This is a genomic window from Luteimonas sp. MC1825 (genome assembly GCF_014764385.1).
Classification (GTDB): Bacteria; Pseudomonadota; Gammaproteobacteria; order Xanthomonadales; family Xanthomonadaceae; genus Luteimonas.
This window is the reverse complement of the sequence record NZ_CP061714.1, coordinates 1,353,859-1,410,127: the sequence shown is the minus strand read 5'-3', so window position 1 is coordinate 1,410,127 and position 56,269 is coordinate 1,353,859. Positions and strand designations below refer to the sequence as shown.

At 69.6% G+C, this 56,269-nt stretch carries 51 protein-coding genes, 2 tRNA genes and 1 pseudogene (2 of these 54 running past the window's edge); 28 read left to right on the top strand and 26 right to left on the bottom strand.

Translation table 11 applies throughout. The annotated features are described in order from the left end of the window. The 3 genes from IDM46_RS06495 to cmk form a co-directional block, all read right to left on the bottom strand. Positions 1–167 carry the 5' portion of an integration host factor subunit beta gene (locus IDM46_RS06495; protein ID WP_182821303.1) on the bottom strand. It extends 136 nt beyond the left edge of the window, so the window shows 167 of its 303 coding nt (coding positions 1–167); it begins with the start codon at positions 165–167; the stop codon falls past the left edge of the window. 68 nt (positions 168–235) lie between these two features. Beyond that, complete coding sequence (gene rpsA, locus IDM46_RS06490) at positions 236–1,924, bottom strand: 30S ribosomal protein S1 (RefSeq protein ID WP_182821305.1); 1,689 nt, start codon at positions 1,922–1,924, stop codon at positions 236–238. A gap of 156 nt (positions 1,925–2,080) precedes the next feature. Next, positions 2,081–2,761 carry a (d)CMP kinase gene (cmk, locus tag IDM46_RS06485; protein WP_185115286.1) on the bottom strand — a complete coding sequence of 227 codons (681 nt, stop codon included), beginning with the start codon at positions 2,759–2,761 and terminating at the stop codon, positions 2,081–2,083. A gap of 132 nt (positions 2,762–2,893) precedes the next feature. Here cmk and ykgO point away from each other — a divergent pair, with 132 nt between their 5' ends. From ykgO to IDM46_RS06460, 5 genes are all read left to right on the top strand, one after another. Further along, a complete protein-coding gene (gene ykgO / locus IDM46_RS06480; RefSeq protein ID WP_057628212.1) occupies positions 2,894–3,019 on the top strand; it encodes a type B 50S ribosomal protein L36 in 126 nt (41 codons plus the stop codon). A gap of 215 nt (positions 3,020–3,234) precedes the next feature. Next, a complete protein-coding gene (locus IDM46_RS06475; RefSeq protein WP_182821307.1) occupies positions 3,235–3,561 on the top strand; it encodes a hypothetical protein in 327 nt (108 codons plus the stop codon). A gap of 4 nt (positions 3,562–3,565) precedes the next feature. After that, the gene (locus IDM46_RS06470; protein WP_185115163.1) at positions 3,566–4,597 is read left to right on the top strand and encodes an agmatine deiminase family protein; all 1,032 of its coding nucleotides are present in this window, start codon (positions 3,566–3,568) and stop codon (positions 4,595–4,597) included. 60 nt (positions 4,598–4,657) lie between these two features. Beyond that, entirely contained in the window at positions 4,658–5,542 is an 885-nt protein-coding gene (locus IDM46_RS06465) for a carbon-nitrogen hydrolase (RefSeq protein ID WP_185115162.1), read from the top strand. Positions 5,543–5,547: 5 nt separating this feature from the next. Then, positions 5,548–6,780 carry a TraB/GumN family protein gene (locus IDM46_RS06460; protein WP_185115161.1) on the top strand — a complete coding sequence of 411 codons (1,233 nt, stop codon included), beginning with the start codon at positions 5,548–5,550 and terminating at the stop codon, positions 6,778–6,780. Here the strand turns inward: IDM46_RS06460 and IDM46_RS06455 are convergent. The 3 genes from IDM46_RS06455 to IDM46_RS06445 are packed head-to-tail and all read right to left on the bottom strand — an operon-like array spanning position 6,751 to position 14,464. Further along, the gene (locus IDM46_RS06455) at positions 6,751–9,849 is read right to left on the bottom strand and encodes an efflux RND transporter permease subunit (RefSeq protein ID WP_185115160.1); all 3,099 of its coding nucleotides are present in this window, start codon (positions 9,847–9,849) and stop codon (positions 6,751–6,753) included. The two genes, IDM46_RS06460 and IDM46_RS06455, sit on opposite strands and share 30 nt — an antisense overlap. After that, positions 9,846–13,352 (bottom strand): efflux RND transporter permease subunit, encoded by a 3,507-nt coding sequence (locus tag IDM46_RS06450; RefSeq protein WP_185115159.1) that lies wholly within the window; start codon positions 13,350–13,352, stop codon positions 9,846–9,848. Before IDM46_RS06450 ends, IDM46_RS06455 begins: the two co-directional genes overlap by 4 nt. Beyond that, a complete protein-coding gene (locus IDM46_RS06445) occupies positions 13,349–14,464 on the bottom strand; it encodes an efflux RND transporter periplasmic adaptor subunit (protein ID WP_223878044.1) in 1,116 nt (371 codons plus the stop codon). Before IDM46_RS06445 ends, IDM46_RS06450 begins: the two co-directional genes overlap by 4 nt. A gap of 255 nt (positions 14,465–14,719) precedes the next feature. Between IDM46_RS06445 and IDM46_RS06440 the strand changes: the two genes are divergently transcribed. Continuing rightward, positions 14,720–15,055: a cytochrome c gene (locus tag IDM46_RS06440; RefSeq protein WP_182823709.1), complete on the top strand. Its 336-nt coding sequence runs from the start codon at positions 14,720–14,722 to the stop codon at positions 15,053–15,055. Between the two features lie 8 nt (positions 15,056–15,063). Further along, positions 15,064–15,495 (top strand): c-type cytochrome, encoded by a 432-nt coding sequence (locus IDM46_RS06435; protein ID WP_182821321.1) that lies wholly within the window; start codon positions 15,064–15,066, stop codon positions 15,493–15,495. Positions 15,496–15,572: 77 nt separating this feature from the next. Here IDM46_RS06435 and IDM46_RS06430 read toward each other — a convergent pair whose 3' ends face one another. Together IDM46_RS06430 and IDM46_RS06425 are read right to left on the bottom strand one after the other, a co-directional pair. After that, complete coding sequence (locus tag IDM46_RS06430) at positions 15,573–17,267, bottom strand: hypothetical protein (protein WP_185115158.1); 1,695 nt, start codon at positions 17,265–17,267, stop codon at positions 15,573–15,575. A gap of 28 nt (positions 17,268–17,295) precedes the next feature. Further along, on the bottom strand, positions 17,296–17,889 hold the full coding sequence (locus IDM46_RS06425) for an NfuA family Fe-S biogenesis protein (RefSeq protein WP_182821325.1): 594 nt from the start codon (positions 17,887–17,889) through the stop codon (positions 17,296–17,298). 108 nt (positions 17,890–17,997) lie between these two features. On the opposite strand from IDM46_RS06425, the gene IDM46_RS06420 reads away from it, so the two are divergent. Continuing rightward, the gene (locus tag IDM46_RS06420; RefSeq protein WP_185115157.1) at positions 17,998–18,339 is read left to right on the top strand and encodes a 4a-hydroxytetrahydrobiopterin dehydratase; all 342 of its coding nucleotides are present in this window, start codon (positions 17,998–18,000) and stop codon (positions 18,337–18,339) included. A 40-nt stretch (positions 18,340–18,379) separates the two neighbouring features. Here the strand turns inward: IDM46_RS06420 and IDM46_RS06415 are convergent, their stop codons facing one another. After that, on the bottom strand, positions 18,380–19,348 hold the full coding sequence (locus tag IDM46_RS06415; RefSeq protein WP_182821329.1) for an RluA family pseudouridine synthase: 969 nt from the start codon (positions 19,346–19,348) through the stop codon (positions 18,380–18,382). Positions 19,349–19,798: 450 nt separating this feature from the next. On the opposite strand from IDM46_RS06415, the gene rne reads away from it, so the two are divergent. Beyond that, positions 19,799–23,005: a ribonuclease E gene (gene rne / locus IDM46_RS06410; RefSeq protein WP_185115156.1), complete on the top strand. Its 3,207-nt coding sequence runs from the start codon at positions 19,799–19,801 to the stop codon at positions 23,003–23,005. Positions 23,006–23,026: 21 nt separating this feature from the next. Here the strand turns inward: rne and IDM46_RS06405 are convergent, their stop codons facing one another. From IDM46_RS06405 to serS, 4 genes are all read right to left on the bottom strand, one after another. Further along, on the bottom strand, positions 23,027–23,674 hold the full coding sequence (locus tag IDM46_RS06405) for a response regulator (RefSeq protein WP_182821333.1): 648 nt from the start codon (positions 23,672–23,674) through the stop codon (positions 23,027–23,029). Between the two features lie 139 nt (positions 23,675–23,813). Beyond that, positions 23,814–23,903: transfer RNA gene (locus tag IDM46_RS06400), tRNA-Ser, on the bottom strand. 71 nt (positions 23,904–23,974) lie between these two features. Next, positions 23,975–24,955 (bottom strand): LysR substrate-binding domain-containing protein, encoded by a 981-nt coding sequence (locus IDM46_RS06395; RefSeq protein WP_182821335.1) that lies wholly within the window; start codon positions 24,953–24,955, stop codon positions 23,975–23,977. 90 nt (positions 24,956–25,045) lie between these two features. Continuing rightward, positions 25,046–26,338, bottom strand: coding sequence for a serine--tRNA ligase (gene serS / locus IDM46_RS06390; protein ID WP_185115155.1), 1,293 nt, complete (start codon positions 26,336–26,338; stop codon positions 25,046–25,048). A 106-nt stretch (positions 26,339–26,444) separates the two neighbouring features. Here serS and IDM46_RS06385 point away from each other — a divergent pair, with 106 nt between their 5' ends. Both IDM46_RS06385 and IDM46_RS06380 read left to right on the top strand, forming a co-directional pair. Next, on the top strand, positions 26,445–27,092 hold the full coding sequence (locus IDM46_RS06385) for an energy transducer TonB (RefSeq protein ID WP_185115154.1): 648 nt from the start codon (positions 26,445–26,447) through the stop codon (positions 27,090–27,092). Between the two features lie 72 nt (positions 27,093–27,164). Further along, the gene (locus IDM46_RS06380) at positions 27,165–27,767 is read left to right on the top strand and encodes an energy transducer TonB (protein ID WP_185115153.1); all 603 of its coding nucleotides are present in this window, start codon (positions 27,165–27,167) and stop codon (positions 27,765–27,767) included. 51 nt (positions 27,768–27,818) lie between these two features. On the opposite strand, the gene aroA is transcribed toward IDM46_RS06380, so the two are convergent. Genes aroA through serC form a run of 4 tightly spaced genes read right to left on the bottom strand, consistent with a single transcriptional unit; the run spans position 27,819 to position 32,569 of the window. Further along, complete coding sequence (gene aroA / locus IDM46_RS06375; protein ID WP_185115152.1) at positions 27,819–29,147, bottom strand: 3-phosphoshikimate 1-carboxyvinyltransferase; 1,329 nt, start codon at positions 29,145–29,147, stop codon at positions 27,819–27,821. Then, entirely contained in the window at positions 29,144–30,271 is a 1,128-nt protein-coding gene (hisC, locus tag IDM46_RS06370; RefSeq protein ID WP_185115151.1) for a histidinol-phosphate transaminase, read from the bottom strand. Before hisC ends, aroA begins: the two co-directional genes overlap by 4 nt. Further along, positions 30,271–31,470, bottom strand: coding sequence for a prephenate dehydratase (gene pheA / locus IDM46_RS06365; RefSeq protein WP_182821348.1), 1,200 nt, complete (start codon positions 31,468–31,470; stop codon positions 30,271–30,273). Before pheA ends, hisC begins: the two co-directional genes overlap by 1 nt. Next, positions 31,463–32,569, bottom strand: coding sequence for a 3-phosphoserine/phosphohydroxythreonine transaminase (serC, locus tag IDM46_RS06360; protein ID WP_185115150.1), 1,107 nt, complete (start codon positions 32,567–32,569; stop codon positions 31,463–31,465). Before serC ends, pheA begins: the two co-directional genes overlap by 8 nt. Positions 32,570–32,668: 99 nt before the next feature. Between serC and msrP the strand changes: the two genes are divergently transcribed. Together msrP and IDM46_RS06350 are read left to right on the top strand one after the other, a co-directional pair. After that, a complete protein-coding gene (msrP, locus tag IDM46_RS06355) occupies positions 32,669–33,640 on the top strand; it encodes a protein-methionine-sulfoxide reductase catalytic subunit MsrP (RefSeq protein WP_185115285.1) in 972 nt (323 codons plus the stop codon). Beyond that, positions 33,631–34,287, top strand: a complete 657-nt coding sequence (locus IDM46_RS06350; RefSeq protein ID WP_185115284.1) for a protein-methionine-sulfoxide reductase heme-binding subunit MsrQ — start codon at positions 33,631–33,633, stop codon at positions 34,285–34,287. The genes msrP and IDM46_RS06350 overlap by 10 nt, the downstream gene beginning before the upstream one ends. On the opposite strand, the gene IDM46_RS06345 is transcribed toward IDM46_RS06350, so the two are convergent. Further along, positions 34,264–35,058 (bottom strand): FHA domain-containing protein, encoded by a 795-nt coding sequence (locus IDM46_RS06345; protein WP_185115149.1) that lies wholly within the window; start codon positions 35,056–35,058, stop codon positions 34,264–34,266. The genes IDM46_RS06350 and IDM46_RS06345 overlap by 24 nt on opposite strands. A gap of 86 nt (positions 35,059–35,144) precedes the next feature. On the opposite strand from IDM46_RS06345, the gene IDM46_RS06340 reads away from it, so the two are divergent. The 11 genes and pseudogenes from IDM46_RS06340 to rnt form a co-directional block, all read left to right on the top strand. After that, positions 35,145–35,420 (top strand): polyhydroxyalkanoic acid system family protein, encoded by a 276-nt coding sequence (locus tag IDM46_RS06340; protein ID WP_182821354.1) that lies wholly within the window; start codon positions 35,145–35,147, stop codon positions 35,418–35,420. 70 nt (positions 35,421–35,490) lie between these two features. After that, positions 35,491–36,450: a restriction endonuclease gene (locus IDM46_RS06335; protein ID WP_221441784.1), complete on the top strand. Its 960-nt coding sequence runs from the start codon at positions 35,491–35,493 to the stop codon at positions 36,448–36,450. Positions 36,451–36,719: 269 nt separating this feature from the next. Then, positions 36,720–37,808 carry a phosphate ABC transporter substrate-binding protein PstS gene (gene pstS, locus IDM46_RS06330; RefSeq protein ID WP_185115147.1) on the top strand — a complete coding sequence of 363 codons (1,089 nt, stop codon included), beginning with the start codon at positions 36,720–36,722 and terminating at the stop codon, positions 37,806–37,808. Between the two features lie 52 nt (positions 37,809–37,860). Further along, entirely contained in the window at positions 37,861–38,829 is a 969-nt protein-coding gene (pstC, locus tag IDM46_RS06325; RefSeq protein WP_182821360.1) for a phosphate ABC transporter permease subunit PstC, read from the top strand. Continuing rightward, entirely contained in the window at positions 38,829–39,710 is an 882-nt protein-coding gene (pstA, locus tag IDM46_RS06320; RefSeq protein WP_185115146.1) for a phosphate ABC transporter permease PstA, read from the top strand. Before pstC ends, pstA begins: the two co-directional genes overlap by 1 nt. Before the next feature lie 25 nt (positions 39,711–39,735). Further along, the gene (gene pstB / locus IDM46_RS06315; protein WP_182821364.1) at positions 39,736–40,578 is read left to right on the top strand and encodes a phosphate ABC transporter ATP-binding protein PstB; all 843 of its coding nucleotides are present in this window, start codon (positions 39,736–39,738) and stop codon (positions 40,576–40,578) included. Beyond that, positions 40,575–41,279 carry a phosphate signaling complex protein PhoU gene (gene phoU, locus IDM46_RS06310; protein ID WP_182821366.1) on the top strand — a complete coding sequence of 235 codons (705 nt, stop codon included), beginning with the start codon at positions 40,575–40,577 and terminating at the stop codon, positions 41,277–41,279. Before pstB ends, phoU begins: the two co-directional genes overlap by 4 nt. 86 nt (positions 41,280–41,365) lie before the next feature. Further along, positions 41,366–41,785 (top strand): EF-hand domain-containing protein, encoded by a 420-nt coding sequence (locus tag IDM46_RS06305; RefSeq protein ID WP_182821369.1) that lies wholly within the window; start codon positions 41,366–41,368, stop codon positions 41,783–41,785. 57 nt (positions 41,786–41,842) lie between these two features. Next, a complete protein-coding gene (locus IDM46_RS06300; protein ID WP_223878043.1) occupies positions 41,843–42,691 on the top strand; it encodes a DUF692 domain-containing protein in 849 nt (282 codons plus the stop codon). Continuing rightward, positions 42,681–43,508: a putative DNA-binding domain-containing protein gene (locus tag IDM46_RS06295; RefSeq protein ID WP_185115144.1), complete on the top strand. Its 828-nt coding sequence runs from the start codon at positions 42,681–42,683 to the stop codon at positions 43,506–43,508. Before IDM46_RS06300 ends, IDM46_RS06295 begins: the two co-directional genes overlap by 11 nt. A 50-nt stretch (positions 43,509–43,558) precedes the next feature. After that, positions 43,559–44,134 (top strand): annotated as a pseudogene (rnt, locus tag IDM46_RS06290) (ribonuclease T); the annotation flags it as partial. Positions 44,135–44,229: 95 nt separating this feature from the next. Here rnt and rlmB read toward each other — a convergent pair. Both rlmB and rnr read right to left on the bottom strand, forming a co-directional pair. Beyond that, on the bottom strand, positions 44,230–44,988 hold the full coding sequence (gene rlmB / locus IDM46_RS06285; RefSeq protein ID WP_182821375.1) for a 23S rRNA (guanosine(2251)-2'-O)-methyltransferase RlmB: 759 nt from the start codon (positions 44,986–44,988) through the stop codon (positions 44,230–44,232). Positions 44,989–45,008: 20 nt separating this feature from the next. After that, positions 45,009–47,498 (bottom strand): ribonuclease R, encoded by a 2,490-nt coding sequence (gene rnr, locus IDM46_RS06280; protein ID WP_223878060.1) that lies wholly within the window; start codon positions 47,496–47,498, stop codon positions 45,009–45,011. Between the two features lie 254 nt (positions 47,499–47,752). Here rnr and IDM46_RS06275 point away from each other — a divergent pair. Then, positions 47,753–47,839 (top strand) — tRNA-Leu (locus IDM46_RS06275). Positions 47,840–48,025: 186 nt separating this feature from the next. On the opposite strand, the gene IDM46_RS06270 is transcribed toward IDM46_RS06275, so the two are convergent. The 6 genes from IDM46_RS06270 to IDM46_RS06245 all read right to left on the bottom strand — a co-directional run bounded on the left by IDM46_RS06270 (position 48,026) and on the right by IDM46_RS06245 (position 53,549). Beyond that, positions 48,026–49,123: an ArsO family NAD(P)H-dependent flavin-containing monooxygenase gene (locus tag IDM46_RS06270; RefSeq protein ID WP_185115143.1), complete on the bottom strand. Its 1,098-nt coding sequence runs from the start codon at positions 49,121–49,123 to the stop codon at positions 48,026–48,028. After that, positions 49,120–50,346, bottom strand: a complete 1,227-nt coding sequence (arsJ, locus tag IDM46_RS06265; protein ID WP_185115142.1) for an organoarsenical effux MFS transporter ArsJ — start codon at positions 50,344–50,346, stop codon at positions 49,120–49,122. The genes IDM46_RS06270 and arsJ overlap by 4 nt, the downstream gene beginning before the upstream one ends. A 2-nt stretch (positions 50,347–50,348) precedes the next feature. Then, on the bottom strand, positions 50,349–51,356 hold the full coding sequence (locus IDM46_RS06260; protein ID WP_185115141.1) for an ArsJ-associated glyceraldehyde-3-phosphate dehydrogenase: 1,008 nt from the start codon (positions 51,354–51,356) through the stop codon (positions 50,349–50,351). Continuing rightward, positions 51,353–51,844: an arsenate reductase ArsC gene (locus IDM46_RS06255; RefSeq protein ID WP_185115140.1), complete on the bottom strand. Its 492-nt coding sequence runs from the start codon at positions 51,842–51,844 to the stop codon at positions 51,353–51,355. The genes IDM46_RS06260 and IDM46_RS06255 overlap by 4 nt, the downstream gene beginning before the upstream one ends. Before the next feature lie 64 nt (positions 51,845–51,908). Further along, positions 51,909–53,195 carry an arsenic transporter gene (locus IDM46_RS06250; protein WP_185115139.1) on the bottom strand — a complete coding sequence of 429 codons (1,287 nt, stop codon included), beginning with the start codon at positions 53,193–53,195 and terminating at the stop codon, positions 51,909–51,911. Positions 53,196–53,198: 3 nt separating this feature from the next. Beyond that, positions 53,199–53,549, bottom strand: coding sequence for a metalloregulator ArsR/SmtB family transcription factor (locus tag IDM46_RS06245; protein WP_182821382.1), 351 nt, complete (start codon positions 53,547–53,549; stop codon positions 53,199–53,201). 38 nt (positions 53,550–53,587) lie between these two features. Here IDM46_RS06245 and arsH point away from each other — a divergent pair, with 38 nt between their 5' ends. The 3 genes from arsH to parC form a co-directional block, all read left to right on the top strand. After that, positions 53,588–54,352: an arsenical resistance protein ArsH gene (gene arsH / locus IDM46_RS06240; RefSeq protein ID WP_185115138.1), complete on the top strand. Its 765-nt coding sequence runs from the start codon at positions 53,588–53,590 to the stop codon at positions 54,350–54,352. A gap of 10 nt (positions 54,353–54,362) precedes the next feature. Continuing rightward, positions 54,363–54,776 (top strand): arsenate reductase (glutaredoxin), encoded by a 414-nt coding sequence (gene arsC, locus IDM46_RS06235; RefSeq protein WP_185115137.1) that lies wholly within the window; start codon positions 54,363–54,365, stop codon positions 54,774–54,776. Positions 54,777–54,855: 79 nt separating this feature from the next. Beyond that, a protein-coding gene (parC, locus tag IDM46_RS06230) for a DNA topoisomerase IV subunit A (RefSeq protein ID WP_185115136.1) crosses the window boundary here: on the top strand, positions 54,856–56,269 show its 5' portion. 830 nt of this gene lie beyond the right edge of the window; only the first 1,414 of its 2,244 coding nucleotides appear in the window; it begins with the start codon at positions 54,856–54,858; its stop codon lies off the right edge, out of view.

The following is a 56,269-nucleotide window of genomic DNA, read 5'->3' as shown; positions in this document are numbered from 1 at the left end:
CGGTAGTGCAATGAGAAGCTGCCGAAACCGCGCACTTCGATGCGTTCGCCGGTGGCCAGCGAGCCGCCCATCATCTCCAGCAGCGACTTCACCGCCAGGTCGACGTCGTCGGCCTTCAGGTGCCCCTGGCGCTGGGTGAGGATTTCGATCAGTTCGGATTTGGTCATGTTGCCATCGTGGCCTCGACAACCGAAAGCGGCCTGGCTGGTGCCAGGCCGCCCCGGGTCTTGCTGGCTTACTCGGACTTGCTGTCCAGCTGCTCGCGCAGCAGGGCACCGAGCTTGGTCGTGCCACTGGAGGCATCCGACGCGGCGCGGTTGTAGTCGGCCAGGGTGTCGGCCACCTCGGCCTCGTCCTTGGCGCGGATCGACAGCTGCAGCGTGCGGCCCTTGCGGTCCATGCCGGTGAACTTGGCCTCGATGGTCTCGCCCACCTTCAGGTGCTGACTGGCGTCGTCGATGCGCTCATCGGAGATGTCGCGCGCGGCCACGTAGCCTTCCACGCCATCGGCGATGTCGATGATCGCGCCCTTGGCGTCGACTTCACGGACGGTGCCGGTGACCTTGGTGCCACGCGGATGCGCCGCCATGAACTGGCCGAACGGATCCTGCTCGAGCTGCTTGACGCCCAGGCTGATGCGCTCGCGCTCCGGGTCCACGGCCAGCACCACGGCTTCCAGCGTGTCGCCCTTCTTGAGGTTGCGCGCCACGTCTTCGCCGCTGGTGTTCCAGCTCATGTCGGACAGGTGGATCAGGCCGTCGATGCCGCCGTCCAGGCCGATGAAGATGCCGAAGTCGGTGATCGACTTGATCTGGCCGTCGACCTTGTCACCCTTCTTGTGGATGGCCGCGAAGGTCTCCCACGGGTTGGACGTGACCTGCTTGATGCCCAGCGAGATGCGGCGACGCTCTTCGTCCACGTCGAGCACCATGACCTCGAGCTCGTCACCGACCTGCACGACCTTCTGCGGGTTGACGTTCTTGTTGGTCCAGTCCATCTCGGACACGTGCACGAGGCCTTCGACGCCCGGCTCGATCTCGACGAACGCGCCGTAATCGGTGACGTTGGAGACCTTGCCGAACACGCGGGTGTTGGACGGGTAGCGGCGGGCGATGTTGTCCCACGGATCCTCGCCCAGCTGCTTGAGGCCCAGGCTGACGCGATTGCGCTCGCGGTCGTACTTCAGCACGCGCACGTCGAGCTCGGCGCCCACTTCCACGACTTCGGACGGATGGCGCACGCGCTTCCAGGCCATGTCGGTGATGTGCAGCAGGCCGTCGATGCCGCCCAGGTCCACGAACGCGCCGTAGTCGGTCAGGTTCTTGACGACGCCCTTCAGCACGGCGCCCTCGACCAGCTTCTCCATCAGCTGCTCGCGCTCTTCCGAATGCTCGCTCTCGACCACCGCACGGCGGGAGACGACCACGTTGTTGCGCTTGCGGTCGAGCTTGATGAGCTTGAACTCGAGTTCCTTGCCTTCCAGGTACACCGGGTCGCGCACCGGGCGCACGTCGACCAGCGAACCGGGCAGGAACGCGCGGACGTCCTTGATGTCGACGGTGAAACCGCCCTTGACCTTGCCGCTGATGCGGCCGGTGATGGTCTCGTTCTTCTCGAGGGCTTCCTCGAGCTCGTCCCACACCATGGAACGCTTGGCCTTCTCGCGCGACAGCACCGTCTCGCCGAAGCCGTTCTCGAGGGAGTCGAGCGCGACCTTGACGATGTCGCCCTCGGCGACGTCGATCTCGCCGGCGTCGTTACGGAACTGTTCGATCGGCACGATGCCTTCGGACTTGAGGCCGGCGTTGATCACCACCACGTCGGTCCGCACCTGGATCACGACGCCGGTGACGATGGAACCCGGCTTCAGCTTGCCGAGGGCGGCCTCGCTCTGTTCAAACAGTTCTGCAAATGATTCGGTCATTGAAAAATTACCCGGTTGACGAAACAGACCGGCGCGCGAGGCGCGTTGCCCGGTCCACCCGTTGCGGCTTGCGCGGGATTGCGCGTCGCCATGAGTGCTCATTGCACGGAAAATCCGCGCGGCAGGTGCCACGCGGGACCAACCTGCCGCGGAAGTTCAGCCCGCGTGCCCCGGCACCAGGGCCAGAACGCGCTCGACGACCGTTTCGATGCCAAGGCCGGTGGTGTCGATGCGGACGGCGTCTTCGGCCGGCCGCAGCGGCGCCACCGCGCGATTGGCATCGCGGGCGTCGCGGGCGAGAATCTCTCGCAGCAGACCATCCAACGTAACAGAAACCCCCTTGTCCTTCAACTGCTTATAGCGCCTTTCCGCCCTCTCCTCGGCGCTGGCCGTGAGGAACACCTTGGTCGCCGCATCGGGGAAGATCACCGTGCCCATGTCGCGACCGTCGGCGACCAGCCCGGGGGGCTTGCGGAACACCCGCTGGCGCTCCTTGAGTGCCGCACGGACTTCCGGGATGGCCGCGATCGCCGAGGCCGCGGCCCCCGCGGTCTCGGTGCGCAACTCGTCGGTGGCGTCGTGGCCGTTCACGAGCACCCGCAACTCGCCGCGGTCGTCGTCGCGGAAGCCGATGCGGGTGTCGAAGGCGCAGCGGACCAGCGCGCCACCGTCGTCCAGGTCCAGGTCGGCCCAACCCGCGGCCACGCCGATGGCGCGGTACAGGGCGCCGGAATCCAGGTAGTGCCAGCCCAGCCTCCCGGCCACCGCACGGCTGATCGTGCCCTTGCCGGAGCCCGATGGGCCGTCGATCGTCAATACGGGTATGGCGTCCTGGATCATGTCCGACTCCGCGGGTGGGTGGCCATTCTAGACCGCGCCCGGCGGCAAACCGTGCGGGGGCTTGAGTCTGGAGCGGAAAGCCCGGTAGAATTGCCGGCTTGATTGCCCCAACCCGTTTCGAGGTTTGTCATGAAGGTCCTGTCCTCACTCAAGTCGGCGAAGACCCGGCACCGCGACTGCAAGGTCGTTCGTCGTCGCGGCAAGATCTTCGTGATCTGCAAGTCCAACCCGCGCTTCAAGGCCCGCCAGCGCTGAGCCGCGCGGAGGGAGCCGCCGCGGACGCATGACATCGCGCCGCGGCTGGACAGCTCCCGATTCCGAAAGGCCGCAGAAATGCGGCCTTTCGCGTATCCGGCGTGCGCGTCGGGCGTGACCGTGCGCCCGCTTCGTCGCGTCGCCACGGCGCACGGCCGCGCGATCTGCTAAAAACGCTGCGGCTGCGCCGTGCAGCGCCCACGGGGAGATCCACCATGCGCCTGATCCTTGCCATGACCACCGCCGCCCTGCTGGCCTGTGCCGGCACGGCGTCCGCCGACACCCTGCTGGTCGATCGCGCCCGCAGCGAAACCGGCCTCGCCATGCCCGCGCGCGGCACGACCATGGCCGACGTCGAGGCGCGCTTCGGCGCGCCAAGCGAGCGACTCGACCCGCGCGGTGGCCAGAAGCGGCAGTGGCCGACCATCAACCGCTGGGTCTATCCGGCGTTCACGGTCTACTTCGAGAAGACCCGCGTCGTCGATGCGGTCGCCAACCAGGCCACGCCGGCCGAGGCCGGACCCAAGCCGCCCATCCGCTGAGCCCATGAACGACGACACGCTGCGCTTCCCCGCCGAGTGGGAACCCCAGTCGGCGATCCTGCTGGCGTGGCCGCACGCTGGCACCGACTGGGCCGACCGTCTGGCCGACGTCGAAGAGACCTACATCGCGCTGGTCACGGCCATCACCCGCTTCCAGCGCGTGCTGGTGTGCGTGGCGGACGACGACGTCGAGGCCTATGCGCGCGCACGCCTGGCGTCGGCGCGCATCGACATGGAACGCGTGGCGTTCCTCGCCATTCCCTACAACGACACCTGGCTGCGCGACACCGGCCCGATCACGCTGGTTGGCGCGAACGGGTTACGGTTGCTGGATTTCCGCTTCACCGGCTGGGGCGGCAAGTTCGAGGCAAGCGAGGATGACCGCCTGGTCGAGCGTCTCGCCGACTCGGGAATCTTCTTCAACAATACCAGGCAACACATTGATTTCGCACTTGAAGGCGGCGCCATCGAAACCGACGGCGCGGGTAGCCTGCTGACCACGTGGCGCTGCCTGCACGAGCGCCATCCGGACGCCAGCCGCGAAGACCTGTCCGCGCGCCTCGCGGCATGGCTGCAGCAGGACCGCGTGCTCTGGCTCGAACACGGCTACCTCGAGGGCGACGACACCGACGCCCACATCGACACCCTCGCCCGCTTCGCGCCCGGCAATGGCATCGTGTTCCAGGCCTGCGACGACCCGGGTGACCGCCACCACGCCGAACTCGGCGCCATGGCTGACGAGATCGCGGCGCTGCGCACGATCGATGGCGCGCCCTACACGCTGCACCCGCTGCCGTGGCCGCAGCCGGTCGTCGATGAAGGCCGGCGGCTCGCCGCAAGCTATGCCAACTACCTGGTCATCGATGGCGCGGTGCTGATGCCGGCCTACGGCGACCCCGCCGACGACCGCGCGGCCGACGTCCTGGCCGCGGCGCACCCGGGCCGCGAAGTCGTGCAGGTCCCGTGCCGGTCGCTGATCTGGCAGAACGGCAGCCTCCACTGCATCAGCATGCAACTGCCGCGCGGGCTGGTGTAAGCGGGCGTTGGCACTCGCGCCACTACAATGGCGGGTCCGTCCGCCCACGGCAGCAGCAGAATGAAGAAGACCACCCTCCCCGTCGCCCTCGTGCAGGAGCGCAACCACGGCAACGCCGAGGCCAACCTCGCCGTCATCGAGCAGCGCGTGGCCGAGGCCGCCGCGCAGGGCGCCAAGCTCGTGCTGCTGCAGGAACTGCACAACGGCGCCTACTTCTGCCAGCACGAGTGCGTCGACGAGTTCGACCTGGCCGAGACGATTCCCGGACCAAGCACGGAGCGCCTTGGCGCGCTGGCCCGCAAGCATGGCGTGGTGCTGGTCAGTTCGCTGTTCGAGAAGCGCGCCGCCGGCCTGTACCACAACACCGCCGTGGTCTTCGACGCCGACGGCTCGACCGCCGGCAAGTACCGCAAGATGCACATCCCCGATGATCCGGGCTTCTACGAGAAGTTCTACTTCACCCCCGGCGACCTCGGTTTCGAGCCGATCGATACGGCCGTCGGCCGCCTCGGCGTGCTGGTGTGCTGGGACCAGTGGTACCCGGAGGCCGCGCGCCTGATGGCGCTGGCCGGCGCGGAACTGCTGCTCTACCCGACCGCGATCGGCTTCGACCCCGACGACGACGCCGCGGAGAAGGCCCGCGAGCGCGATGCGTGGATCCTCAGCCACCGCGGCCATGCCGTGGCCAACGGCCTGCCGGTGCTGTCGTGCAACCGCGTCGGCCACGAGCCATCGCCACTGGGCGCATCGGGCATCGACTTCTGGGGCAACAGCCACGTGCTCGGCCCGCAGGGGGAGTTCCTGGCCGAGGCCGGCAGCGACCCGACCATCCTCACCTGCGAAGTCGACCTGGGCCGCAGCGAACACGTCCGCCGCATCTGGCCGTTCCTGCGCGATCGCCGCATCGATGCGTACGGCGACCTGCTCAGGCGCTACCGCGATTGAACGGCGTGACCGACGCGCCTGACGGGGCCGCGACGCGCGCGGCGGCCGAGGCCGCCCTCGCCGGCCAGCCGCATGCCATCGTGGAGCGCGACGGCGTGCGCTACACCCTCCTCGGCACCGCGCACGTGTCGCGCGCCAGCGTGGACGCGGTGCGCGCGGCGATCGCCAGCGGCCACTACGACGCGGTCGCCGTCGAACTCGACGCGCAGCGCCTGCAGGCGATGACCGATCCCGACTCGTTGGGCCGGCTCGACCTCGTCAAGGTGCTGCGCGAAGGCAAGACGCCGCTGTTCGCGGCCAACCTGGCGCTCGCCAGCTACCAGCGCCGGCTGGCCGAACAGATGGGCGTCGAGCCCGGCGCCGAGCTCATGGCCGCGGCCACCGACGCGCGTGCCCTGGGCCTGCCGCTGCAGCTGATCGACCGTGACGTCGGCCTGACCTTCCGGCGCGCGATGCAGCGCCTCGGCTGGTGGGGCCGCGCCAAGGTCAGCGGCAGCCTGATGATGGGGCTGATCGCCAGCGACGCGGTCGGCGACGACGACATCGAGCGCCTCAAGCAGGGTGACGTGCTGGAAGCAAGCTTCAGCGAATTCGCCGGCGAAGTTCCCGAGCTGTACGAAGCCATCATCACCGAGCGTGACCGCTACATGGCCGCGCGGCTGCGCGAACCGCCGGCCGGCGCGCACGAAGTACTGGCCGTGGTCGGCGCGGGACACCTCAAGGGCCTCGCGGCGCACCTCGCGGACGATCGCGAGCCGCCACACGATGTGCGCGCGGGCCTCGAGACCGTCAAGCCCAAGTCGCGCGTGCCGTGGATGGAGATCACCATCGCCGTGGTCGTGCTCGGCGGCTTTGCCTGGGGATTCTGGCGCGGCGGTTTCGATGTCGGCGCCGACCTGATGCTGCAGTGGGTGCTGGTGACCGGCGGCCTGGGTGCGCTGGGCTGCGCGATCGCCGGCGGCCATCCGCTGAGCATCCTGGCCGCCTTCATCGCCTCGCCCATCACGCCGCTGCATCCCGCACTCGCCTCGGGCACGGTCAGCGCGCTGGTGGAAGCCGCGCTGCGCAAGCCGACCTATGCCGATTTCATGGCCCTGCGCGACGATGTCGGCACCGTACGCGGCTGGTGGCGCAACCGCGTGGCGCGGGTGCTGCTGAACTTTTTCCTGACCAGCATGGGCACCGCGATCGGCGTCTGGACCGGCGGCCTACGGATGCTCGGCAAGCTGTTCGGCTGATGCCGGACCACCGCGCCCGGCATGGGCGCGGCGCAGCAGCCTGGCGCTGCCGTTGGCCAGGTCGTCCAGCATCGCGTAGATCGTCGGCAGGAACAGCAGGCTGACCACGGTCGAGAACGCCAGCCCGCCGGCCACCGCGCGCGCCATCGGCGAGTACGCCAGCCCGCCCAGCACCACCGTGTCGCTGAGCGAGATCGGCACCATCGCCAGGATCGCCGTGCCCATCGTCATCAGGATCGGGCGCAGACGCTCGCGACTGCCCTCGACCAGCGCGTCGGTGCGTGACATGCCGCGCCGGCGCAGGTTGTTGATGTGTTCCACCATCACGATGCCGTTGTTCACCACCACGCCCATCAGCACCAGGATGCCGATGAAGCCCATCACCGTGAATGACGTGCCGGTGAGCCAGAACAGCCAGAACACGCCGAGGATCGAGAACAGCACGCAGCTCATGATGGCAGCGGGGAACAGCAGCGACTCGAACACCGCAGCCATCACCACGTAGATCATCAGCAGCGCCAGCACCAGGTTGAACAGCATCTGCTGCATGGCCTTCTGGTCGTCCTCGAAGCCGCTGCCCGAAAAACTGTGGCCGTAGCCGGCCGGCAGCGACAGCGAGTCAATCACGCTTTCCATCGCGTTGCGCGCTTCCTCCATCGTGGTCTCGCCTTCCAGGTTGGCCTGGATGCCGACCGCGGTCTGCCGGTCGTGGCGCGCGATGCGGCTGTCCGTCGGCTGCAGCTCCATGTCCACCATGGCCAGCAACGGCACTTGGCGCCCGTCCGGGCTGCGCACCATGAAGCCTGCGATGTCCGAAGGCTGGTACTGCTGCGCACCTTCGAAGCGCACCCATACCGGCACTTCGGCGTCGCCGCGGCGGTACTCGCGCAGCTGGCTGCCGCGCAAAGCCATCGCCACGAACGACGACACCTGCTCGGCGCTGAAGCCGAACGCCGCCGCACGCTCGCGGTCGACGCGCACCGCCAATTCCTCGCCGCGGTCGCCCTGGTCGACGCGCACGTCGCGCAGCTCGGGCCGTGCTTCGAGCATCGGCACCACGTCGTCGGCGATGTCGCGCAGCTGCGCGGCACTGTCACCCACCAGCTGCACGCTGACGTTCTTGCCCAACCCGCCGCCTCCACCGCCCTGCCCGCCGTTTCCCCTCACGCCGATCTCGGCCCGCGCCGACCTGGGCAGCGCCTTGCTGATCGCCTCGGCGAGTTCGCTGGTGTCCTTCACGTCGTCGTCGAACGTCAGCATTGTTCCGGAATCGGTGTCTTCGCCGAACCAGGAGTAGATCTGGGTGATGCGGAAGCGCTCGCGGTTCTGGTCGAGGAAGTCCTCGACGCGCCCGATCTCCTCCGACATCTGCGCGGTGGTGTAGCTGCCCTTCCACTGGTAGTACACGTTGAGCTCGCCCTGGTCTCCACCGCCGAACATGTCGAAGGTCGTGCCCTTGATCGGCACCACGCTGGCCGCGATCACCAGCGCGATGCCGGCCACGCTCCAGCCGCGATGCACCAGCGTCCAGCGCAGCAGGCGCGCGTAGCGCCCCTGCATGCGGCGGATCATGCCGCCCTTCTCCGCCAGCGCCGGCGGCGTGGGCATGCGCGCCGACAGCATCGGGATCAGGCTCACGGCCACCAGCCACGAGGCCAGCAGCGACACCGAGATGGTGATGGCGATCTGCGCCATGAAGATGCTGATGTCGTTGGTTTCGCCGAGCAGGTTGGGCAGGAACACGATGCAATGGCACAGGGTGCCCGCCGACAGCGCGATGGCCACGTTGCGGGTGCCCACGATCGACGCCCGCCAGGTGTCACCCGGGTTGCGCTCGCGCTCCTGGTAGATGCTCTCCACCACCACCACCGCGTTGTCGACCAGCATGCCCACCGCGAGCAGCAGGCCCATCAGGCTGAGGATGTTCAGGGTGACGCCGAAGAAATGCATGAAGCCCAGCGTCATCACGAAGCAGATCGGGATGGCCAGGGTCACCATCAGCGTGGACGGCCAGTGGCGCAGGAAGAAGAACAGCACCAGGATCGACAGCAGCAGGCCGATCGCCCCGGCCTCGGCAAGCTCGAGCAGCGAACTGGTCACGGACTCGCCCATGTCCTGCAGGACCTTGAACTCCACGCCCTCCAGGCCGGGCTCGTTGCCGGCCGCCCGCATCTCGGCCATCGCGTTGCGCGAGACCTCGACCAGGTTGGCATCGCGCTCCTTGTAGACCTCCAACCCCACCGCGGCGCGCCCTTCCAGTCGGCGACGGACGTCCACCCGCTCGGGTTTCAGCTGCACGGTGGCCACGTCACCCAGCCGCAGGCCGCTGGCATCGACCACCAGATCGCGGAGCTCGGCCAGTTCGCTCACCTCGCCCTGCGGCTGCACGCGCAGGCGCACGCCGCCGTCCTCGATCATGCCGGCCGACACCGAGAAGTTCACCGTGCGCAGGCGCTCGGCAAGCGCATTGAGCGCGATGCCGTGGGCGTTGAGGCGGTCGGGGTCGATCGCGATCTCGACCTCGTTGGCAGGCGCGCCATTGATCTCCACGCGTGCAACGCCCGGGACGCGCTCGATGCGCCGCTTGAGCTGGCGGTCGATCAGGTCGTACGACGAGGACAGGTCGACATCGCCGGCCAGGCGCACGCGCAGGATCGCCTGGTCGCCGGTGGACCACTTGAACACGAAGTAGCGCCGGAAATCGTCGGGCAGGTCCTGGCGGATGGCATCCAGGCGCTCGCGCGCCTCGGAGGCGGTGATCGCAATGTCGCGGTCCCAGTCGCTGAACTCCATGAACACGCCGGCGCCGTTGGCGGTGGCCTCGCCACGCATGCGCTTGACGCCGGTCATCGTGGCCAGCGCCTCCTCCGCCGGGCGGAGCACATTGCGCTCGACCTCCTCCGGCGTGGAACCCTCGTACGGCAGCTGCACGAACAGGAACGGTGCCGACACGTCCGGCAGTGCCTCCAATGGCAGCCGGAACGACGCGATCAGGCCGACCACGAACAGCGAGACGAACAGCATCACCGTCGTCACCGGGCGACGCAGGCTGAACTCGGCAACGCTCATGCAGGCAGCCCGTCGTCGTCGGTCGCGGCACCTGTCGCGGCACCTGTCGCGGCACGCGCGCGTCGTCCGCGCTCCAGGTAGTGCGCGTCACCGCGGCGATCCAGCAGGTCGTAGACCACCGGGATCACCAGCAACGTCAACAGCGTGGACACCAGCAAGCCGCCGATCACCGTGATCGCCATCGGCGAGCGGACCTCGGCGCCCTCGCCGAACGCCAGCGCCAGCGGCATGAAGCCGAACAGCGTGGACAGCGTGGTCATCACGATCGGGCGCAGGCGCGAACGCGCACCCTCCACCAGCGCCTCGCGCTTGGCCACGCCCGCTTCGCGCAGCTGGTTGACCTTGTCGATCAGGATGATCGCGTTCTTCACCACCAGGCCCACCATCAGGATCAGGCCGATGAACACGACCACCGAGACGGTGTTGCCGGTCAGCAGCAGGGCCAGGATCGCGCCGACCATCGCCAGGGGGATGGTGAACAGGATCACGAACGGATGCAGCAGCGATTCGAACTGCGACGCCATCACCAGGTAGACCATGAAGATCGCCAGCGCGAACGCGAACAGCAGCGAATTGAGCGAATCGGCGAGCTCCTCGCCCTGGCCACCGACGTGCAGGCCAATGCCGGCGCCAAGCGGGTTCTCGCTGACCAGGCGGCGCACGTCCTCGACCGCGGCACCGAGGTCGGTGTCGCGCAGGTTGGCCGACACCACCGCCACCCGCACCTGGTCGGCGCGATGCACTTCGCTGGGGCCGGTGGTGGCGATCACGTCGGCCACCGCCGAAAGGCGCACGGGCCGCGCGGACGCCGGATTCACGATCAGGTCGCGGATCGCCTGCACCGAACCACGCTCGCCTTCCTGCGCCCGCACCAGCACGTCGATCTTGCGGTCGCGGAAGTCGTAGCGCGTGGCCACCTCGCCACGCACCGAATTGACCACGGCATCGGCCACCTGGCGCGTGGTCAGCCCGAGCGCACCGGCGCGTTCCTGGTCGAACACGATGCGGATCTCGGGCGCGCCCTGCTCCACGGTCGACTTGACGTCCGCGTAGTACGGGCTGTCGCGCAGCAGCGCGGCCAGGCGCTGTCCGGCGGCCGCCAAGTCGTCGAGGTCCTGGCCGCGCAGCTCGATCTCCAGCGGGCTGGAGAAGCTGAAGAGCGCCGGACGGCTGAAATCGACTTGCGCACCCGGATGCTCCTGCATGGTCGCGCGCAGGCCCTCGGTCAGATCCGCCTCGAGCGCGCGGCTACCGCCGTCCTCCATCACCACGGTCAGCCGGCCGATGTTCTCGCCGCTGTCGGTGGGATTGGCATCCAGGCGCGTGCCGGTGCCGCTGACGCCGAACAGCACTTCGACGCCCTCGTCGTCGGCGTGCGCCTGCTGCACCTGGCGGACCAGCGCATCCGTCTCGCGCAGCGGCGTGCCGGGCGGCAACCGCGCGGTCATCTCGAAGCGGTCCTGGGCGAGCTGCGGGATCAGGTCGGTGCCGAGCGTGGGCACGATGGCCATGGTGGCGACAAACGCCGCAAGCGCCACGCCGATGACCAGCCGTGGCCGGCCGAGCGCCTTCGGCAGCACGCGCAGGTAGCCGCTTTCGGCGCGCGCGTACGGCGCCATCGCCACCCGGCTGGCCGTGCGCATCGGCGGACCGACCGCCGCGACCAGCAACCGCCAGGCACGCACCAGCGCCCAGGCGATGCCGAAGAACACGGCATGCAACACCCAGCCGATGCCGCGTCCGGTCGCGGCGGCAGGACGCTGCCAGCGCTTTTCTGGCCGCCATTGCGGGTGCGGGGCCTCTTCCGGGAACGCCAGCGGCGCGCGCGCCTTGAGCGCGCTCAGCATCGGGATCAGGGTCAGTGCCACCAGCAGCGAGATGCCGACGGCCAGCGCGATGGTCATCGCCTGGTCGCGGAACAGCTGCCCGGCAATGCCTTCCACGAACACCAGCGGCAGGAACACCGCGATGATCGTCAGCGTGGAGGCCACGACCGCCATGCCCACCTCGCGCGTGCCGACAATCGCCGCGTCCAGCACGCCCAGGCCGCGTTCGCGCGCCTTGGCGATGCTCTCCAGCACCACGATCGAGTCGTCCACCACCAGGCCCGTGGCCAGCGCCAGGCCGCCGAGCGACATCACGTTGAGGCTCAGGCCGAACTGGTCCATGAAGAAGAACGTGGTGATGATCGACACCGGCAGCGAGATGCCGACCACGAACGTGCTCCACGCATTGCGCAGGAACAGGAAGATGATCAGGATCGCCAGCGCGCCGCCGATCAGCGCGTCGGTGCGCACATCGGAGATCGCCGCGCGGATGAACTTCGCCTGGTCGTCCACCACCGCCAGCTCGATGCCCGACGGCAGGTCCTTGCGGATCTGCACCAGGCGCTGCTCCACGGCGTCCGCCGTGGCGACCGTGTTGGCGTCGCCCTCCTTGTAGATCGCAAGCTCCACCGCCTCGCGGCCGTCGAGGCGGATGATCGCCTCGCGTTCCTTGAAGCCCTGGCGGACCTCGGCGATATCGCCCAGGCGCACCGCACGGCCATCGGCCACGGCGCGGTTGGATGCGGAAGCCGCACTCTGCGCCGACATCGCGGCGGCCATCACCGAAGCGTCTCCGGACGCGGCCGCAAGACGCGCGACCTCATCGGCGCCGCCGGCGCCGCCGGAGCCACCGGCCTGCGTCGCCACCAGCATGCCGCGGATTTCGTCCACGCCGGCGAACTGGTTGACGGTGCGCACCAGGTAGCGCTGCGTGCCCTGCTCCAGGCGACCGCCGGACAGGTTGATGTTCTCTTCCTTCAGGCGCTGCACGACCGCGGCGACCGAGAGGCCGATCTGCGACAGCTTCTGCAGGTCGAGTTCGACCTGGATCTCGTCCTCGAGGCCACCACCGACCTTCACCGCCGCCGCACCGGGCACGGTTTCAAGCTTCTTCTTCAGGTCGTCGTCGGCATAGCGGCGCAGCAGCGGCAGTTCGCGCTCGACGTCGCCCTCGGCACTGCTGCTGAGCGCCAGGCGGAGGATCGGCTCGGTCGCGGGGTTGAAGCGCAGCAGCACCGGAGGCGTGACCTCGAGCGGCAGCTGCAGCGTCTCCATCTTGTCGCGGACCTCCAGGCTGGCCTGGTCCATGTCCGTGCCCCAGGCGAACTCGAGCACCACGTCGCTCTGCCCGGTGCGCGACACCGACTTCAGCCGGCGCAGACCCTTCACCACGCCCAGCGACTCTTCCACCGGCTCGCTGACCAGGGTCTCGATCTCCTGCGGCGCGGCACCGGTGTACTCGGTGCGCACGGTCAGCGTGGGATAGCTGATGTCCGGCAGCAGGTTGACCTTGAGGTTGCCCAGCGCGATCAGCCCGAACAGCAGCATGCTGACCGTCACCATCGCCACCGTCACCCGGCGGCGCACCGCGAATCCGACCAGGCCGTCGGCGCGCACGGTGCCGTCGACGTCATCCGCGTGGTGCAGGTCGCGGCCTTCCCCGCCGCGGCTGCTCATCGCGTCTGCCCGGCGGCCTTGGCGCCGGCCTCGGTGGTCGCCTTGGCGGCCACCGCGGGCGGATCGCCGATCACCTGGACCGCACTGCCGTCGCGCAGCGTGACCTTGCCCGCCGTGACCACGCGATCACCGGCGTCCAGGCCCTTGCGGACCTCGACGAAGGCACCTTCGACATAGCCGGTTTCGATGGTCGTGCGCACGGCCTTGCCATCGCGGACCACGAAGACCGCGGGGTCGCCTTCGTCCTCGAGCAGTGCGGTGCGCGGGATGGCCAGCGCGTTGGCGCGGTTGTCGTAGTCGATGCCCATGCGCGCGAACATGCCCGGCTGCAGCGCGCTGTCATCGGGGTCGAAGGCGCAGACCACGCGGAAGGTGCCGCTGCCGGCCTCGACCACCGGTGCGATGCGGTCCACCACGCCGGTGAAGCTGCGGCCGGGCAGCGCATCGACCTGCATGCGCACCGGCAACCCGGCGCGCAGCGTGGTCAGGTCGCGCTCGGGGACGTTGAGCGTCGCCTCCAGCCGCGAGTTGTCGACGATGCGGATGATCGGCGTGTTGATCTGCACGAAGTTGCCGGTCTTGATGGAACGCGATGCAACCACGCCCGAAATCGGCGCCACCACGTTGGTGTACGACAGCTCCAGCTGCGCCAGCCGCCACGCCGCGCGCGCGTTTTCCAGGTCGTAGCGCAGCTGGTCGTGGTCGCCGACGCTGACCATCTGCTGCTCGACCAGCTGGCTGGCACGGCGGAAATTGGCTTCGAGCTTGCGCATCTGCGCGTCGACCTGCGCCAGGTTGAGCCGTGCACGATCGGCATCGATGCGCACCAGCACCTGGCCGGCGCGTACCGCATCGCCCTCCTCCACCAGCACCTGCAACGCGACGCCCGACGTCTTCGACACCACCTGTGCTTCGGCGCGCGCCTCCAGGGTCGCGCTGCCGCTGTAGCTCGCCGCGATCGCGCGCGGTGCGGCGGCCACGGCCTCGACCGGCACCGCCTCGGGCGCCTTTTTCTCATCCTTCGCCGCGGCATCGGCGCCGCCTCGGCAGCCCTGCAGGAACAGGCTGGCGGACAACATGAGGACGGCGAGGCCGACGGCGCGGCGACGCATGACGGGTGAGCTCGGAAGCATGGAAGGGCAGCCAGAATGGTGTGGTAGCAAGGTATAGCACCGGCCCCGCGACGCATATCCGCCGAAGGTCATGGTGGCGAGCGGCAGGGCAAGGCACCGGTGCGCATGTGGAGGTCGCCAACGCGCGGCGTTAACAGTCGTCGGGTCGGCGGCTATACTGCGCCGATTGCACGCGTCCGCAAGGCCGCTCGCTCCCAGTCATACCACCAGCCTCAGGATGCGGACCCAGACATGATGCGACCGATGCCGATCGCCGCCTGCCTCGCCCTTGCCCTTGCCTCGTTCGCCCCCGCCGCCATCGCGCAGCAGGCCGCCGCGGGCAACGCCGAGAGCGGGCGCATGCTTACCTATACGTGCGTGGGTTGCCACGGCATCGAGGGATACAAGAACGCCTATCCGCACTACCACGTGCCGCGGATCGGCGGCCAGTCCAGCGAATACCTGGTCAACGCGCTCACCGAGTACCGCGACGGCACGCGCAAGCACCCGACCATGCAGGTGCAGGCGCAGAGCTTTTCCGAGCAGGACATCGCCGACATCGCCGCCTTCATTTCCGGACTGACGCCGTGAGCCGCCACATGACGATCGCCAAAGCCGCACGCCTCGCCCTCGTCCTGGTCGCCACCGTCGGCCTCGCCGCCTGCGGCGACGGCACGACGGCCAGCGGTGTCGCATCCGCCACGTCGGTCAATGCGCTGCCGGTTGGCCGCATCGCCCAGGGCGAGCAGCAGGCCAATGCCAAGGGTGCCGCCACCGGCCAGTCGTGCATCGACTGCCATGGCGCCGACGGCAACGTCCCGCTCGATCCCACCTATCCCAAGCTCGGTGGCCAGTACCGCGACTACCTCGCGCATGCGCTGCAGACCTATCGCAGCGGCGCGCGCGACCATGCGCTCATGTCCAGCCAAGCGCGTGGCCTGGACGACCAGCAGATCGCCGATCTCGCCGCGTACTTCGCGTCGCGCCCGGGCCAGCTGCGCGACCTGCACGGCGCGCACGCCGGCAAGTGACGGCGGCTGTCGCGCGAATTCCCCGCGACTGAAGCGCCCTGGAAGGCCCGCCTGGCGCGGGCTTTTCCTTTTTTCCGCTACGGTGCCGGACCCAGGCTTTCCTGGTCTTCCTGCAGCTCGCGCTTGAACGGCACGTCGGGTGGCTTGCGCGCGGTGGCTTCGATGTCCTGCATGTTGGGATCGACGATGTCGCAGGCCCCGCCGAGGGCCAGCATGACCGTCACGCAGCGGATCGACTTGGAGCTTCCCGGGATCGGGATCCTGACCTCGGTGACGCTCTTGCGCACCCATTCGGCCAGCAGGCTTTCATGCGGCACCCAGTAGCGGTCCAACGACGTCGGCTCGTAGCCGATCGGCGGGCGCTTCAGCCAGGTGCCATTGCGGTCGATCTTGGCGAAGTCCTCGGTGATCGTGCCCGGTGGCAGTCCGCCACCGACACGGCCGCCACCCGGCAGGCGCGCGCTGCCGTCGGCGTTGAACAGGCCCGAGCTGCCGGCCTGGCCACCGGCGACGTTGCGCGTGGAATCACCGCGGTCGTCACCGCGACGCGGCGACGGCAGCGTGCCCGGCTTGGCGTCCGCGGCTGGACCGGCACCCGCCGCCGACCCGGTGGCACGCGCACCGCTGCCCGTGGCATCCGGGCGCCCGCCTGCGGGCGTCCGCGTCGCGCCGGCGACGGTGCCGGTAGCGGGCTGCCTCGCGCTGCCGGGAGCATCGGCCGCGGTGGCGGTCGCCACGGTTGTTGCCGGTGCAGCGGCGGCCGGGCGAGCGCTCGGCATCGGAACGCCGCGGTCGCGCACCGCCGGTGCCTGCGCGGCGGGCTGCCTGGTGGTGATCGTCGGCAATTCGCGGGCTGGGAGCGTGTCGATCCTGGCGGTCTCCGGGGCCACCTCGATCTCGCGCTCGACCACGGCCACGCCGCGCGGCGAGGGCCGGGGCACGGCCACCTCGATCGGGCGCGTGCGCACTTCGGCCAGCACCGGCGAAAGCGGGGCTTCGGCGACATCGATTTCACGCACGCGCGCCACCACATCCCTCGGTGCAACGGTGGGCGCGGCGATGTCGACGGGCCGCGGCGGCGGCACCGTGAAGACGCTGTCCGGCACGGCGACCTCGGTGACCTGCAGCGGGGACGGCGCCGGTGCGACCACCGCCACGGCGGGCGCCTCGGCCAGCGCCTCACCCGGCTCGGGCAGCGGCGCTGGCGGCGGAACGACCTGCGGCTCGCGTGACGTCGCCGCCGATGGCGCGGCCGATGCCGATGCGGCAGGCGCCGGCGCATCGTCGCTGATCGCCTGTGCGGCGCCGCCGCCGGCATCTTCGGGCGTGCCGGTGCCGATGAATTCGACCTGGATCACCTGCTCGCCCTCGCGGGCCGCTTCCGGCGCCGGAAACACGAAAAAGCGCGCATGCATCAGCCACACGAGGGCGAGCGCGAACAACAGGTGCAACAGCATGCTCAGCGTCATCGCCGCGACCCGCGTGCCGCGTTCATCGCGGCTGGCCGGCTGCCAGCCCTGGCGCCACAACGTGGCGTAGGCACGCCAAGGGCCCAGCACTTCGAGCACGCGGGTCGACAGCTGCGGCTCGCGCGCCATCAGGATTGCGGCGATATCACCGGCCGCGGCACCCACCACCCCGCGACTGCGCGTGCCCGTGGCGGCGAACCACTCGCGCCAGCCGGGCGGGAACTCGCCCACCGGAGGCGGCGGACGCAGCGAACGCCGCATGCGCCGGCGCAGGGCTTCGATCAGTTCGGCGGAGGAGAACATCCGTCGCGGTCGAAGCGCGGCTGCGCGATCAGGCCGAGGCGCGCGGGATGTACGGCGCGGCGCCGGTGTCGTGGTCGGTGGCGTCACGCACAGCGGTCACCCCCGGCACGCGCTCCATCAGCGTCTTCTCGATGCCCTGCTTGAGGGTCACGTCGGCCATGCCGCAGCCGTGGCAGCCGCCGCCGAAACGCAGCAGGACCACGCCGTCGGCGCGGACTTCCTCCACGTCGACATGGCCGCGATGCTGGGCGAGCTGCGGGTTGACCACGTGCTCCACGGTCCAGCGCACGCGCTCGACCAGCGACGCGCCGGCGTCGGGTTCCTGGCCCTTGATCTTGGGCGCGCGGATCTGCAGCTGGCCGCCGGTGGCGAGCGTGGCGTAGTCGATCTCGGCGCCGTCGAGGTACGGCACGCTGGTCGCGTCCAGCCAGAGCGTGAACCCCTGGCAGTCGATCGCCCATTCGTCGCCTTGCAGTTCGTCGGGTGCGGCAAACTCGAGCCGGACGTCGGCATCGGGTGTGCCGGCCCGCATCGCGGCCAGCCGTACGCCCATGCCCGACACGGCTTCGCGTTCGATCAGCTTGCGGAAATGGGTCTGCGCGGATTCGGAGATCTGGATCATGGGCGTATTCTAGCCGCCCGGCCCGCCATTGCCGTATACACGGCGGGCGCGCGCACGGCGCCACACCTTTCGTTCAGGCCGGCCGTACATCCGGCCACAGGAGACACCATGTCCGACCTCATCCCGCTTGCCCAGGCACATTGCACGCCGCGCAAGGGCAGCGAACACAGGCTCAGCGAAGCGCGCGTCCACGAACTGCTGCCGGAACTGCCCGGCTGGGCGCTGGCCGAAAACGGCCAGGCACTGACGCGCACGTTCCGCTTCCCCGATTACTACCGGACCATGTCGTTCGTGAACGCGCTGGCGCACATGGCCAACCGCGAGGACCACCACCCGGATCTCGGCGTGCATTACGACCGCTGCGTGGTCCGCTATTCCACCCACGATGTCGGCGGGCTGAGCGAGAACGATTTCATCTGCGCCGCGCGCGCGGACGCGATCGCGGGCTGATCCATCCGGGACGTGCCAGGGCCGTGGGCCGCGGGAGCGACTAGCGCAAGCGGTCCAGGACCTCGCCCAGCTCCGGGTCGAGTGGCGCGCTCAGCACGTAGGGCGCCTTGCCGTCGTCGAGCGCGAATTCCAGCGACGCCGCATGCAGGAACATGCGCCGCAGCCCGACCTGGTCGCGCAGGCGGCGGTTGACCTCGGGCTCGCCGTACTTGTCGTCGCCGGCGACTGGATGGCCGATATGCCGCGCATGGGCGCGGATCTGGTGGGTGCGGCCGGTCTCGATGCGCACCTCGCAATAGGAATGTCCGCCCAGCCGCTCCAGCACGCGGAAATGGCTGAGCGAGGCCTTGCCCGCCGGGTTGACCTGGACATGGCGCTCGCCGCCCTGGCGCAGGCCGACGTGCAGCGGGGCATCCACGCTCATCACGCCGTCGGGCATGCGCCCGGTGAGCAGCGCCAGGTAGCGCTTTCGCAGCCCCGCGCCGCCGTCCTCGCGCATCAGCGCCTGCAGCCCGGTCAGCGCCGATCGCTTCTTGGCCACCACCATGAGGCCGGAGGTGTCGCGGTCCAGGCGGTGCACCAGTTCCAGTGGCTCGCCCGGCCGCAGGGCGCGCAGGGTTTCGATCACGCCGAAGCTGATGCCGCTGCCGCCGTGGCTGGCGATGCCCGCCGGCTTGCTGATGGCAAGCAGCCGGGCGTCCTCGAACACGATGCTGGCGGCCATGGCGTCCAGCAGGCTGCGCCCGGGCACGCCCTTTTCGCCGGCCTCCTCCAGCCGCACCGGCGGAATCCGCACCTCGTCGCCCGCCTCCAGGCGCCGGTCGGCCTTGACCCGCCCCCCGTTCACGCGTACCTGGCCGCTGCGCACGATCTTGTAGACCAGCGAGCGCGGCGCGCCTTTCAGCTGCCCGAGCAGGAAGTTGTCCAGGCGCTGCCCGTCACGGTCGTCGGGGATCCGCACGGTGCGGACGCCGCCGGTGGCGGGTGGATCGGGCTTGCGTTCGGTCATTCGCTGGAGTCCTGCCTGCATGCGGAGCCGGCTGCCTGCGGCAACCGGCCCGGAGTCTTTTTCTGATACACTCGCGCCGCGAGATAAGGTGCTGATTTCGCAGGAAGTTCACCGGCCAAAAGCCGGCCTTCCGCGGATCCCGTACAGCGCGCGGCCACTGCCCTCGGGGCAGCCATGTTAGCGGCTGGACAGCAGTTCCTGTGATCGCCCGGTGCCACGGCACCGGCGCTGAACATGTCCCAGCGGCGCGGACGCCCCTGCCTCCATGGCATCGGCACCCGCTGCCGCCGGCCCAAACCAAAATCAAGAGTACAAGCGCTCCCGCGGCCCGCCGTGGTGTGCAGCGCTGGAAGCAACCGAGGTCGCCTTGGCGCTCACGCGCCGGCGGCAGGCCACATCCAGGCGAAACGCCCCGGCGTTCCGCGTGCGAGAGCGCGCGAGGAACGCACCATGAAACGCATGCTGATCAACGCGACGCAGGCAGAAGAGCTGCGCGTCGCCATCGTCGACGGCCAGAACCTGTACGACATCGACATCGAGCAACCGTCGAAAGAGCACAAGAAATCCAATATCTACAAGGGCCGCATCACCCGCATCGAGCCCTCGCTTGAAGCCGCCTTCATCGAATACGGCGCCGAGCGCCACGGCTTCCTGCCGCTGAAGGAAATCTCCCGCGACTATTTCGCCTCCGGCGTCGACCACAACAAGGCCGGCATCAAGGAGCTCCTGCGCGAAGGCCAGGAAGTCGTGGTGCAGGTCGACAAGGACGAGCGCGGCAACAAGGGCGCGGCGCTGACCACGTTCATCTCGCTCGCCGGCCGCTACATGGTGCTGATGCCGAACTCGCCCACCGCCGGTGGCGTGTCGCGCCGCATCGAGGGCGAGGACCGCGCCGAGCTGAAGAAGGCGATGGACGCGCTCCAGATCCCCGATGACATGGGCGTGATCATCCGCACCGCCGGCGTCGGCCGTGACGCCGAAGAGCTGCAGTGGGACCTCGACTACCTGTTGAGCGTGTGGCGCGCCGTGGCCGAAGCCGCACTCAGCAAGCCCGCGCCGTTCCTGATCTACCAGGAATCGCGGCTGATCATCCGTGCGCTGCGCGACTACATGCGCGCCGACATCGGCGAGATCCTGGTCGACACCCCGGAAATGTTCGAGGAGGCCAAGGAATTCGTCGAGCAGGTGATGCCGCACAACCTGCGCAAGCTGCGCTACTACACCGACGACGTGCCGCTGTTCAACCGTTTCCAGATCGAGTCGCAGATCGAGAACGCCTACGAGCGCACCATCCGCCTGCCCTCCGGCGGCGCGCTGGTGATCGACCAGACCGAAGCCCTGACCGCGGTCGACGTGAACTCAGCACGCGCCACCAAGGGCGGCGACATCGAGGAAACCGCGTTCCACACCAACCTCGAGGCGGCCGAAGAGGTCGCCCGCCAGCTGCGCCTGCGTGACCTGGGCGGCCTGGTGGTCATCGACTTCATCGACATGTCGTCGAGCAAGCACCAGCGCGACGTGGAGAACAAGCTGCAGAACGCGCTGAAGTACGACCGCGCGCGCGTGCAGATCGGCCGCATCTCGCGCTTCGGGCTGCTGGAGATGTCGCGCCAGCGCCTGCGCCCGAGCCTGGGCGAGTCCAGCCAGATCGTCTGTCCGCGCTGCGAGGGCCACGGCCGCATGCGCAGCATCGAGTCGCTGGCGCTGTCGATCGTGCGCGTCGCCGAAGAGCACGCCATGAAGGACAACACCGGACAGGTGCTGGTGCAGGCCCCGGTTGACATCGCCAACTACCTGCTCAACGAAAAGCGCAGCGCGCTGGCCGAGATCGAGCAGCGCCACGCGTCGCCGATCGTGATCGTCGCCGACGAACAGCTGCAGACCCCGCACTACGAGGTCACGCGCCTGCGCGCAAACGAGCTCGACGAAGACTCGGCCAAGCCGAGCTATCGCCGCGGCACGCCGCGCAAGGTCGCCACCATCGCGCTGACCAAGGCCAACCTCAACGTGCCGCCGCCTGCCGCGATCACGCATGTCCAGCATGCGCATCCGGCACCGGTGCGCGAGCAGCGCGCCGCGCCCGAAGTGCAGCCGGAGGTCGCACCCGTGGCCGCGGCGGCACCTGCCCCGGCGCCGGTAGCCGCGGCGGGCGGGCTGATGGGTTGGTTGAAGTCGTTGATGGGTGGCTCGAGCAGCGTCGCACAACCGCAGGGCCGCGATGCCGGCCAGCAGGATGGACGCCGCAACGACCGCGGCGAGCGCGGCCCGCGCCAGGAGCGCGACGCGCGTGGCGGCAAGAACGGTGCACGCGATGGCCGTGATGGCCGCCGCGACGGCCGTCGCGGCGAGCAGCAGTCGGGCCGCGGCAGGCAGCAGGACAAGCCGCAGCAGCAGGCACAGCCGCAGGCGGCGAAGCAGCCCGCCGGCACGGGTGGTCAACAGCAGCAGGCCAGGCAGCCGCGTCCGCCGAGGCCGCCGCGCGGCGAAGGCGAGCGTGGCCAGCAGCAGGGCCGCCAGCGCCGCGAGCCGGCGAATGTGGAGGCGGCGAAGGCGGTCGGCAGCCAGCTGTCGGTCGTGGACGAGGCGATCCTGCCGGCCGCCGCCGCGGTTGTCGCGCCGGAAGCCGCTTCGACGACCGCCACTGCCACCGTGCAGGCCGTTGAACCGCGCCCCGTCGCCCAGTCCACGCCACGTCCCGCGCCCCCGGCCGCGGGCGACTCCGACGAGGACGACGATGAGCAGCAGGGCAGCGCCGATGCCACGGCTGATGACGACAGCGCCGACGGCACTGGCGAAGGCCCGCGTCGCCGTCGCGGACGTCGCGGCGGCCGTCGCCGCCGCCGCGGCGGTGGTGAAGGCAACGCGGCCGACGGCCAGGACGATGGCGTGTCGGCCGAGGACGCGGGCGACGTAGCCGCGGCCGACAGCTCGCAGCCGGAGTTCGACTTCGAGGACGACGAGGCCGAAGCCAAGCCGGCGCGCAAGCGCAGGCCGGCCTCCCCGGCGGCTGCCGCCGCGGCCGCCGTCATCGGACTGGACACCGACGCAGGCGCGGACGAGCAGGCGCATGAGCCGCGACCGGCCCGGATGGAGGCAGTCCAGGCCAGCGCGGTGTCGACGCCGGACGTGGTCGAGCCGGTCCGGGCGCAGTCCGGGGAACACGCCACCGCGGTGTCGCAGCCGGCGCCACAGGTTGTCGAGGCCCCCGTGGTCGCCCCGACGCCGGTTGTGGATGCGCCCGTGACCGAGCAGGCGCAGGCTGTCAACGCGCCCGTGGTGGAGCCTGCGCAGGTGCTCGAGGCGCCCGTGGTCGCTGGCGAGCCGGACGTGGTGGTTGCCGCCGATCCGGTGGTCGAACCTGACGTCGTCGTGGCACCGGACGTGATCGTCCAGCCTGACATGGCGGTCGAGCCGGCCCCCACCCCCCTCGGTGCACAGCCGCGAGGCCTGTTCGACGCGGTGGAACCGGCGCAGCCGGCCAGTGCCGACATGGACCCGGGCATCCCGGCCGGCCATCCGGCCGATGCGGGCGAAGCCGCCGCAGTGGCCTCGGCCAGCGCGGACACCGAGGCAGACAGCGTGGGCGAGGTCGAACTGGAGGCCCGCCGCCACCGCACCCCGTCCGGCGACGACGACCAGGCGCCACGCGGCGCCTGATCGCCAACCGTCCCGCGCGCGTCAGATGGCGTGCGCGGGATCGGTCATGCCGTACTGGCTGGCAAGCCTTGCAAGCGCGATGTTGTCGTGGATGCGCAGCTTCTCGAACAGCCGCGTCTTGTGGGTGTTGACGGTTTTCGCGCTGAGGCTCAGCCGACGCGCGATCTCTTCCTGGCGCAGGCCCTGCACCAGCAGCATCGCGACCTCCGTCTCGCGCGGCGACAGCGAATCGAACGGCGACTCGTCGCCCTCCAGTCCTGACAGCGCAAGGTTGTGGGCCACGTTGCTGGCCAGGAACCGGCGCCCGTTGTGGACCTCGCGGACCGCCCGCAACAGCTCGGCCGCATCACCACCCTTGCCGACATAACCCGCCGCACCGGCGGCGATCATGCGCTTGGGCATTGGCCCATCCTCGAGCACCGACACCACGATCACGCGCGGCCCGTATTCGCCGCGCACGATGCGCTCGGTGACTTCCAGCCCGCTGACGCCGGGCAGGTGCAGGTCACACAGCACGATATCGGGCTTCAGCGCGCGGATCTGTGGCAATGCCACTTCGCCGCTCTCCGCCTCGCCCACCACTTCGATGTCGGCTTCAGCCGACAGGATCATGCGCATCCCGGCGCGTACCAGTGCGTGGTCATCCACCACGTAGACCCTGATGGTCATCCTTGTCCCCTCTCCTGCTTGTTGCCCCTGTGGCGGAGGCTACCCGCGCCCTTGGGGGGTCGCAAGACGGAGAGGCCCGAAAGTTGCCGCGCATCCGTGACGCAGGGCGCATTCATGGGATACGCAAGGGGGCCTGGAGTGGCGGAGAGAGTGGGATTCGAACCCACGGAAGGTTTGACCCTTCGGCGGTTTTCAAGACCGCTGCCTTAAACCACTCGGCCATCTCTCCGGGAACGCAGGCACGTGGCACGCATCGCGCGCGGCGCGGATTGTCGCATGCGCGACGCCGGGCGACACGGCTCAGGCGGCGGCGGCCGGCGCGGCGTGCACGTGGCCTTCGCTCTCGCCGCGGCGGCACGAGCCGCAATCCACGCGCGAGGACTCGATCAGCGGCGGCAGCTTCTCGGCCAGGTAATCGATGAACACACGTACCGCCGGCAACATGCCGCGGCGCGACGCGAACACGACGTGCGCGATGCCCTGCGGCAGCCGCCATTCGGGCAGCACAACTTCCAGTTCGCCGTTGCGCACCGGTTCGGCGCACAGCGTCTCCGGCAGCATGGTGATGCCCAGCCCCTGCTTGGCAAGCGCCATCAGCATCGGGAAATCGAATCCGGCGACGCGCGGCTTCAGTTCGATGCGTCGCGTCTCGCCGGACGTGCCCTGCAGCTCCCAGCGCTGGCGCACTTCGTCCTCGCCCATCGTCATGGTCGTGTGGTCGTTCAATTCTTCCGGCGACGTCGGGCGGCCGGCGCGATCCAGATAGGTCGGGCTGGCGACCAGCAGTTCCTGGATCTGTCCGAAGCTGCGCATCACCAGGCTGCCGTCGTCGTCGAGCTTGTTGCGCACGCGGATGGCGACGTCGAAGCCTTCGTTGATCACGTCGACGCGGCGGTTGCTGACATGCATCTGCAGCCGCACCTGCGGATGGCGCGCGAGGAATTCCGGCAGGATCTGCGGCATCTGCTGCTGGGCAAGGCCGACCGGCACGCTGACGCGGACCAGTCCGCGCGGCTCGGCGCTGAGCCGGTCCACGACCTCGCGCGCGGCGGTGGCCTCGGCCAGCATCGACTGTGCATGGCGGTAGACGCTCTGGCCGACGTCGGTGACGGCGAAGCGGCGGGTGGAGCGCTGCAGCAGGCGCACGCCGAGCTCGGTTTCCAGCTGGCTGATGCGCCGCGAGAGCCTGGATTTGGGAATGCCGAGGGCACGCTCGGCCGCCGCGAATCCGCCATGGTCGACGACCATGGCGAAGTAATAGAGATCGTTCAGATCCTGCATGGCGCATCCTCCGGAACAATGGACGCTATTTGACCAAGATTTGCTCTCTATTGCAACAATGACGCCTGATAACCGGTGACCGTCCCGTTTTCAGGACAACAACTCCAGGCCACCCATGTACGGCCGCAGGGCGTCCGGCACCGTGATCGTGCCGTCCGCCTGCTGGTAGTTTTCCATGACCGCGATCAGCGCGCGGCCCACGGCAACGCCGGAACCGTTGAGGGTATGCACCGGCTCGGGCTTGCCGGTTTCAGCGTTGCGCCAGCGCGCCAGCATGCGCCGGGCCTGGAAATCTCCGCAGTTGGAGCACGACGAGATCTCCCGCCAGGTGTCCTGCGAGGGCAACCACACCTCGAGGTCGTAGGTCTTCTGCGCCGAGAAGCCCATGTCGCCGCTGCACAGCAACATGCGCCGGTATGGCAGGCCCAGCGACTCCAGCACCACCTCGGCGCAGCGCGTCATGCGTTCGTGTTCGGCATCGCTGTCGGCGGGACGCGTGACCGACACCAGTTCGACCTTCTCGAACTGGTGCTGGCGGATCATGCCGCGGGTGTCGCGGCCATGGGCGCCGGCCTCGGCGCGGAAGCACAGCGAATGCGCGGCCATCCGCAGCGGCAGGTCGGCGGCCTCGACGATCGTGTCGCGCACGGTGTTGGTCAACGGCACCTCGGCGGTCGGCACCAGGTAGCGCCGGGTGGCGGCGTCGCCCTCGCCGACCACGGTCGCGAACAGGTCGTCCTCGAACTTCGGCAGCTGGCCGGTGCCACGCATGGACTCGGCGTTGACCAGCAACGGCACGTTGGTCTCCTCGTAGCCGTGGCTCCCCACGTGCAGGTCGAGCATGAACTGCGAGAGCGCGCGGTGCAGGCGTGCCAGCTGGCCGCGCAGCACGGTGAAGCGCGCACCCGAGAGGCGGGCACCGGCGTCGCCGTCGAGCCAGCCGTGGCGCGTGCCGAGGTCGACGTGGTCGCGCACCGCGAAGTCGAACGCGCGCGGCGTGCCCCAGCGATGCTGTTCAACGTTGCCCGACTCGTCGCGGCCGGCCGGTACGCTGGCATCCGGCAGGTTGGGCAGGCCGAGCGCAATGGCTTCGAGTTCCGCCTTGATGCGGTCCAGCCCGGCTTCGGATGCCTTCAACTCCTCGCCCAGCCCGGCGACTTCCGCCAGCAGCGGGGCGGGATCTTCGCCGCGCGCCTTGGCCTGGCCGATCGCCTTGCTGCGCGTGTTGCGCAGGTTCTGCAGTTCCTGGGTGCGCACCTGCAGCGACTTGCGCCCGGTTTCCAGCCGCTCCAGCAAGTCGGCATCGAGGTCGACGCCGCGGCTTTCGCGCAATTGCTGTGCAAGCGCGCGGGGATCCTGGCGGAGGAGGTTGGGATCGAGCATCAGGTCTGTGGATTCGTGACGGACCCGGGATTATCACGCGTCGGTCGGCCGAATGCTGCACGCACGCGTGGCAGAATCGGCGGCACCCCCCTGATCACGGCTCCCGATGCCCGCACCCGGCCCCGCGCGCGACCGCGCCCGCAAGTCTTCTCCCCTGCCCTCCCTGCGCGGCTGGTGGATGGTCGCCGCCGCGGTCGGCGTGGGCATGGCGCTGTTCCTGCTGATCTGGCTTGGCCAGCGCGGCGACGACGCGCCCGTGCGCGCAGACGAACAGGCACCGGCCACCGCGTCACCGGCCTTCCGGCCCCTGCCCGCACCGCCGCCTGGAGGCCTCCCTGCCGACACGACGCTGCCGCAAGCTCCCGAGTCGGCGGCACGGATCGAAGAACCCGCTGCCCGGGCGCCGGCGCGCCCACCCGAGTCCCCGCCCGGGACAGAGACGTTTGCTGGCGACAGCCGCCCGGCCGAGACCGGTCTTTCCGCCAGTTCGCCGGTGCCAATCGAGAATCCGGGCCCCAGGTATCCGCCGAACGCGCTGCGCCGCGGGCAGTCCGGCGAGGTGCTGTTGCGCATCCATGTCGACGCCCGTGGCCTGCCGGCCCAGGTCGAGGTGATTTCGAGCAGCGGCTCGACCGACCTTGATCGCGCCGCGCGCGATGCCGTGCGACGCTGGCGCTTCCGGCCGGCGATGCGCGACGGGACGCCAACCGCTGGCGTCGTCAACGTGCCGATCCTGTTCGAAAGTGGCCGCTGACAGGCGCGGCGCACACACGGACACAACCTGCAGTGTGGAAGGCTCGGCGTATCACGCTGCGAGGAACCCGCCATGTCCAATCCGAACCCGTCGCCCGCCCCGCCGCCGCCCCCGCCCGGGGGCGACGACACGGTGTACGCGCGCAAGAGCGCCAGCCCGCTGATCTGGATCCTGCTGCTGCTCGCCCTGCTGGCCTTCGGCTGGTACGTGTACAACCAGCGCGGCAGTGTCTCCAGCGCGCCACAACCCGCCCTCCCGCCCGCCGTGGAGATCGGCGACGCGCAGGACGCCGCCGCGGAACGCGAGCGCGCCGCGGATGAGGCGCGCCAGGAGGCCGAGCGCGCGCGTGAGGCCACGCCAGCCCGCGCCCCGGCGGCGAAGGTGCCGCCACGGGTCCAGCCCGACCGCGCGGCCAGGCCGGTCACGCGCGTCGAGCCGACCTACCCGGCGACGGCCTACCGTGCCCGCGAGGAAGGCACGGTGCTGGTGAGCGCCGACATCGATGCCAGCGGTGCGCCGGTCAGCGTGGATGTGGCGCGCCGCAGCGGCTCGCGCGCGCTCGACCAGGCGGCCGTGACAGCGGTGCGCCAGTGGCGTTTCGATCCGGCGATGCGCGGCGGGAAGGCCGTGACCTCCACCGTTGAAGTGCCGGTGGAGTTCCGCCTCGACCGCTGATGGTCGCACCCCGGGTGACGCGTGCTGGTGGATGCCGCACGCGGTTCGCAGTCAGCCGGAGATCGGCGGCGCGCGCTCCAGCGCGAAGCCGAGCGACCGCACCAGCGCGTCGAACCCCGGAAACGATGTGGCGACGTTGGCCACGTCGGCAATCGCGACCTCGCCCTCCACGCGCTGTGCCGCCACCGCGAACGCCATTGCGATGCGGTGGTCGCCGAGACTGTCGACGCGCCCCGCGCGGAGCCGGCCGCCTTCGATGATCATGCCATCCGGTGTTTCCCGCACGTCGGCGCCCAGCGCGGCCAGGCCGGTCGCCATGGCGTGGATCCTGTCGGACTCCTTGACGCGCAGTTCGGCCGCACCGGTCACGCGCGTGGTGCCCTGCGCGCAGGCGGCGGCGATGGCGAACACCGGGAACTCGTCGATCATGTCGGCGACCAGCGCCTCTGGCAGGGCGATGCCGTGCAGCGGCGCGTACCGCACCTCGAGGTCGGCCAGCGGACCGCAGGCCCCCGCCCGGCGCTCGCGTTCACGGATGTCGGCACCCATCGCACGCAGCGCATCGAGCAGCCCGGTGCGGCGCGGATCGACGCCGACCGAACGCAGCACGAGCGAAGACCCCGGCACCAGCGTGGCGGCCACGATCAGGAAGGCCGCAGACGAGAAGTCACCCGGCACTTCGATGTCGCGCGCGCGCAGCCGATGGCCGCCAGCCAGGCGCGCCATGCCGGGCGCGTAGTCAACCGGCCAGCCGAATGCCGACAACATGCGTTCGGTGTAGTCGCGGGTCGGATGCGGCTCGTGCACCTCGGTGCCACCCTCGGCGTACAGCCCGGCCAGCAGCACCGCGGACTTGACCTGCGCGCTGGCCACCGGTGAATCGAAGCGGATGCCCTGCAGGCGATGCCCGCCAGCTATGCGCAGTGGCGGCCGCTCGCCGTCGTCTGAGTCGATCGCGGCACCCATCGCGCGCAATGGCGCCATGACCCGCAGCATCGGCCGGCGCGACAGCGACGCGTCGCCACCGAGCACGGTGTCGAAGGGTTGCCCCGCGAGCAGGCCGGACAGGAGCCGCATGGCGGTGCCCGAGTTGCCGCAGTCGAGCAGCGACGCAGGCGCGCGCAGGCCGTCGAGCCCAACGCCGTGGACGACCCGCGTGGACTCGGATGGCGCATCGATGCGCACGTCCATCGCGCGGAAGATCGCCGCGGTGGCGCGGGTGTCCTCGCCCTCGAGGAAGCCGTCGATGCGCGACACACCGTCGGCCAGCGCAGCCAGCATCACCGCGCGGTGCGAGATCGACTTGTCGCCGGGGACCCCGGTGTCGCCGGACAGCGCCCTTCCGCGCGCGGCCACCCAGTCCTCGCGCACGGCGCTCACGGCAGCGCGTCCAGCGCCTGCAGCAGGCGCGCGTTGTCGGCGGCCGTGCCGACGGTGATCCGCAGGCTCCCGGAAAGCCCGTAACCCGCCATCGGCCGCAGCACGATGCCCGACGCGAGCAGTGCCGCCTCGATGCGCGCCGTCGCGGCACCGGTGTCGACCAGCAGGAAATTCGCCTGCGAAGGCGCCACGGCGAAGCCGCGTGCGCGCAGCGCCGTACCCAGGCGCCCACGCTCCTCACTGTTGCGCCGCGACGTGTCGGCGAGCCAGGCCTGGTCGGCGAGCGCCGCGGTCGCCGCCGCCTGCGCAACCAGCCCCACGTTGAAGCTCTCGCGCACGCGCTCGAGCAGCGCGGCCACGGCCACGTTCGCGATGGCGTAGCCGATCCGCAGCCCGGCCAGCCCATGGGCCTTGCTGAAGGTGCGGGTGATGACCAGATTGCGGTGGCGCGGCAGCAGCGCCAGTGCGCTGGCGAAGTCCGCCGCGTCGGCAAGCTCGGCATAGGCTTCGTCGAGCACCACCACCACGTCGTCCGGGACCGCGTCCATGAACCGCGCGAATGCCGCCGCGCCAAACCAGGTGCCGGTCGGATTGTTGGGGTTGTCGATGTAGACCAGGCGGGTGGCGGGCGTGACCGCCGCGCGCAGCGCAACCAGGTCGTGTCCGCGCGGCATCACGGCATCCACCGCGAATGACGGTGCGCGGCGCAGCGTGGCACCTGCGGCGTGGGCGGCGATGGCGAACACCGCGAACCCGTACTCCGGTACCAGCACCTCGTCACCCGGGCCGGCGAACACCTGCGCCAGTTGCATCAGCAACTCGTGCGAGCCGTTGCCCATCACCAGTTGCGCGGGCTCCACGCCGTGATGCGCGGCCAGCGCGCGCCTGAGCCCGCCGGCCAGCGGATCGGGATAGCGCTGGATGTCGCGGAGCGCCGCGCCGGCGGCGGCGCGTGCGCGCGGACCCGGCCCGTACGGATTCTCGTTGGATCCGAGTTCGAGCAGGACGCCGGGAGCAAAGGCGCCGCGCAGCGCGACGATGTCATGCCCCGGGTCGTAGGCGCGCAGCGCCCGGACCGGGGCGACCGCACGCGCCTGCGCCCATGCGGCATCGTCGTGCGCCATCACGGCACCGCCACCGGATACGAGCCGAGCACCCGCACGTCGCCGGCGAATGCATCCACCTCCGCCAATGCGTCCTTCAGCGGGGACTCGTCGACATGGCCGCCGACATCGATGAAGAACGCGTACTGCCACAGCGCGCCGTGCTCGGGCCGCGACTCGATGCGGTTCATGCTGATCCCGTGCCGCGCCAGCGGCTCCAGCACCTGGTACAGCGCGCCCGGCTGGTCGCGGATGGACACCAGCAGCGAGGTGCGGTCGTTGCCGGACGGCGGGAACGACGCGCGCCCGATCACCAGGAAGCGCGTGGTGTTGTCGCTGCGGTCCTCGATCGGTCCGGCGATGGCCTTCAGGCCGTAGACGTGGCCGGCGCTGTCGCCGGCGATGGCCGCGGCGTCATCGGCGTTGCGCGCGCGGCGTGCGCCTTCGGCATTGCTCGACACCGCGTGCGCCTCGACGCCGGGCAGGTGCTGCCGCAGCCAGTTGCGGCACTGCGCCAGCGACAGGCCGTGCGAATAGATGCGTTCGACGTCTTCCATTCGACCGGTGCGCGACAGCAGGTACTGGTGCACGCGCAGCTCCACCTCGCCGCAGATCTTCAGCGGCGAGGTGGGGAACAGGTCGAGCGTCGACTGGATCGTGCCCTGCCCCGAGTTCTCCACCGGCACCACGCCGAAATCCGCGGCGCCAGCCGCGACCTCGTCGAACACCTCTTCCACGCTCGCCAGCGGCAGGCCGCGCGCGGAATGTCCGAAGTGCTTGTGCACGGCCTGCTGCGAGAACGTGCCCTCCGGGCCCAGGTAGCCGATCTTCAGCGGCTCCTGCTGGGCCAGGCACGCCGACATGATCTCGCGGAACAGGCGCACCAGCACCTCGTCAGCCAGCGGGCCGTCGTTGCGGTCCACCACGCGGCGCAGCACCTGGGCTTCTCGTTCGGGCCGGTAGTACTCGACCGCCGCGGCCAGCTTGCCCTTGGCGCGCCCGACCTGGCGCGCGAACAGGGCACGCTCGGCGATCAGCGCCTGGATCTCGCGGTCGATGCCGTCGATCTGCCCGCGCACGGTGGCCAGGTCGGGCCTTGACTTGGCCGCTGCCGTGACGGCGACACGCGTCGGAGCCGCGGTGGCCGCGGCCTGCGGTGGTGATCCTGCGACCTTCTTGCCGGCCTTCCTGCGACCTTTGCCTGGTGTCGATTCAGCCATGGCGCTGCTGGAACGCTTGCATGTAGTCGACCAGCGCCGCCACGCCCGCCACCGGCATGGCGTTGTAGATCGAGGCGCGCATGCCGCCGAGCACGCGATGGCCCTTGAGGCCGATGAGACCGGCTTCGCGCGCACCTTCCAGGAACGCGGCATCGTGCGCGTCGTCGGCCAGGAAGAACGGCACGTTCATCCGCGAGCGCACCGCGCTCGCGACCTCGTTGCGGTAGAAGCCGCCGGAGCCGTCGATCGCCGCGTACAGCAGCCGCGCCTTCTCGGCGTTGCGGCGCGCGAACTCCGTCACGCCGCCTTCGTCCAGCATCCAGCGGAACACCAGTCCGGCGAGGTACCAGTTCCAGGTGGGCGGCGTGTTGAGCATCGAGTCGGCCGCCAGTTGCAGGCGGTAGTCGAAGATGTCCGCGCGCGGCTGGCCGGCGCGCTCGAGGAGATCGCGGCGCACGATCACCACCGCGATGCCGACCGGCCCGAGGTTCTTCTGCGCACCCGCGTAGATCGCACCGAAGCGCGAGATGTCGAGCGGCTCCGAGGCGATGCTGGAGCTGAAATCGGCCAACAGCGGCACGTCCCCCGTGTCCGGGAAGGCATGCCCCCCGGCGACCGCGGGTCGGAACTCCACGCCATGGATGGTCTCGTTGGCGGTGACATGCACATAGGCGGCATCCGGCGACAGGCGCCATTCGCCCGCCGGCGGGATGTCGCGGAAGCCACCGGCCTCGCTGCTCGCGGCCACGTTGAGGTCGACGTACATGCCGGCCTGGCGCGTCGCGGTCTTGCCCCAGTGCCCGGTCAACACGTAGTCCGCGCGCTGCCCGGGCGACGCGAAGTTCAAGGGCAGCAGCGCCTGCTGGGTGGTGGCGCCGCCGGGCAGGAACAGCACCGCATAATCGTCCGGAATGGCGAGCAGCGTGCGCAGGTCGGCCTCGGCCGTCGCGGCCACCGCCATGAACTCGGGGCCGCGGTGGCTGATCTCGACGATCGACGCCCCCGCATCGCCCCACTCCAGCATGTCCTGCTGCGCCTGGCGCAGCACGCTCTCCGGAATGGCGGCTGGACCGGGGCTGAAATTGTAGGCGCGGGACATGGCAGGTTCCTTGATTTGCGCGCGCCATCGGCGCAGCGTTGGGGTTTGGACCGCAGTATGCCGCAGCGCAACAGCAGCGGCCGGATGGAGACCCGAAGCATGCGCCACCGCGACATCCCGACCATCGCGAGCGATGAAATCACCGACGAGGCGGTCTACCGCGACCGCAGGCGCCTGCTGAAGACCCTGGCGCTGGCACCCGCCCTGGTGGCGGCTGGCTGCCGTGGCGGCGAACCGCCAGCCCCCGTGGCAGGCCCCGCACCGTCCGCGGCATCGCTGGCCGCCGGCCTGCGCACCGCCGAGGAGCAGACGCGCTACGAGGACGCGACCAGCTACAACAACTTCTACGAGTTCGGCAGCGGCAAGGCCGATCCGTCGCGCGCGGCAAAGACGCTGGTGACCTCGCCCTGGAACATCGCGGTCTCCGGCGAGTGCGCGAAGCCCGGCACCCTGGCCATCGATGGCCTGCTGGCCGGGCTGGTCCCGGAAGAACGCGTCTACCGCATGCGCTGCGTGGAAGGCTGGTCGATGGTGATCCCGTGGCTGGGCGTCCCGCTTGGCGCGGTGCTGAAGCGGCTGCAGCCAACGGCCGCCGCGAAGTACGTCGCCTTCACCTCGCTCGCCGACCCGCGGCAGATGCCGGGCGTCCGCAGCCGCATCATCGACTGGCCCTACCGCGAGGGGCTGCGCCTGGACGAGGCCATGCACCCGCTGACCCTGCTCGTCACCGGGATGTACGGCAAGCCGCTGCCGCAGCAGAACGGCGCGCCGCTGCGGCTGGTGGTGCCGTGGAAATACGGCTTCAAGGGCATCAAGTCGATCGTTGCCATCGAGTTCACCCGCACCCGCCCGCGCACGGCCTGGAACGACATGCAGCCGCGGGAATACGGGTTCTTCGCCAACGTCAATCCCGCCGTCGACCACCCGCGCTGGAGCCAGAAGACCGAGCGGCGCATCGCCGGCACCGCCAACCGCCTGTTCGCCGGGCGCATCCCCACCCTCCCGTTCAACGGCTATGCCGAACAGGTCGCCTCGATGTACGCCGGCCTGGACCTGGAGCGCTGGTACTGAACCGGGTCGCCGCGGCCAAGGCGGCCGTCCACGCGCTGGCGCTGGCGCCGCTCGGGTGGCTGGGCTGGCAGGTGTGGCAGGTGTACACCGGGGCCGACATCGACGCCCTCGGCGCGGAGCCGGTGGCCGCGATCGAACACGAACTGGGATTGTGGGCGCTGCGCCTGCTGCTGGTCACGCTCGCGATCTCACCGTTGCGTGCGCTCAGCGGCCAGGCGGTGGTGCTGCGCTTCCGCCGCATGCTCGGCCTGTACGCGTTCGCCTACGCCACGCTGCACTTCGCTGCCTACCTGGTGCTCGACCTGCGCGGTTACTGGGCGCTGGTGTTCGAGGAGATCGCCAAGCGCCCCTACATTACCGTCGGCTTCGCCGCGTGGTTGCTGCTGGTGCCGCTGGCGGTGACATCTACCCGCGGCTGGATGCGCAGGCTCGGGCGGCGATGGGCCCAGCTGCACCGGGCCGTGTATGCGATCGCCGTACTGGCGGTGCTGCATTTCTGGTGGATCGTGAAATCCGACATCCGCGAACCGGCGCTGTATGCCGGCATCCTCGTGGTGCTGCTTGGCTGGCGCGTGTGGCGGCGCGCCGCACGCACGGGCGCGGCGCGGCCTGCGGCAACCGGGTCAGCCGGCGCCAAACAGCAGTAGCAACGCGAGCAATCCCGCCAGCACGAGTGCGGCGACCAGCAGCCACGGCAGCCGCATGCCACCGCTGCCCCGCCGGGACGGGTCCGCCGCGGCAGGCAAGCCGGAATCCTCGGGCTCGACGGCACGCGTGGTGCGCGCGGCGGCCGGGGCCTCGACCACGAACCGGTGGTGGGCGTCGAACACCACCTGGTCACCGGCCTGCAGCACGGCGTCGCGGACCGCCTCGCCGTTCACCACGCTGCCTTCGGCGGAGCCCAGGTCGCGCAGCACCACTTCGCCGCGGTGGATCTCCAGGCGTGCATGGCGCTCGGCGAAGGCCGGTTCATCGATACGGATATCGGCTTCGGCGGCACGCCCCACCAGGCGCGGCCGCTCCAGCGTGAAGCTGCGGCCGTGGTACTGGCCGCCGACGCCGCGCAGCACCACGCGCGCATCCCCGGGCTCCGTGCCGCTGTCTTCGAAACCGGCGTCCGGCTGCCGCGGTGGCTGCGCCGCGACCAGCCGCATCTCGGTGCCGTCGACGAAGATCGCGTCGCCCACGCGCAGCATCGCCATGCGCCGCACGGGGCGGCCGTTGACGTGCACGCCACGGGTTTCGGGAGGGACCGTGAGCCATACGCCACGACGGTCGACGCAGAATGCGACAGCCGGCGAGGCGGCCACCGGGCCCAGCGCGCCGCTGCCATCCGCAATGCGGCCAATGCCGTGCACGCCCCCCGTGAGCGGGAGATCGACGTCGTTGCCCGCGAATCGAAGCCTGAGCGTATCCATGCGGCAGGCAATCTAGCATGCGGAAAGGCTTGGAACGCTGCCGGCGCGCCCGCAGAATGGCCGGCCACGCAGAGAGGTTGGATCCCATGTCCGGCATCGACATCCGCCACGCGCATTCCCTTCCACCTGCCGAGGCGCGCGACGCAGTTCAGCAGGTCGCCGACAAGCTCGCCGACCGTTTTGGCGCCGAGTGCGTCTGGGAGGGCGACACCCTGCATTTCTCGCGCAGCGGCATCGACGGCCATATCGCACTGCTGCCCAGCGAACTGCACCTCAGCGCCAAGCTCGGATTCCTGATGTCGGCAATGCGCGGGACGATCGAATCCGAGATCCGCCGCGTGCTGGACGAGCGCTTCGCCTGACCTGTCCCATGCGTCGGCCGTCGGCGCGGCCTTTGCGACTATCCTTCACGCCCTGGACAGGAGAGCACGCGTGGGCGCAGCAATGCATTGGCTGGTAGCGATCGCCGCGGCGCTTGCCGTGGGTGCGGCGGCCACGTTCGTCATCCGGGGCGTGCTGCAGCGCCGCGACGAGGCGGCGGGCGGCATCGAGGCGCTGTCGGAGATGTCGTGGCGGAGCTTCATCACGCTCGTGCTCGATGCACTCGCGCTGCGTGGCTTCACCCGCGTGGTCGACCGCGAGGCGCCCTCCGGCGATGGCGACTTCACCCTCGAATGCGAAGGCGTGCACCACCTGCTGGCCTGCAAGCACGGCCGCGCATTCGTACTCGGCCGGCGTGACGTGGACGAACTGGCCGCGGCCATGCGCGTGCAGGACGCCGTGGGCGGCCTGCTGGTCACCCAGGGGCGCTTTGCCGCCGACGCGCGCGCGCCGGCGCGCCGCGCGCAGATCGAACTGCTCGACGGCGCCACCCTTTGGCCCGAACTCCGCGCCCTGGTGCCCGCGCCGCTGCTCGGGCAACTGCGCGCCGCCGCGGCCACGCGCGCGCGCCAGCGCACGCTGGCGGCCTGGCTGCTGGCACTGCTGGCGGGCGTGGCGCTGTTCACCGCGCTTTCGGCTTCGCGTGGCGATGCCGATGCCCGGCCGGGGCCTGCACCCCTGACACAGGCAGCCCCCGCCGGCGCGGCGCCAGTTTCAGCTGCTCCGCCGCCGCCCGCGCCCGAGCGCTATCCCGACGACGCCGCGCTCGAGCAGCAGCGCCGCGACGTGGCCAGTGCGGTGTCCACGTTGCCGATGGTCGACCGCGTGATCTGGTCGTCGCCTTCCACCATGGAGGTGTTCCTGGCCGCGGTCGATACCGACCATGACGCCTTCGCCGCGGTCTGTCCGCTGGTCGAGCGCTATCCGGCGTTGGCCGCGTCGCGTGTCCAGCTGACACCACCCGCCGGGCACGCGGCACCGGTGCGCTTCCGCCAGTGCCGCAGCTATTGAGGCGCTCCTTGCCTGCAGGGCGCTGTCATCGCGCTGTCACCGCCGCGACATGAGCAGGTCACTGCCGCGGGCTTGAATGCCTGCCACGGCCCGAACCATCAGAAGCTGCCTTCGTCTCTCCTCCTTTCCGCTTCGCATTCTCGGGCCCGTAACGGGCCCTTTTTTATGGTCCGGGCTGGCCTTGCGCAGCAGTTGTCATGAAGGCGTCATAAAAACATCATCCAATGGCCGTACGCCGCAAGGCGTTCCTTCCCTATGGAAACCCCACCATGTCCCTGCCCACGCTCCGCACTGCCTCGCTGGCGCTCGCCGTCGCGCTGTTTGCCGCCGCCTGCCAGCCCTCCGCCGACGCACCGGCCACTGCATCCAACGCGGCTTCGGGATCTGCCGACAGCGCCGGCGACGCGGTCGCCACGCAGGTGTCCGGCGCCGGCGCCTCGTTCATCTATCCCCTGATTTCGCGCTGGTCGGCCGATTACAACGCCGCCACCGGCAGCCAGGTGAACTACCAGTCGATCGGCTCCGGCGGCGGCATCGCGCAGGTCAAGGCCGGCACCGTCGATTTCGGCTCGAGCGACAAGCCGCTGAGCAGCACTGAGTTGGCGGAGGCAGGCCTCGGCCAGTTCCCGTCCGCGATCGGCGGCGTCGTGCCGGTGGTGAACATCGAAGGCCTGGCGCCGGGCGCGCTGAAGCTCAGCGGCCCGCTGCTCGCCGACATCTTCCTCGGCACGGTCTCGACCTGGAACGATCCGGCGATCACCGCGCTGAACCCCGGCCTGGGCCTGCCTGCGGGCAAGATCAGCATCGTGCACCGCTCCGACGGCTCCGGCACCAGCTTCAATTTCACCAACTACCTGTCCAAGGTCAGCCCGGCGTGGAAGGCGAAGGTTGGCGAAGGCACCTCGGTGTCCTGGCCGCTGGGCGTCGGTGGCAAGGGCAACGAAGGCGTGGCCTCGTATGTGCAGCAGATCAAGGGCTCGATCGGTTACGTGGAGCTGGCCTACGCGCTGCAGAACACCATGCCGTACGCCTCGCTGCAGAACGCCGCCGGCAACTTCGTGACACCGAGCGCCGACAGCTTCGCCGCCGCGGCGCGTACCGCCGACTGGGCCGGCGCCACCGACTTCAACCTGGTGATCACCGACGCGCCCGGCGCCGAGTCCTGGCCGATCACCGCCACCAACTTCATGCTGATGCCCAAGCAGCCGAAGGATCCGGCGCGCAGCAAGGCCGCTCTGGCCTTCTTCAAGTGGGCGCTCGAGAATGGCCAGGCGCAGGCCGCCGACCTGCACTACGTGCCGCTGCCGCCGGAGCTGGTGCAGCAGATCGAGGCGTACTGGGCCGCCGAGTACAAGTGACGCCAGCGCCCGCCGCATCCGCGGCGGACGTCCTCGCACGCCAGGGACCCAGATGAGCGCCAGCACACTCCCCGACACCGTCCCGCGCACGCGTGACATGCGCGATGCGCGCGCCGACCGCTGGTTCCGCTACGCGCTGGTGGCCACCGTGGTCTTCGTGGTGCTGTCACTCGCCACAGCCGCGCTGGCGATGCTCTGGGGGGGCCGTGACGCCCTGCAATCGCAGGGACTGTCGTTCTTCCTGTCGTCCGAGTGGAATCCGGTCGAGAACCGCTACGGTGCGCTCGCGCCGATCTACGGCACGGTGGTCACCGCGATCATCGCCATGCTGGTGGCGGTGCCGGTGAGCTTCGGCATCGCGGTGTTCCTGACCGAGGTCGCGCCGCGCTGGCTGCGTGGACCGGTCGGCACAGCGATCGAGCTGCTGGCGGGCATTCCGTCGATCATCTACGGCATGTGGGGCCTGTTCGTGTTCGTCCCGGTGATGACCGAACACGTCACCCCGTGGCTCAACGACCACGTCGGCACCCTGCCACTGGTCGGCGCGCTGTTCCAGGGCCCGCCGCTGGGGATCGGCCTGCTCACCGCCGGCCTGGTGCTGTCGATCATGGTCATCCCCTTCATCTCTTCGGTGATGCGCGAGGTGTTCCTGACCGTGCCAACGCGGCTGAAGGAGTCGGCCTATGCATTGGGCTCGACGAAATGGGAGGTCTGCTGGGACGTGGTGCTGCCCTACACACGCTCGGCGGTGATCGGCGGCATCTTCCTCGGCCTGGGGCGCGCACTGGGCGAGACCATGGCGGTCGCGTTCGTGGTCGGCAACAGCGTGCGCCTGACGCCGTCGCTGCTTGAGCCCGGCACCACGATCGCCGCGCTGATCGCCAACGACTTCGGCGAAGCCACCGACACCTACCGCTCCGCGCTGCTGCTGCTCGGCTTCGTATTGTTCATCGTGACCTTCATCGTGCTCGCGCTGGCACGCACGATGCTGTCGCGGCTTGCACGCAGGGAGGGCAACTGATGTCGGCCGTGATCGATCGACAGCGGGCCGCCGACAGCCTGTACCTGCGCCGGCGCATCACCAGTGCGGCGGCGATGGTGCTGTCCTGCGTTGCGGCCGTGCTCGGGCTGGTGTTCCTGGCCTGGATCCTGTGGACGCTGGTCAGCAAGGGCATCGCCGGCGTGAACTGGCAGCTGTTCACCCAGGACACGCCGCCGCCGATGGCCGAAGGCGGCCTGCGCAATGCGCTGTTCGGCTCGGCCGTGATGTGCGGGCTGGCGATCCTGATCGGCGCGCCGCTGGGCGTCGCCGCGGGCACGTGGCTGGCCGAGTACGGCAGCCGCAGCCGCATCGCGGGCACCGTGCGCTTCATCAACGACATCCTGATGTCGGCACCATCGATCGTGCTCGGCCTGTTCGTGTACACCTTGCTGGTGATGCGCAGCGGCGGCAATTTCTCGGCCTTCGCCGGTGCCGTCGCGCTCGCCTTCATCGTGCTGCCGGTGGTGCTGCGAACCACCGACGAGATGCTGCGGCTGGTGCCGACGCAGATGCGCGAGGCGGCGCTGTCGCTCGGCGTCCCGCAGTGGAAGGTCACCGTGCAGGTCCTCTACCGCAGCGCGTCGGCGGGCATCGTGACCGGCATCCTGCTGGCGCTGGCGCGGATCAGCGGCGAGACCGCGCCGCTGCTGTTCACCGCGTTCGGCAACCTGTACTGGAACAGCAACATCATGCAGCCGATGGCCAGCGTGCCCACGGTGATGTACCAGTACGCCGCCAGCCCCTACGAGAGCTGGCAACAGCTGGCCTGGGCCGGTGCGCTGGTGCTGACCGTGTTCGTGCTGCTGATCGGCCTGGTGGCGCGTGCGCTGCTGCTGCGCAACCGCATCCCGAATGATTGACACCCTTCCCCTCCGGATCCCGTCGATGAACGACAGCTCCCCCCACCTCCAAGCAGCCGGGCGCATCGCGTTTTCCACCGCGACCCCGGAACGCGCCACGGCCGCCGCGAAGGCGCCGATCAAGATCCAGGTGCGCGGCCTCGACTTCCACTACGGCAAGTTCCACGCCATCAAGGGCGTCAACATGGACATCCCCGAAAAGCGCGTGAGTGCGCTCATCGGGCCGTCCGGCTGTGGCAAGTCGACGCTGCTGCGGGTGTTCAACCGCATCTACGCCCTGTATCCGGGGCAGGTGGCGAGCGGCAGCATCCTGCTCGACGGCGAGGACATCCTGGCGCCCAAGTACCCGATGAACCGCCTGCGTTCGAAGGTCGGCATGGTGTTCCAGAAGCCGGTGCCGTTCCCGATGACCATCTACGAGAACATCGCCTACGCCATCCGCCACCACGAAAAGCTGTCGAAGGCCGAGATGGACGCGCGCGTCGAAGGCGCGCTCCGCCAGGGGGCGCTGTGGGACGAGGTCAAGGACAAGCTGCAGCAGAGCGCGCTGGGCCTGTCCGGCGGCCAGCAGCAGCGGCTTTGCATCGCACGCGCGGTGGCGCTGAAGCCGGAGGTGTTGCTGCTCGACGAGCCGACCTCGGCGCTGGACCCGATCTCCACCAGCCGCATCGAGCAACTCATCGAAGAGCTCAAGCTCGACTACACCATCGTCATCGTCACCCACAACATGCAGCAGGCCGCGCGCGTCTCCGATTACACGGCGTTCATGTATCTCGGCGACATGGTCGAACACGACGCCACCGCGACCATCTTTTCCAATCCCTCGAAGCAGCAGACCGAGGACTACATCACCGGAAGGTTCGGATGACCATGCAGCCCCATGACCACATCCTGCGCGCCCAGGACGAAGAACGCGAACGCATCATCGACGAGATCCTGCGCATGGGCGAGATGTCGGTCGCCCAGCTCGAAGCCGCGCTCGATGTCGTGGAGCGCCGCGACGATCGCGCCGCCGAGCGCATCATCGCCAACGACGAGGCCATCGACGCGATCGAGCGCGAGGTCAGCCAGGACGTCATGATGACCGCGACGCGCGGCCCGCTGGCACGCGACCTGCGCGAAATCCTCGCCGCGCTGCGCATCGTGTCCGACCTCGAGCGCATCGGCGACTACGCCAGCAACATCGCCAAGCGCTCCAAGGCGCTCAACCAGGCGCCGCCGCTGCCGCTCGCCGGGGGCCTTGCACCACTCGGGGTGCTCGCCGCGCGCCAGGTGCGCGACGTGCTCGAGGCCTACCGCAACGCCGACGCGGAGGCCGCGCAGCGCGTCCGCGAGCGCGATGCCGAACTCGATGCCGCCTACACCCGCCTGTTCCGCGAGTTGCTCACCTACATGATGGAGGACGCGCGCGCGATCACCGGCTGCACGCACCTGCTGTTCATGGCCAAGAACCTCGAACGGATCGGCGACCACGCCACCAACATCGCCGAGAACATCTGGTTCGTGGTGCGTGGCGAGGACAACCTGCCGCCCCGCGAGAAGCGCGACGACACCAATACCACCGCCTGAATGCCGGCCGCGTGTGCTGCTATGCAGCACGCCGGGCTGCGGCATAATCCGCCTCCCGGCATCCGCCGGGCAAGATGGAGACCGACATGTCGAAGCCCACGAACAAACCCGTCGCCCTGGCCATGGCCGCGCTCGGCGGCATCGCACTTTCCGGCTCCGCGTTCGCCATGCACCAGCTGGGCAGCGGCTACATGGCGGCCGGCACCGCAGTGAGCGCACAGGCCACCGGCGAGCCCGCCGCCAAGACCGGCGAAGGCACCTGCGGCATGAGCAAGGTCGACAGCGACGGTGATGGCCGCATCTCCGCCGCCGAATTCACCGCGCGCCACCCGGACAAGGATGCCGCCTACTTCGCGGCCATGGACGTCAACAGCGACGGTTTCGTCGACCAGGCCGAGCACGACGCGCACCATGCCGAAAAGAAGGCAGGCGACGGCAAGGCGGCACAGGAAGGCAAGTGCGGCGAAGGCAAGTGCGGCGAGGGCAAGTGCGGCGGCGCCGCCTGAGCCAGGCCTGACACCGGTGCGCGCGGCCCGCGCGCACCGGTAGCCGCCATGGTGCCGGTGCTCGACCCTCGCAGCGTTGGCCTCGGGCTGCGCCGCGGCCTGCTCGCGGAGCTGCGCGCGGCGCCCGCGGGCAGCTTCGATTTCCTCGAGGCCGCGCCCGAAAACTGGATGGGCGTTGGCGGCGCCATGGGCGATGCCTTCGCCGAACTGGCGGCACGCCACCCGATGGTCTTCCATGGCCTGTCGCTTTCCCTCGGCGGCCCGGCCGCGCTGGACGAGACCTTCCTGCACAAGCTGCGGCGCTTTCTCGACGCACACCGTGCGCCGCTCTACAGCGAACACCTGAGTGCCTGCGGCGACCGCCTGGGCCAGCTCTACGACCTGCTGCCGCTGCCGTTCACCGAGGAGGCGGTGCACCACGTCGCCGCGCGCATCCGCCGTGCGCAGGACATCCTGGGCCGCCGCATCGCGGTCGAGAACATTTCCTACTACGCCGTCATTCCGGTCGAAGCGGCGACAGCGCTCGCCGAACTGGAGTTCATCAACGCGGTGCTGGCCGAAGCCGACTGTGACCTCCTGCTCGACGTCAACAACATCGTGGTCAATGCGACCAACCACGGCTATGACGCGCATGCGTTCCTGCGCGGGCTGCCATCCTCGCGAATCGCCTGCATCCATGTCGCCGGCCACTACGACGAAGCCCCGGACCTGAAGATCGACACCCATGGCGCGGCGGTCGGCGACCCGGTCTGGGCGCTGCTCGCCGAGGCCTACCGCGTGCACGGCACGCACCCGACGGTCCTGGAGCGCGACTTCAACGTCCCGCCGTTCGACGCGCTGCTCGGCGAACTGGATACCGTGCGCAGCCATCTGACTGCCGCGACGCTGCGCGACCATGCCGCCTGATCGCGTCCCCGGCGACCGGAGCGGCGAAGAAACCCTGCGCGCGCAACAGGACGCGCTGGCCGCCTACATCCGCGACCCGGAACGCGCACCGCCGCCCGCCGGCATCGAGCCGCGCCGCCTGGAGATCTACCGCGACCTGTTCTTCAACAACATCGAGGGCCTGCTGGGCGGCAACTTCCCGGTGATCAAGCGTGTCTACGGCGAGCGCTGGCCAGCGCTCGTGCGCGATTTCTACCGGGGGCATGGCGCGCGCACGCCGCTGTTCACCGAGGTGGCGCGCGAGTTCCTGCGCTACCTCGAGGACAGTGGCGGCCGCGAGCCGTGGCTGGCCGAACTGGCGCACTACGAATGGATCGAACTGGCGCTGCAGATCAGCGAGGCACGCATCGATGACATCGCCCATGACCCGCTCGACGCGCCCGCCACCGACGTCGACGCAGCGCTGCTGTCGGGCGCGCCCGTGCTGTCGCCGCTGGCCTGGCCACTGGCCTATGCCTGGCCGGTGCAGCGCATCGGCCCGGATTTCCAGCCGGGCGAGCCACCGCTGCAGCCGACGCTCCTGCTGCTGCATCGCGAGGCCGATGGCCGGGTCCGGTTCCACGCGCCCAGCGCGCTGGCCTGGCGGCTGCTGCAACGTCTGGATGAGGCGCCCGCCCTGGGTGGTCGCGAACAGCTGGCGGCGCTGGCCGGCGAGGCCGGCATGGCCTGCGATGCCGGCTTTCTCGCGCAGGGCGTGGCGATGCTGCGGCAATGGCACCGCCAGGGCATCGTGACCGGTGCGGCGTTGAAAGGTGGCCGGCGCGCTCGGCTAGACTAGCGCCGGTGAGCACCCTGCCCGAACCTTCCACGCCCCCGTCCTTCGCCCCCATGTCGGCGCGCTTCCGCGGCTTCCTGCCGGTGGTGGTCGATGTCGAGACCGGCGGCTTCGACTGGAACCGCCACGCGCTGCTGGAGATCGCGGTGCGCCCGGTCGACCTGGACGCGACCGGCCGCTACGTGCTCGGCGAAGGCGCCAGCGCGCACGTGGTGCCGGCACCCGGTACCGACATCGATCCGAAGTCGCTGCAGATCACCGGCATCGACCTCGACCATCCGTTCCGTTTCGCCAAAGGCGAGCACGAGGCGCTGGACCACGTGTTCGCGCCGGTGCGCGCGGCGATGCGCAAGCACGGCTGCCAGCGCGCGATCCTGGTGGGCCACAACGCGCACTTCGACCTGAATTTCCTCAATGCCGCGGTCGCGCGCAGCGGGCACAAGCGCAATCCCTTCCATCCCTTCAGCGTGTTCGACACCGTCACCATGGCGGGCCTCGCCTATGGCCAGACCGTGCTGGCGCGCGCGGTGCAGGCGGCGGGCATGGACTGGAACAGCGACGAGGCGCACTCGGCCGTCTACGACACGGAACGCACCGGCGAACTGTTCTGCATCATCGCCAACGCCTGGGGCCGGCATGCCCAGCCGGCGCCCGAGGCAGGTGCCTCGGACAGTGCCGGCGGCGCGCAGGGCACCCCGACTGCCGGCGGCGACACCCTGCCCGCCTAGACGCGCTGGCGGACCGCCTCGAACAGGCACACGCCGGCGGCCACCGACACATTGAGGCTTTCAACGCCGGCCGCGATGGCACCGGGCATCGGCAGCGACACCAGCTGGTCGCACATGTCGCGGGTCAAGCGACGCAGGCCTTCGCCTTCGCCACCCAGCACCAGGGCCACATTGCCGCGCAGGTCGATGGCGTACAGCGACGCGGCGGCGTCACCCGCCAGCCCGTAGATCCACACGCCCTGCTTCTGCAGCTCGCGCAGGCTGCGCGCGAGGTTGGTCACGCGCACCACCGGGATGCTGTCCGCGGCGCCCGCCGAGGTCTTGCGCACCGTGGCGTTGACCTGCACCGCCTTGTCCTTGGGGATCAGCACCGCGGTCACGCCCGCCGCGGCGGCGCTGCGCAGGCAGGCGCCGAGGTTGTGCGGGTCCTGTACGCCATCGAGCACCAGCAGCAGCGCACGGCCTTCGGCCGCCTCCACCAGGCCCGGCAGCGCATCCTCGTCGAAGGTTTTCGCCGCGGCGTAGCGCGCCACCGCGCCCTGGTGGCGCAGGCCACCGGCCACGCCGTCCAGCGCCTGCTGCGCCACGCGGCGCACGTCGATGCCGCGTCGGCGCGCGTTGTCCTCGATGTCGCCGATACGGGGGTTCTTGCCGCCCGCCTCCAGCAACACTTCGCGCACATTGTCTGCATCGTGCTCGATCGCCGACGCGACCGCATTGATGCCGACGATCCACTGGTTCTGCTTGCTTGTCATAAGTGCCCTGGCGGTCGCGCTCAGTACTTCTTCTTCGCGCGCTTCGCCGGCTGGCCGCGCGGCGCTTGCCCGCGCGGCTCACCCGGGTCACCGGGCGTGCCCTGGCCTTCGCCGACCAGACGGAAGTCGATCTTCAACTCCTCCACGCTGGCCTTGAGCACCACGATGCGCACGCTGTCGCCCAGACGGTATTCGCGCTCCGATCGCTGCCCGGTCAGGGTCTTGCGGATCGGGTCGAAGTGGTAGAAGTCGTTGGGCAACTGGGTCACGTGCACCAGGCCGTTGACCTTGGACTCGGCCAGTTCGATGAACAGGCCGAAGCTGGTCACGCCGCTCACCACGCCGTCGAACTCGCGGCCGATGTGCTCTTCCATCCATGCCGCGCGGTAGCGCTCGTCGACCTCGCGCTGCGCCTCGTCGGCGCGCCGCGAACGCTCCGAGCACTGCAGCGACAGCGCGGTCATCTGGTGCGCGGAGTATTCGTAATTGGCGGCCTTGCCGCCGCTGAGCGCGTGCTTGATGGCGCGGTGCACCAGCAGGTCGGCGTAGCGGCGGATCGGCGACGTGAAGTGCGCGTACGCCTCCAGCGCCAGCCCGAAATGGCCGATGTTCTCCGGCGCGTACACCGCCAGCGACTGGCTGCGCAGCAGCACCGACTCCAGCAGCGCCGCGTCCGGGCGCTCGCGCACGGTCTCCAGCAGCTTGCGGTAGTCCCTGGGCTGCACCTTCTGCCAGGTCGGCAGGCGCAGCTGGAATTCCTTCAGGAACTCCAGCAGGTCGGCGTACTTGGCTTCCGGCGGCCGGTCGTGGTCGCGGAACGGCGCCGGCACCGCGGCTTCGAGCAGGAACAGCGCGGCCTGCACATTGGCCGCGATCATGCATTCCTCGATCAGCTTGTGCGCGTCGTTGCGCTGGATCATGCCGGCTTGGGTCACCTCGCCCTGCGGGCCGAGCACGAAGCGCACCTCGGAGGTCTCGAAGTCGATCGCGCCGCGCTGGCGGCGCGCCTTCTCCAGCACCTGGAACAGCTGGTGCAGCTGGCGAACCTGCGGCAGCTGCGCGCCGATGAAGGCCTGGGCGGCGTCGCGATCGGCCTCGGGGACGCCCTCGCCGACCGCGTTCCAGACCTGGGTGTAGGTCAGGCGCGCGTGCGAGTTCATCACCGCCTCGTGGAACGACGACGACACCACGTTGCCCTTGCGGTCGACCTGCATGTCGCAGGCGAAGCACAGGCGATCGACCTTGGGCTTCAACGAACAGATGCCGTTGGACAGCGTTTCCGGGAGCATCGGTACGACGAAGCCGGGGAAATACACCGACGTCGCGCGCTTCTGCGCCTCGACATCGAGCGGCGCCGACGGGCGGATGTAGTGCGAGACGTCGGCGATCGCCACGATCAGGCGGAAACCGTCGCGGTTGGGCTCGCAATAGACGGCGTCGTCGAAGTCCTTGGCGTCCTCGCCGTCGATGGTCACCAGCGGCAGGCGGCGCAGGTCCAGACGGCGCTCGGCGGACGCGGCGTCCACCTCCAGCGGCACGGCCATGGCCTCGTCGAGCACCTCGGGCGGGAACTCGTGCGGGATGTCATGGCCGTGGATCGCGGCCTCGACCGCGATCGACGCGGTGAGCTTGTCGCCGAGCACCGCGAGGATGCGGCCGATCGGCGGGCGATGGTTGTCGGGCGGGGTGACGATCGCGCAGACCACGAGCTGGCCGTCGCGTGCCTCCTGGCGTGCATCTGCCGGAATCTGGATGTTGCGCTGGATGCGCTTGTCATCCGGCACCACGTAGCTGATGCCGGACTCCAGCGCGAAGCGGCCGATGAGGCGCGTGACGCGACGCTCCAGCACTTCGACGATCGCACCCTCGCGGCCGCGGCGGTTGACGCCGGTGACCGACGCGAGCACGCGGTCGCCATGCATCACCTTGCGCATTTCCGCCGGCGGCAGGAACAGGTCGTCGCCGTGGCCGGTTTCCGGCCGCAGGAAGCCGAAGCCTTCCGGGTTGGCGATCACCGTGCCCGGGATCAGGTCGAGCTGGCGCGCCGGCACGAAGCCGCCGCGCCGGTTTTTGAGGATCTGGCCGTCGCGAACCATCGCACCCAGGCGCTTGTCCAGCGCGTCGGCGCGGTGCGGCTCGAGCAGGCCGAGGCGCGCGGCGAGTGCTTCGGCATCCATCGGGCCATCGGCGCCGGCCAGCACTTCAAGGATCGCTTCGCGGCTGGCGATCGGATGCTCGTAGCGGCCGGCTTCACGTGCGGCCTGCGGATCCTGGAACGGCATACCCGCGGCAGGCGCCGGTGCCTGCTTCCGGTGCGGCTGCGGTGCGTCCCTGCGCGTGGGTGCGCGCGTGGATCGCGCCTGGGGAGGCGGAGTCTTGGGCGCGGCAGGCTTCTGCGCCTCGGCCTGTGCGGGGGAATCCGGAGGCGCGTCGCGCGTCGTGTCGCGCGCCTTGGCCGTCGTGCCACGCGATGAAGCCGACATCGCGCGCACCAGTGCCGGATCGGGCATCCAGCCGGGCAGCGCGGCCGGCTTTGCGCGCGGCGATGGCGGATGTGCGCCGTGTTCCTTGCCGCCGGTCTCGCCCTTCCCGGGCTGGTCGCCCTGCGCCTTGCCGCTCTTCGCCTTGGCGGAAGAGATGTCGCGGCCGCTGCCGCCCTTGCCTGTGGTCTTTGTCATCGCGCAATTGTACGCGCGGGCCGTGGTGAACTTCTCACACAGGCGTTGACACCGGGTGCACCGCATTGCAACATACGCGCCCACCTGCCCGGGTGGCGGAATTGGTAGACGCACTAGCTTCAGGTGCTAGCGGGGGCAACTCCGTGGAGGTTCGAGTCCTCTTCCGGGCACCATCTGCAACATGTCGGGGGGCCACGCCCTTCGACGAGATGACACGAAACCCCGCGAAAGCGGGGTTTTTTGTGCCTCCGCCCCGGTTTCGTTGTCCTGGGTGCCCAGGACATTCGCGGATCCGCAACATGATCGTGGGCAGCACCACCACCCACGTGCTGCGCACCCGCCACGTGCCGGTGCTGCCGCTATGGCGAGGCGTTCGGCGAGTTCTGGGGAACTGGCTCGAGTGCGGCGCTGATCCCGGCTACGGTGTCCCTGGCGTAGCGTGTCACGCCGACCAGCGTGGCCGAGGCCGCGCCGGTCCAGTCGCCGTAGCCGACCAGCCAGAGCTGCGGGCATCTCACCGAGCGCGTACCGTCGACGAGAACGCGGCCATCGGCTTCAAGCACGTCCAGCGGCTGCAGGTGGCCCAGTGCAGGCCTGAATCCGGTGCACCAGATCACGGCATCCACCTGCTCCGCGCGGCCGTCGGCCCACGCCACGCCGGTGGCGGTGAAACGTTCGAACGGTGCCACCGCATGGAGCACGCCGCGCCCGCGGGCCTCGCGCACCGGCGGCACCATCACGATGTCACCGAGTCCGCCGACGGGCACGTCCACGACCTTGCCAGCCTGCTGCGCCCTCCAGCGCTCGGTGGCGCGCGCGAACAGCACGCGGCCATCGACGTCGTCGGGCAGGAAGGACGGCGCCTGCTGCGTGACCCAGCGTGCCTCGGCCACCCGCGACACCTCCGCGAGGATCTGCGCGCCCGAGTTGCCTCCACCCACGACCAGCACCTTCTTCCCCGTAAAACGCTCCGGCTCGACGTAGTGCGAGGAGTGGAGCTGCTCGCCGGCAAACAGGGCCGCCCCGGGATACTCCGGAACAAAGGGATTGCGCCAGGTGCCGGTCGCACTGACGATCGCGCGGGCCGACCATCGCCGGCCCGCGCCGGATGCGACGAGGCGGCCGTCCGCGCGGTGCACGGACTGCACCAGCGCGGGCCGCTCGACCGGGATCGCGTAGTACGCCTCGTAGTCGGACAGGTAGGCGAGCACGTCGTCGCGCGCGGGATACCCTTCCCTTTGCGACACCATCTGCCGGCCCGCGATCGAACTCCATGTGGCGGGGGAGAACAGCGTCAACGAATCCCATGCGTGCCGCCACGCCCCGCCGGGGCCATCCTCGGCGTCGACCAGCAGGAACGACAGTCCCGTGCGCCGCAGGAAGTACGCGGTGGCGAGCGCGGCCTGCCCGCCCCCGATCACCAGCACATCCACGTCAAGGTCCCGCGTGGTGCTCATGCGGACGACGCCCCGGAAGGGTGATGCTGCGGCAGTCCGATCGAAATGATCGCGGCAAGCGCGACGAGCACGGCGGAGATTGCAAGGCAGGCCTCCAGCCCCGCGGCCTGGTATACCCAGCCGGACAGCACCGTACCCAGCAGCCGGCCCATGGCGTTGGCCATGTAGTAGAAGCCCACGTCCAGCGAAACGCCGTCGGCGTCGGCATGGCTGATGATCAGATAGCTGTGCAGCGACGAGTTGATAGCGAACAGCACACCGAACACGGCCAGGCCCATAAGCAGCACCCACTTCGGGGACACGCCCTGGAACAACAGTAGCGCCATCGCCGCCGGCACCACGGCAAGCGCTGCCGCCCAGGCGGTTGCGGCGCGGCCGCCCGGGACATCGCCACGCCGACGCCCGGTGAAGTACGGCGCAAGCGCCTGCACGATGCCGTAGCCGATCACCCATGCCGCAAGGAACCCGCCAACCTGCCAGAAATCCCAGCCGAGCACTCCGGCAAGGAACACCGGCAGCGCGACGACGAACCACACGTCGCGCGCGCCGAACAGGAACATGCGCGCGGCCGACAGCAGGTTGATCGCCCGGCTCTTGGAAAAGATGTCGCGAAACTTCGGCTTGCCGCTGGCCTTGCCCAGGTCGCGCTTCAGCGTCGCCAGGCCCAGCCCCCACACCACGGCCAGCGCCGCCGCCATCACCAGGATCGCCGGCCTGAATCCGATGGCCGTCAGCAGCGCGCCGCCCATGAAGAAACCGACGCCCTTGAGCGCGTTCTTCGATCCGGTCAGTGCAGCGACCCAGCGGAACAGCGAACCCTGCTGATCGCCGGGAACGAGCAGCTTGATGCTGCTCTTGGCGCTCATCTTGTTGAGGTCCTTGGCCACGCCCGACAGGGCCTGCGCGGCCATCACCCAGGGCACCACCAGCCAACTCGCCGGGACCAGCAGCATCGCCAGTGCGATCACCTGCAGGCCCAGCCCGATGTTCATGGTGCGATTGAGCCCGATCCGTGCGCCCAGCCAACCACCGACAAGATTGGTGATGACGCCGAAGATCTCGTAGAACAGGAACAGCATGGCGATCTGCAGCGGGCTGTAGCCGAGCTGGTGGAAGTGCAGCACCACCAGCATGCGCAGCGCGCCATCTGTGAGGGTGAACGCCCAGTAGTTGCCGGTGACCAGCATGTACTGGCGCACCCCGGGGGACAGGCGCACGGCCATGGCTAGCGGTCCACGTCGCCGACCATCCGCACGAGCTCCGCAGTGCGGTTCACGTAACCCCACTCGTTGTCGTACCAGGCGTAGATCTTGACCTGCGTCCCGTTGACCACCAGCGTCGACAGCGCGTCCACGATCCCCGATCGCGGATCGGTCCGGTAATCGATCGAGACCAGAGGGCGCGTCTCAAAGCCGAGGATGCCCGCCAGATCGCCCTCCGCCGCCGTGCGCAGCATGTCGTTGACCTCCTCCACCGTGGTCGCCCGTTCGACCTCGAACACGCAGTCGGTCAGCGAGGCGTTGGTCAGCGGAACACGGACAGCATGTCCGTCAAGCCGACCACGCAGCTCGGGGAAGATCTCGGCGATGGCCGTGGCCGAGCCGGTCGACGTCGGAATCAGGCTGCTGCCGCAGGAACGCGCGCGGCGCAGGTCCTTGTGCGGCGCGTCCACGATGGTCTGGGTGTTGGTCAGGCTGTGGATGGTGGTCAGGCTGCCATGGCGGATGCCCAGGCCCTCGTGGATCACCTTCACCACCGGCGCGAAGCAGTTGGTGGTGCATGACGCCGCCGACACGATGCGGTGGGCCGCCGGATCGAAGCGCGCGTGGTTGACGCCCATCACCACGTCCAGTGTTCCCGGCGCCTTGATCGGAGCCGTCACCACCACGCGCTTCACGCCCTGGTCGAGATAGGGCTGCAGGACATCGGGCTTGCGGAACCTGCCGGACGCTTCGACCACGACGTCGCAAGCCGACCAGTCGCTGGCCGCAAGTTCCTTGTTGCGCGTGACCGGGATGCGCCTGCCGTCGACGACCAGCACATCGCCGTCGGCGGCGATCGCGCGGTCCCAGCGGCCGTGGACCGAATCGAAGTTCAGCAGGTGCGCCAGCGTGGCCGCGTCGCCTGCGGGATCGTTGATGTGGACGAACTCGATGTCCGCCTCGTCCCACGCCGCGCGCAGCGTCAGGCGACCCATGCGGCCGAAGCCGTTGATGCCGACACGGATGGTCATGCGTTGGTCTCCATTGCGGCAAGGGATTCGATGGCAAGACGGTCCCAGTCACCGGGGCGCAGGGACAGCAGCAACGAGATCCGCTGGTGCAGCATCTGCAGCGCAAGGCTGAAGGCCCGCTCCACCTGCTCCGGACTGCCTTCGACGGCGGCCGGATCGGGAACGCTCCAGTGTGCGGTGACCGGATGACCGGGCCAGTGGGGGCAGGCCTCTGCCGCAGCGCGGTCGCAGACGGTGATCACCAGGTCCATCACCGGTGCATCCGCAGCCGCGAATTCCTCCCAGCTCTTGCTGCGCAGTCCGGATGTCGCAAGGCCGGCGGCGTCCAGCACCTGCAGCGCGCCGCGGTGCACATGGCCTTGCGGATGGCTCCCCGCGCTGAAGGCGCGCATGCGTTCGCCGCCGAGGCGGTTGGCCACGGCTTCGGCCATGATGCTGCGGGCCGAATTGCCGGTGCATACGAACAGGATGTTGTATCGGTCCTTCATGGCGGTCACCTCGGCAGTGGGCGGGGAAAACAGGTTGGGAGTGGCCGGGCCCGCCGAGCGCCGCTCACGCGAGTCCCAGGCGCAGCACCAGCGCGGCCAGCGTCGCCAGCAGCACGGGCAGGGTCAGGACCATGCCGACCTTGAAGTAGTAGCCCCAGGTGATGCGGATGCCCTTGCGCGCAAGCACATGCAGCCACAGCAGCGTGGCCAGGCTGCCGATCGGGGTGAACTTGGGTCCCAGGTCGCTGCCGATGACGTTTGCGTACACCATCGCCTCGCGCACCGGCCCCTCTGCCTGGCTGGCGTCGATGGCCAGTGCGCCCACCAGCACGGTGGGCATGTTGTTCATGACCGACGACAGGAAGGCCGAGAGCAGGCCGGTGCCGAAGGTCGCGGCCCACGCGCCATGGCTGGCGAACGCGTCGAGCAACCCGGCCAGGTGGTCGGTCAATCCGTTGTTGCGCAGGCCATAGACCACGAGGTACATGCCCAGCGAGAACACCACGATCTGCCACGGCGCATCGCGCACCACCTTGCGGGTCGAGATCCTGTGCCCCCTCCCGGCCACCACCAGCAACGCCAGCGCGCCGGCCCCGGCCACCGCGCTGATCGGCACGCCCAGGCGTTCGAGCCTGAAAAACCCGACCAGCAACAGGACCAGCACGACCCAGCCGGCGTTGAAGGTGGCGCGATCGATGATGGCCAGAGCCGGATCCCGCAACTGCGTCACGTCGTAGGTCCCGGGAATGTCGCGGCGGAAGAACCACAGCAGCACGGCAAGCGTTGCGGCCACCGAAACCAGGTTGACCGGGACCATCACCGAGGCGTACTCGGCGAAGCCGATGTCGAAGTAATCGACCGAGACGATGTTGACCAGGTTGGACACCACCAGCGGCAGGCTCGCGGTGTCGGCGATGAATCCCGCGCCCATCACGAACGCCAGGGTGGCCGCGGGGCTGAACTTCAGCGCCAGCAGCATCGCGATCACGATCGGCGTCAGGATGAGCGCCGCCCCGTCGTTGGCGAACAGCGCCGCCACCGCCGCACCGAGCAGCACGAGGAAGACGAACAGCCTGCGCCCGTTGCCCCCGCCCCAGCGCGCCACGTGCAGCGCCGCCCATTCGAAGAAGCCCGCCTCGTCGAGCACCAAGCTGATGAGGATCACCGAGACGAAGGTGAAGGTGGCGTTCCAGACGAAGCCCCAGACCGTGGCGATGTCGGCTACGCCGACGACGCCCGTCAGCAGCGCCAGCACCGCGCCGAGCGACGCACTCCAGCCGACGCCGAGGCCTTTCGGTTGCCAGATGACCAGGGCGATGGTGGCGATGAAGATCAGCAGCGCGAGCAGCACGTCTCAGGCTCCACGCGCTTTGCGGGCGCCAGCGGGGACCGGTCGGGATGCAGGCGGGCAACGGCCCTGGTCGCCGCCACAGCAGTTCCGGGTCAGGAACTCGACCAGGCCGTTCATCGCGCTGAAATCGGCGCGATAGGAAATGTGCCGGCCCTGTGCTTCGCCGTCGATCAGGCCCGCCGCGGTGAGTTCCTTGAGATGGAACGACAGGGTGGCGCCGGGCAGCGACAGCGCATCCATGATCTCCCCCGGCGTATGGCCTTCGGGCCCGGCCTCGACCAGCAGGCGGAACACCGCCAGACGCGTCGGGTGCCCCAGGGCGGCCAATGCGGCGGTTGCGCTTTTCAGTTCCATGTTTCTAGAATAGTCGAAACATTTTGCGTGAGGCAACCATGACGACGCATGCCGGACTCCCGAACCTGGTACCCGACGCGGTGCCGGTTTCGTTTCTCGATCCACTGGCACCGGGGACCGGCAGCGGGCATCCGCCACGGATCCTGCTCCTGTACGGTTCGCTGCGCCCGGAGTCGTGCAGCCGCAAGCTCGCGCTCGAGGCCGAGCGCCTGCTGCGCCACTTCGGCGCGGAAACCCGCGTGTTCGATCCCCATGGCCTGCCGATGCAGGGCAGCGTCGATGCCGACCACCCGAAGGTGGCGGAGCTGCGCGCGCTGTCGCTGTGGTCCGAAGGCCAGGTGTGGGTGAGTCCGGAACGCCATGGCGCGGTGAGCGCGGTATTCAAGAACCAGATCGACTGGCTGCCGCTGGAGGAAGGTGGCGTACGCCCAACGCAGGGCCGGACGCTGGCGGTGATGCAGGTCTGCGGCGGCTCGCAGTCGTTCAACGTGGTCAACGCCCTGCGCCTGCTCGGGCGCTGGATGAGGATGGTGACCATCCCAAACCAGTCGTCGGTGCCCAAGGCCTGGCAGGAGTTCGACGACGCCGGCCGCATGAAGCCGTCGCCGTACTACGACCGCGTGGTCGACGTGGTCGAGGAGCTGGTGAAGTTCACCCTGCTGGTGCGTGGCCGCAGCGACCATCTGACCAACCGCTACAGTGAGCGCAAGGGTGACCTTGCTGCCCGTGCGCTGGCGGCGGCCAGCTCGGCAGTCGAAGCGGCACCCGGCAACACATTGCCCGCCCGATCCTGCTGCACCTGAGGAGGCCCCCATGCACGCCACGATCTACCACAACCCCCGCTGCGGCACCTCGCGCAACACGCTTGCCTTGATCCGCCACGCCGGCATCGAACCGCAAGTCGTCGCGTACCTGACCGACACGCCGTCGCGCGAAGAGCTCGTCGCGCTGATCCGCGACGCCGGCATTGGCGTGCGCGATGCGATCCGCGCCAAGGAGGCGAAGTATGCGGAGCTGGGCCTCGACAACCCTGCGCTGTCCGAAGACGCCCTGCTCGACGCCATGCTCGCCGAACCCGTGCTCATCAACCGTCCCTTCGTGCGCACCGACCGCGGCGTGCAGCTGAGCCGGCCGTCCGAGGCCGTGCTCGACATCCTGCCGCCGCTCCCGACGCCGTTCACCAAGGAAGATGGCGAGGTCGTCACCGATCCGCGGGCCGGCGCCTGACGACGCAGCCCCGGCGCGGGTTTTTCGCGTGGCTCACGGCGGCCGGTAGAATTGCCGTCCCCCGGTCCTTGCAGTCCCGATGAACGACACCGTCCGCCCCGTTTTCCACGGCTTCGAACAGATCCCGCTGCGCGAGTACGCCGAGCGCGCGTATCTCGACTATTCGATGTACGTGGTGCTCGACCGCGCCCTGCCCTTCATCGGCGACGGCCTGAAGCCGGTGCAGCGCCGGATCATCTTCGCGATGAGCGAGCTCGGCCTGGGCGCCGGCGCCAAGCCCAAGAAATCCGCGCGCACCGTGGGCGACGTGATCGGCAAGTACCACCCGCACGGCGACAGCGCCTGCTATGAAGCCCTGGTGCTGATGGCGCAGCCGTTCTCGTACCGCTACCCGCTGATCGAGGGCCAGGGCAACTTCGGCTCGGCCGACGATCCCAAGTCGTTCGCGGCCATGCGCTACACCGAGTCCAAGCTCACGCCGATCGCCGAGGCGCTGCTCGGCGAACTCGGCCACGGCACGGTCGACTGGGTGCCCAACTTCGACGGCACGCTCGAGGAGCCGACCTGGCTCCCGGCGCGCCTGCCGCACCTGCTGCTCAACGGCACCACCGGCATCGCCGTGGGCATGGCCACCGACGTGCCGCCGCACAACCTCAATGAAGTGGTCAGCGCCTGCGTGCGCCTGATCGACGACCCCGAAGCCACGGTCGCCGACCTCTGCGAGCACGTGCGCGGCCCCGACTACCCCACGGGCGCGGAGATCATCACCCCGGCGGTCGACCTGCGCGCGATCTACGAGACCGGCCACGGCAGCGTGCGTTCGCGCGCCACCTTCGACCGCGAAGGCGCCAACATCGTCATCACCACGCTGCCCTACCAGGCCAGCCCCGGCAAGGTGATCGAACAGATCGCCGCGCAGATGCGCGCCAAGAAGCTGCCGTGGCTGGAGGACATCCGCGACGAGTCCGACCACGCCAACGCGGTGCGCCTGGTGCTGATCCCGCGCTCCAACCGCGTCGATGCCGACCAGCTGATGGGCCACCTGTTCGCGACCACCGACCTGGAGAAGAGCCACCGGGTCAACCTCAACATCATCGGCCTCGACGGCCGGCCGCAGGTCAAGGACCTGCGCACGCTGTTGGCGGAATGGCTGGTGTTCCGCGCCGACACCGTCACCCGCCGCCTGCAGCACCGCCTGGACAAGGTCGAGCGCCGCCTGCACATGCTGGAAGGCCTGCTGGTGGCGTTCCTCAATCTCGACGAAGTGATCCGCATCATCCGCACCGAGGACGAGCCCAAGGCCGTCCTGCAGGCGCGCTTCGCGCTCGACGACGAGCAGGTCGACTACATCCTGGAAACCAGGCTGCGGCAGCTGGCGCGGCTGGAGGAAATGAAGATCCGCGGCGAACAGGATGCGCTGGCCGCCGAATGCGAATCGCTCGTGGCCACGCTCGGCAGCAAGGCGAAGCTGCGCAAGATGGTCAAGGACGAGC

Excerpts from the sequence above, each read along its gene's own strand:
- rnr (WP_223878060.1), bottom strand. The coding sequence starts at position 47,498 with ATGCCCGATCCGGCACTGGTGCGCGCGATGTCGGCTTCATCGCGTGGC.
- pstS (WP_185115147.1), top strand. The coding sequence starts at position 36,720 with ATGTCCCTGCCCACGCTCCGCACTGCCTCGCTGGCGCTCGCCGTCGCG.
- pheA (WP_182821348.1), bottom strand. The coding sequence starts at position 31,470 with ATGGCTGAATCGACACCAGGCAAAGGTCGCAGGAAGGCCGGCAAGAAG.
- IDM46_RS06385 (WP_185115154.1), top strand. The coding sequence starts at position 26,445 with ATGCCCGCACCCGGCCCCGCGCGCGACCGCGCCCGCAAGTCTTCTCCC.
- pstC (WP_182821360.1), top strand. The coding sequence starts at position 37,861 with ATGAGCGCCAGCACACTCCCCGACACCGTCCCGCGCACGCGTGACATG.
- IDM46_RS06245 (WP_182821382.1), bottom strand. The coding sequence starts at position 53,549 with ATGGAACTGAAAAGCGCAACCGCCGCATTGGCCGCCCTGGGGCACCCG.
- IDM46_RS06380 (WP_185115153.1), top strand. The coding sequence starts at position 27,165 with ATGTCCAATCCGAACCCGTCGCCCGCCCCGCCGCCGCCCCCGCCCGGG.
- rne (WP_185115156.1), top strand. The coding sequence starts at position 19,799 with ATGAAACGCATGCTGATCAACGCGACGCAGGCAGAAGAGCTGCGCGTC.
- arsH (WP_185115138.1), top strand. The coding sequence starts at position 53,588 with ATGACGACGCATGCCGGACTCCCGAACCTGGTACCCGACGCGGTGCCG.
- IDM46_RS06465 (WP_185115162.1), top strand. The coding sequence starts at position 4,658 with ATGAAGAAGACCACCCTCCCCGTCGCCCTCGTGCAGGAGCGCAACCAC.
- IDM46_RS06395 (WP_182821335.1), bottom strand. The coding sequence starts at position 24,955 with ATGCAGGATCTGAACGATCTCTATTACTTCGCCATGGTCGTCGACCAT.
- IDM46_RS06340 (WP_182821354.1), top strand. The coding sequence starts at position 35,145 with ATGTCCGGCATCGACATCCGCCACGCGCATTCCCTTCCACCTGCCGAG.
- IDM46_RS06425 (WP_182821325.1), bottom strand. The coding sequence starts at position 17,889 with ATGATCCAGATCTCCGAATCCGCGCAGACCCATTTCCGCAAGCTGATC.
- hisC (WP_185115151.1), bottom strand. The coding sequence starts at position 30,271 with ATGGCGCACGACGATGCCGCATGGGCGCAGGCGCGTGCGGTCGCCCCG.
- IDM46_RS06255 (WP_185115140.1), bottom strand. The coding sequence starts at position 51,844 with ATGAAGGACCGATACAACATCCTGTTCGTATGCACCGGCAATTCGGCC.
- serS (WP_185115155.1), bottom strand. The coding sequence starts at position 26,338 with ATGCTCGATCCCAACCTCCTCCGCCAGGATCCCCGCGCGCTTGCACAG.
- arsC (WP_185115137.1), top strand. The coding sequence starts at position 54,363 with ATGCACGCCACGATCTACCACAACCCCCGCTGCGGCACCTCGCGCAAC.
- IDM46_RS06450 (WP_185115159.1), bottom strand. The coding sequence starts at position 13,352 with ATGAGCAGCCGCGGCGGGGAAGGCCGCGACCTGCACCACGCGGATGAC.
- rpsA (WP_182821305.1), bottom strand. The coding sequence starts at position 1,924 with ATGACCGAATCATTTGCAGAACTGTTTGAACAGAGCGAGGCCGCCCTC.
- msrP (WP_185115285.1), top strand. The coding sequence starts at position 32,669 with ATGCGCCACCGCGACATCCCGACCATCGCGAGCGATGAAATCACCGAC.
- IDM46_RS06435 (WP_182821321.1), top strand. The coding sequence starts at position 15,064 with ATGACGATCGCCAAAGCCGCACGCCTCGCCCTCGTCCTGGTCGCCACC.
- IDM46_RS06420 (WP_185115157.1), top strand. The coding sequence starts at position 17,998 with ATGTCCGACCTCATCCCGCTTGCCCAGGCACATTGCACGCCGCGCAAG.
- phoU (WP_182821366.1), top strand. The coding sequence starts at position 40,575 with ATGACCATGCAGCCCCATGACCACATCCTGCGCGCCCAGGACGAAGAA.
- IDM46_RS06415 (WP_182821329.1), bottom strand. The coding sequence starts at position 19,348 with ATGACCGAACGCAAGCCCGATCCACCCGCCACCGGCGGCGTCCGCACC.
- ykgO (WP_057628212.1), top strand. The coding sequence starts at position 2,894 with ATGAAGGTCCTGTCCTCACTCAAGTCGGCGAAGACCCGGCACCGCGAC.
- IDM46_RS06430 (WP_185115158.1), bottom strand. The coding sequence starts at position 17,267 with ATGTTCTCCTCCGCCGAACTGATCGAAGCCCTGCGCCGGCGCATGCGG.
- IDM46_RS06405 (WP_182821333.1), bottom strand. The coding sequence starts at position 23,674 with ATGACCATCAGGGTCTACGTGGTGGATGACCACGCACTGGTACGCGCC.
- IDM46_RS06260 (WP_185115141.1), bottom strand. The coding sequence starts at position 51,356 with ATGACCATCCGTGTCGGCATCAACGGCTTCGGCCGCATGGGTCGCCTG.
- arsJ (WP_185115142.1), bottom strand. The coding sequence starts at position 50,346 with ATGGCCGTGCGCCTGTCCCCCGGGGTGCGCCAGTACATGCTGGTCACC.
- pstA (WP_185115146.1), top strand. The coding sequence starts at position 38,829 with ATGTCGGCCGTGATCGATCGACAGCGGGCCGCCGACAGCCTGTACCTG.
- IDM46_RS06470 (WP_185115163.1), top strand. The coding sequence starts at position 3,566 with ATGAACGACGACACGCTGCGCTTCCCCGCCGAGTGGGAACCCCAGTCG.
- serC (WP_185115150.1), bottom strand. The coding sequence starts at position 32,569 with ATGTCCCGCGCCTACAATTTCAGCCCCGGTCCAGCCGCCATTCCGGAG.
- IDM46_RS06305 (WP_182821369.1), top strand. The coding sequence starts at position 41,366 with ATGTCGAAGCCCACGAACAAACCCGTCGCCCTGGCCATGGCCGCGCTC.
- IDM46_RS06345 (WP_185115149.1), bottom strand. The coding sequence starts at position 35,058 with ATGGATACGCTCAGGCTTCGATTCGCGGGCAACGACGTCGATCTCCCG.
- IDM46_RS06295 (WP_185115144.1), top strand. The coding sequence starts at position 42,681 with ATGCCGCCTGATCGCGTCCCCGGCGACCGGAGCGGCGAAGAAACCCTG.
- rlmB (WP_182821375.1), bottom strand. The coding sequence starts at position 44,988 with ATGACAAGCAAGCAGAACCAGTGGATCGTCGGCATCAATGCGGTCGCG.
- IDM46_RS06445 (WP_223878044.1), bottom strand. The coding sequence starts at position 14,464 with ATGCGTCGCCGCGCCGTCGGCCTCGCCGTCCTCATGTTGTCCGCCAGC.
- IDM46_RS06270 (WP_185115143.1), bottom strand. The coding sequence starts at position 49,123 with ATGAGCACCACGCGGGACCTTGACGTGGATGTGCTGGTGATCGGGGGC.
- pstB (WP_182821364.1), top strand. The coding sequence starts at position 39,736 with ATGAACGACAGCTCCCCCCACCTCCAAGCAGCCGGGCGCATCGCGTTT.
- IDM46_RS06455 (WP_185115160.1), bottom strand. The coding sequence starts at position 9,849 with ATGAGCGTTGCCGAGTTCAGCCTGCGTCGCCCGGTGACGACGGTGATG.
- IDM46_RS06440 (WP_182823709.1), top strand. The coding sequence starts at position 14,720 with ATGCGACCGATGCCGATCGCCGCCTGCCTCGCCCTTGCCCTTGCCTCG.
- IDM46_RS06475 (WP_182821307.1), top strand. The coding sequence starts at position 3,235 with ATGCGCCTGATCCTTGCCATGACCACCGCCGCCCTGCTGGCCTGTGCC.